Below are 57,671 nucleotides of genomic sequence, written 5' to 3' on the forward strand. Positions count from 1 at the left end.
GGCCTTGAATGGTGCCGAAGTTTTCCAGAGTGGTCGCCGCCAGCCCCGAGCCGCCGCTGCCATCGTCGACCAGAATGGCGCTGTCGGCGCCGCTGATCAAAGCGTTGCTGGCGTTGAGAATGTAACCGCCACCCAGCGCGATACCTTCGCTGCCATTGGCGAAACCGCCCTTGTCGACACCGCCGGCACCGACGCCTTGAATGGTCCCGTAGTTTTCGATGTGGGCGATCTTGTCGATGTCCACGCCGTCGCCGTCACCGTTCGCTTGCAAGCCTGAGTAAGCGCCAGTGATGGTGCCGTGGTTAATCACCGTGCCATCGCCGTCGGAACCGAAGCCGGAACCATTGCGGCCGGTGATCTGCCCGTAGTTGATCAGCGTCGCGCCAAGATCGGTGGTGATGCCATGGCGGCCACCGGAAATCACCCCGTAGTTGGTCACACTGACGCCGCTCGCGGAATCGATATCGATGCCGTCGAATTTCCCGTCGGCATTGTGCGAATCGCCGGACGAAATCTCGCCATAGTTGCTGATCGTCGCATTCGCGCCGGTCTTCATGCCGTCGCTGGCGTCGCCGCGAATCAGCCCGCCGACGCGGTTGATAATGGTGGTCTTCACGCCGTCACTGCGCAGCGCATCGAGATCCAGTCCCTGGCCGGTGGTGGAGCGAATCACGCCGCTGTTGTCGATCAACAGGCTGCCGCTGACAAAGTTGCTGTCGATACGCAACGCGTCGTTGGCACCGCGAATCTGCCCGCCGCTGCGGTTGTAAATCGTGTAGTTGCGCGCCTGGGTCAGGTCGCCACTGCTGTCGATGGCCCGGCCACCGCTGGAAACGATTTTGCCGGCGTTGTCGATCACCACACCGGCACCGCTGGTCTTGTCTTTCAGGCTCACAGCCTTGCCGCTGTTGGTGATGCTGCCCGGCGCGGAAATCGTCAACGTGTCGCTGCCACCCAGCGTTTGTGCTGCCGTGGTGGCGGTGTCGATCTGCACGGTTTTGCCGTGGGCTGCCGTGGCAGCGATCAACAGAGCAATGGCAAGGGACAGACGCTGGGGCGGGAACGGCATGGTCGGACGGCCTTTTTGTTATAAGCGGGCCGTCCTGTATAGCGAAGGGTTTTTACAGAATGATGTCGGTGGTTGATCTGCATTGTTTTGCATCTTCAGCGCTGAAATATATTAATTTCTGCATTTTGTTGCAGTTTTTTTGCCTGCTTCTCTCATTAGGTGCGGTAAGTTTTGATTCAAACGCCGAAGCACTCACATCAATCAATCCCCGCGCCATTAATGTTTATTGAGCCTTATGCGGCGCTCGAAGATTGGAGAGGAAAATGGTAATGACAGTTCTCGAACGCATGGCGCTCATCGAAAGCATTCAAGAGGCGCTGGCCGACGGGACATTGGAAATCAGCGAAGCCGTCCGCCGTTTACGAGTTGAGGTGACAGGGCTGCATCAAATCCAATTCGCTAAGATGTGCAAAATTTCGGTCCGCACGTTGATACACATAGAGCACGCTGAGGGTAATCAGACGTTGAGGTCGTTGGACTCAATATTCCGATTGTTTGGCCTGAAAATGGGCGTTGTGCGGGTACGCCGAGAGCCCCATTAAAACCCGACGCAACCCGCAAGGTGCCGATCCCCCTAGCTCCGTCGCACGTAAGCCTTGCCGTAATGCCGCTCCATTCGTGCCTGAATCAACTCCAGTCCAATGGACATCAGCCAGTAGATGATCGCCGCCGTCGTCAGCATTTCGATGTAGCGGTAGCTTGAGCGCCCGTATGACTGGGCGAGAAACATCACTTCCCAGACGCCCATCACCGAGATCAGTGACGAGTCCTTGAGCATCGAGATGAACTGGTTGGTGGTGGGCGGGATGATCGTGCGCATGGCTTGCGGCAGGGTGATGCGCCAGAAAATCACCGTCTCGCGCATACCCAGTGCCAGCGAAGCTTCGCGCTGGCCGTGGTCGACACCGAGGATGCCGGCGCGGAAGATCTCGCTGAGATAGGCGCCGTAGTTCAACGACAAGGCAATGATGCCCGCGACGATGGCGCCAGGCACGATGCCCAGTTGCGGCAAGCCGAGGTAGATCAGCAGGATCTGGATAAGCAGTGGCGTGCCGCGAAAGAACGAGGTGTAAAAACTGGCGATGCCGAACGCCACGGCACTTTTCGACAGGCGTGCCAATGCCGTGATGAAGCCCAGCAGGGACGAAGCGACAATCGAGCACACACAGAGGAAAAGCGTCAGCGCTGCACCCTGCAAGAAGCCGTTGGGCGCCAGGTGCAGGCCGACCAGATTGGGCAGTTTGTCGAGGATGATCGAGAACTTCAGGTCGAAGCTCAGGAAGAACCCGGCGAACAGGCAGAACAGCGCGGCCCAGGTCAGGTACAGCCGCGTACGAAACCCGAACATCCGTTGCAGGCGTGATTCAGCCACCGGTTGCGGTGGCTGTGGCGGTGTCGGGAAAGAAGTCATTGGCTGATATCAGCGCCGATCCATTTTTGCGACAGCTTGCTCAGGGTGCCGTCCTGTTTCAGTTGCGCGAACACCTCGCGCACTTTGGCATCCCATTGCGCGTCACCCTTCTCGATGGCCACCGAGTTCGGCTCCGAATACAGCGGCGCGCCGGCCAGTTTGAAGCGTTTGTCCTGGTTCAGGCGTGGCTGCGCGGTGACGAGGTTGGTGAGGATTGCATCCAGGCGCACGCCGGCGCCCAGGCCCAAGTCCTGGAAGGCGACGTTATCGGTATCGTACGGCGCGATCTGCACATCTTCGAACGGGTACTGCAGCTGCGTGTCTTCGGCGCCTTCGATGACCAGGTTCTTGTTCAGATAGCTTTCGTAACTGGACGCGCTGGTGAGGCCGACTTTTTTGCCACTCAGATCCTTGGCGTCGTGGATCCGCTCATCCTTGGCATTGACCACGATCACCGCCGGCGAAGCGTAGTACTCGACCGGGAAATCGAATACCTCGGCGCGGGCCTTGCTCGGCGTCATCGAGCAGATGCAGATATCGTAGCGCCCGCTCCAGCGGCCGGCGGCAATGACGTCCCACGACGGCGTTTCGAGTCGCAGCTTGACGCCTAACTTGTCCGCCACGGCTTTGGCGACATCAACGTCGAAGCCATCAAGCTGATTCTGGTCGTTGAGAAACGAGAACGGTGGATAGCTTTCCATCAGCACGCCGACCAGCTCTTTCTTTTGCTCGATACGGTCCAGCGTCGTGCCAGCAAAGGCTTGCGTGGAGGCGGCCAGAATGGTCAGGCCCAGGGCCAGTAGCGGATTAAATTTCACAGTCGATCCCTGGATAAAAAAGAGGTTGTTTTTAACGGAATGGTGCGTATTAAATAGTTATAAGAACGACTCTGATAGTGAGTTATTTTCATAAGCATATGAGTGAAAAGCATATGGGCGCAGGCAGCACGATTATTCTCGATGGCGGCATGGGCCGTGAGTTGCAGCGCGCCGGTGCGCCATTTCGCCAGCCGGAGTGGTCGGCGCTGGCGTTGAGCGAGGCGCCGCAAGCGGTTGAGGCGGTACATGCCGCTTATATCGCCAGTGGCGCCAATGTGATTACCACCAACAGTTATGCCGTGGTGCCGTTCCATATTGGTGAGGAACGCTTCGCCGCTGAAGGGCAGGCACTGGCGGCGTTGGCCGGTGAACTGGCGCGACGTGCGGTGCAAGCCTCGGGGAAATCCGTGCGGGTGGCCGGCTCATTGCCGCCGCTGTTCGGCTCCTATCGTCCGGATCTGTTCGAGGCCGCCCGAGTGACTGAGTTGCTGGCGCCCTTGGTCAACGGCCTGGCAGCGCATGTTGATGTGTGGCTGGCGGAAACCCAGAGTTCGATCATCGAGGCGCGAGCCATTCACGCCGGGTTGCCGAAGGATGGCAAACCGTTCTGGTTGTCGTTCACCTTGAAGGACGAAGACACTGATGAAGTGCCGCGCCTGCGCTCTGGTGAGCCAGTCGCCGAAGCGGCGGCGGTGGCGGCTGAATTGGGCGTCGAGACGTTGCTGTTCAATTGCAGTCAGCCGGAAGTGATCGGTGCCGCGATTGATGCAGCGCGTGAAACCTTCGAGCGCCTGGGGGTGAAGATAAACATTGGTGCTTACGCCAATGCGTTTCCGCCGCAGCCAAAAGAAGCTACGGCCAATGACGGACTTGATCCGCTGCGCGAGGATCTGGATCCGCCGGGGTACTTGCACTGGGCGATTGACTGGCAGCAGCGCGGTGCCAGCCATTTGGGCGGTTGCTGCGGGATCGGGCCAGAGCACATTGCGGTGCTGGCGCAGAAACTGGGCTGAAAATAGATCAAAAGATCGCAGCCTGCGGCATCTCCTACAGGGTGAACGTCAATCCCGTGTAGGAGCTGCCGCAGGCTGCGATTTTTTGCTTTTCAGGTAATCACGATCGGCATTCAACCAAGCCTTTCACCTGCCCGTCGGACGTCTGATTATCATCCGACAGCCACTGCTCGAACCCTGCCGCAATCGCCGGCCACTCGCCATCCAGAATCGAGTACCACGCGGTATCGCGGTTCTGCCCCTTGACCACCATGTGCTGGCGGAACACGCCTTCGAAGCTGAAACCCAAACGCTCGGCGGCGTATTTGGAGCGGGCGTTGCCGTTGTTGCATTTCCATTCGAGGCGGCGGTAGCCGAGGTCGAAGGAATATTTGGCCAGCAGGTATACCGCTTCGGTGCTTCTCGGCGAGCGCTGCATCGGCGCACCAAAGGTGACGTGACCGATTTCAATGCGACCCTGGGCCGGGACGATCGACATCAGGCTGAGGATGCCTTGCACTTGGCCGCTGGCGCGGTCGATGACGCTGAAGAAATACGGGTCGCTGGCGGCCGCGTGGTTGTTCAGCCAGGCGTCGAAAGTGCTGCGCTCCGGAAAAGGTCCATAAGGCAAGTAATCCCAGAGTTTCGGGTCGGCGCCGGGGCCCTCGAGGGCGGCGAACAGTTCGTCGCCATGGCGCGCCGGGTCGAGTCTTTCCAGACGAATGAAACGCCCTTCGAGCAGCGTGGCAGTGGGGGCGGGGGCGCCTTTCCAGTCAGCCAGTGAAGTGGTCATGCAGATGTCTCCTTAAATGGCCTTGCGAAACTGGATGAAGCCCGGGCGTTCAGCGATGCGCTCGTAGAGCTGGATCGCGGTGGCGTTGGTTTCGTGGGTCAACCAATGAACCTTGCAGCAGCCGTCAGCCTTGGCCGTGGCGTAGACGTATTCGATCAGCAGACGGCCGACGCCAGTGCCGCGAGTTTCTGGCGCAACCAGCAGATCCTGCAGGTAGCAGGAGTTTTCGATGCTCCAGTTCGAGCGATGGTAGATGTAATGCACCATGCCCACGGCTTTACCGTCGGCCCACGCCAATGCTGCGTGGGTTGGTTCACTCGGGTCGAGAAAACGCTGCCAGGTACTTTCCGTCACGGCTTGCGGCAGTTCGCTGTTGTAGAAACGCAGGTAGGCCTGCCACAGCGGCAGCCACGCGGCGCGGTCGGCGGCGCTGACCTGGCGAATGTCGATCTTCATGGTGATTTCCTTAGCGCATCAATCGGGCGAGGGTTTGATCATTGATTTCCGGGCTGGCCGCCAGGCCTTCGCGCACGCCGGCAATGTCTTCGGCGCTGCGGTTCTGGCTGAGCTTGCGTTTGCCTTCGAGGCGGTCGATGGGAATGGCGAAACCGACAATCGCTTTGAGCATGCCGTCGATGTAATCGGCAGGCGCATCGGCGACGGACCACGGTTGCGCGCGGCCGGCTTCATGACGGTCGGTGAGGGTGCTGACGATGTCGAGCAGGCGTCCGCCGTCGCTGAAAGTTTCGGCGTGGCCATAGGCATGCACGGCGATGTAGTTCCAGGTCGGCACGACTTTGCCGTGCTCGGCCTTGCTCGGATAAAAACCCGGGCTGACGTAGGCATCGGCGCCGGCGAAGATCAGCATGGCTTCGGCACCGTCGCGCAAGTCTTTCCACTGCGGGTTGGCGCGGGCCAGGTGCCCGTACAGCGTGCCGTACTCGCCTTGTTCGCAATGTAGCAGCACCGGCACATGGCTGGCCTGCAAGCCACTTTCGCCGTGGGTCACCAGAATGGCGAGGCGGGTGGCGAGGATCAGCTCGTGCAGTTGGGACAGGTCTTCGATGGCAAAGGCGCGCGGTGTGTACATGGACAAATTTTCCTTGGCGAATGCCTGCATCGTAGGCAGGCTATTGGTCTGTTGTAAGAGCCATTGATGACCAATTTCATAGGTCCATTGCCATGCCCGATTCGCCAACGTTGTCCATGCCCTTCAACCCTGCCGGTATCGAGCTTGATCGGCGCCAGGGCTTGAGTCGCCAGCTCTATCAGGCGTTGCGCCTGCGTGTGCTGGATGGACGGCTGGCGAGTGGTACACGGTTACCGGCCAGTCGCGATCTGGCGGCGGCGTTGGGGATCTCCCGCAACAGTGTGGTGCGCGCCTACGATCAACTGTATGCCGAAGGCTTTATTGAGGGGCGGGTAGGGGATGGCACCTACGTCGCCCAATTGATGCCCGTGACGACCCCAACGAAAAAACTATCCACAAAAGTATCCACAGGGTTTTCAACAGGCTTACCCACAGCCTTATCCACAAATTGGCTGGATTTACCTGTGATTCCATCCAGTAAAGTTATCCACAGTGATAATTTTTCGCGCATTGAAAAGAACCATTTGGCCCGACCCCCGAGTGGTCCGCCGCGAGCATTCAGGGTGGGTGTTCCGGCGTTTGATCTATTCCCCTTCGAGGTGTGGGCCAAGCTGAATGCGGCTTTCTGGCGTAAACCGGATCTGGAGCAACTGTGTTACGGCGATCCGTCCGGCGATGCGCGCCTGCGTGCAATGATCGCTGCCTATCTGCGCAGTTCGCGCGGCATGCAGTGTTCACCTGAGCAAATTGTGATCACCAGCGGCGCACAGCAAGGCATTAGCCTTTGTGCACAGTTGCTGGTGGCGCCGGGCGACGGTGTCGCGATCGAAAATCCTGGCTACCGCGCGGCCGGTCATGCGTTCGCTGTGGCGGGCGCTCGTTTGCACGGTATTGCCGTAGACGAAGAGGGCATGGATTGCTCGGCGCTGTCGGCCACCGGGGATTGTCGCGTGGCGTATGTCACGCCCTCTCATCAGTACCCGACCGGCGTGGTGATGAGCCTGGCGCGACGCCTCGAACTGCTCGCCTGGGCCGAGCGCTGCCAAGGCTGGATCGTCGAGGACGATTACGATGGCGAATACCGTTACACCGGCGCGCCGCTGGCACCGTTGGCGGCACTCGATCGACAGGGACGCGTGCTGTATGTCGGCACTTTCGGCAAGGTCGCATTTCCGGCGCTGCGCCTTGGGTATTTGGTTTTGCCGCCGGGGCTGGTGGATGCGTTCTCGCAACGCCGGGCGGTGGATGTCCGGCATTCCGAGGTGAGTACGCAGGCGGTGATGGCTGAGTTCATGGCGGCCGGGCATTTCCAGCGGCATATCCGGCGCATGCGCCGTGCCGCGCTGAGCCGGCGCAACACCTTGCTCGACGGTTGGCCAACCGCCATCGCCGGGGTGGGTAATTTGCCCGCCGTCTCTGCCGGGCTGCACCTGACTGTGGCCGTGGACAGCATCGAGCGCGAGCAGCAGTTGATTGCGCAAGCGGCTGGCGTCGACGTCGAGATCAACGGCTTGAGCAGTTACTGGCTGCCGGACTCGACGACGCCGCTGGACCAGCGTGCCGGGCTGGTCCTGGGCTTTGCCGCTGTCCCTGAACCGGCAATCAACGCAGCGTTGATCCGGTTACGGCAGGCGTGGAAGGCGTGAGAAACAGTGCCTTCGCCGATTTGTCGGAAATGCCGCTGCGATGGATGTCGATCAGCGCCTGATTGTTCAGAAAGCGCGGCTCATAGGCACCTCCCATACGCCGCTGCGCCACGGTTTTCATATGGCCGACGGGGAAGGGCCCGACGGGCGCCTCTGCACTGCTGTAATGGAAATGTGCGTAACACAACACCTTGTTGGTGTGGGCGTCGCGTACTTCGTACTCGTCGAGGAAATCCCTGGCCTGACCTTTGAGCCTGCGTCGCGTCACGGTTTGTGCAATCCGGACTTCGCCCTTGTCCTTGAGCCACTGCACTCCTGCGGCAGTCGGTAGCTGTTGCTTGACCATGCCGATACGGGTGCTGGTACCTTTTTCTTCAAGTTTATTGGCAGCGTCGTCAAGCTTGTGGCCGAGTTCTTCGGTCGGCTTCTTGAGGTCGGCTGTCAGGTTGCTCGCAGTCAATGCTTCATCGATTGCCGCGTTGGCTTCCCGCAGGACGGCCGCATGCGTGTGGTATTGCTCCTCGACCTCGACAGGGATCCGCCGTCCTCGTTTGAGCTGTGCTTCGATACGTCGGTGAAAGCGGGCCAAACCGTCGATCAGGGCCTGACCTTCACGAACACTGCTGCTCAGGGAGGGGCGGGCCTTGGGCGGCTGGGGTTTCGCTGTGCGCTGTTCGACCCAGACACCAGGCGATTCCTCCTTGAACGTGGCGATGACCCCTGTCAACGTGGTTCGGACTTCGACCAGGTCGGTATCCGGGCCTTCGAGGCTCTTTTTCCGTTCGCCGACCACCGTGCCCCTGGATTTGGTTTTGATGATCCGTCGCGTCGATGAAGAGGCAGATCTCGGTCTGGAAGGCCCCGGCCCCGGTTCCAGCAAGTGCTTGTAGCGCAGCAGTTCGACCAGTTTGCTTTCGGTGCGGGCCTGGAACGCGCTCACCCGGCTGCGTACATGCTCCAGGCGTGCGGTATTGATCTGCTCGGGGTAGTCGATCAGCAGATCGCCAAAGCGTTGATTGATGGCAGAAAATTGTTCGGCCACATTGTTCAGGGCATCCGTGCGTTCGCGCAGATTTTCGAGGCTTTCATCCGCGGTCAGATTCAACGTGCTCTGGATACTCAGCGCGGCGTCTTCGATAAGACTGCCCAGCGTTTTATAGGCATTGGCGGTGTCCGCCGTGGCAGCGGCCTTGATGCAGATTTCCTGGCCGAGACTGATCTGCAACAGTTTGAGGTCGTTCAGTTCATATTTCGGTAACGCCTCGCGATAGGTTTGCAGCACCTCGACAGCTTTTTTCCCCAACAACTTCAGTTCGTCAAAACGGCTCTGGGCCATCTCTATTTTTTCAATGATCGCCTGGGTCTGATCGGTCATCTTTTCGAAGGTCTGAACAAACGCCTGTACGGCGAAATCACCTTCATTGGCCAGCATTGTCTGCATTGTCTTGAGGTTGGCCTGGAACTCTGTGGAGTGCAGTTCGAGCCATTCCTGGCCGAGAAAAAGCTGCATCTCCAGGCGCTGGATCATGACGATGCGGTAGTTGGGAATGGGCTCCTTCAGATGCAACGCCTTGATTTGTTCAATGTTCGCGCCGTACGCCTTGTGCTGTGCGTCGAGTGTCGCCAGATACTGCTCGCGCGCCGGTGCCCGGGCTTCCCCGAGCGCATTGCTCAAGGCGTTATGGTCGGCGTCACGCTGAACCTGCTTGGTTTGCATCGTTGCATCGAATGCGCTGATTTCGGCGGTCAGTTGCCCGGCATCCATTTTGTTGACGTCTTGAACAGCCTCAAGGGCGCTGTCGAGTCCGCCGCCGCGCAGGCGCAATCGAAGGTCTACCACCCATTGACCGTTGGCGGTGCGAGTCAGCTGCGGCCCGTTACGCGGCGGTTGCTGACGTGAGTCGATGATCTGCACCTCGGCGTGCTCATTGAACATGACTTCGAACCAGCGCTTGCCGACGGGGGCGAACCATTGTTTCTGGCGGGGATAAAGGTGCCTGTGCGTACCCTCCCTGGCGGCGTCGCCGATGCCTCTGGGTTTGGCGATCTGTAAACTGTCGAGCAGCGCTGCCAGTGCGACCGGGGATCGTTTCAGAGCAGTGAAGGGGTTCACCACCATCTCATGCGCGATGGGCAGTGCAGTGCTGGAAACGTCCGGCAGCTGCAAAGGTTTGCTGAAGACGAGGTCGGTGGTGACGGTGGGGGTCGGTTCTTCCTGCGAGATCGACTCGCTGATTGGCTTGTCGCCCATTGCTGCGCGATGGGCGAGGACCATGCCCAAGGCCAGAAGAATGTCGGTGAGGGCCGTCCAGGCAATCTTGCCGGATTGCTCATTGGCCACATCGCTGATTTCTTGCAGGTCGTCCATGATCTGCCAGATCCACGCCGCCGTGCCGACGCTGCGCCCGAGGAACGGCAAGGCGGCGTTGAACAGCATCCAGCCGCCGTGTTTAAGCGTGACCCAGCGTGCTTCTGCGTCAGAGACCGATTGGCGGTCGGCCTGGGTGATGACTGCCTGCACGTTGCTGTTATGCAGGGTCGCGAGTACATCGTGGTTAATCGTTGTTGTCGCCAGTGCAACGGGGCCGGACATGTCGAGGGCGGTCAAAGGGTTCACCAGCAATTGCGGGATCGTCCAGACAGAAGGCAATCGGGCGGTGAAGACGAACTGGCTGTAGTCGAAGCGCACGTCGTCCGGCAACCAGGCCAGGACCGACTCGCGCAGATCCCGTGAATGCTGGATTTCGTACAGCAGGTTGGCGTGCGAGGGAAATTGCATCAGTGCCTTTTCGAACAGCGGTCGATAGAGCAGACACGGCCCCTTGTCCGTCTCGCGCGGGCCGATGACGAACATGTTATTGACGGTGTCCGCCTGTGAGCGGCTGCGATGGGCAACGAACCCCAGCGGGCGAATGACGATTTCATCGCGATCGACATAACGCTCATCGCTGGCGTTTGCCAGCGCGGCCACCACATAGCGATAACCCTGCTCAGTGATGCCGGCCTTGCGTTGTATTTTGTGCTGCAACGCTAGCAGCGGCAGTTCGATGGGCAACTGGCTGGTGTAGAGCGCTTGCAGTGCCGACGCCTGCTCTGTGTCGTCAATCAGCAGGTTTTGCAGGTACGCCGGGTAGGTCTGGCCGATATCGACGCTGCTGACCAGTTGTTCCAGGTAGCTTGCAGTCATCCACTCAGGCGCCGCGCCGCCATCCTTGTAACCAACGGTCTTATTGCCTGCTGGATGCCCTGCGAGGTTTTGCAGGGCCAGCTCGATGAGCGACAGCGTCTGGGTTTGCGTGTTACCCGGCAAGACGAATGTGCCCCAGACCACCAGGCTGGTGATGCTGATTTCGATGTCATCGATCCTCACCTCGCCGGCCTGCGGATGATCCTTGGCGATCTGTTGTTTCAAGGCATCACGGGTGAACGCTTGCAGGCTGATGACTTCGCTCTGAAATGATTTTCCCTTGTTCGTGTGCTGCACCATGGTCAGATCCAGCAGGTGCCGGCTGTAACGGGTTTGATCGGCGGGAGAGGCGTTGTCGAGCCAGGCTGGCAGCATCGGACGCAAGAGATCGATGTGAGGCTTGAGGCGCGGTGTCGGCTCGCGGGGATTGCCGACAGTCCCGGCGTGCGGATAAAGCTCGCTGGAACTCGAGCCCTGAAAATAATTGATCGCGCCCAGCGCTTCTGCTTCCAGGGCAACCAGTGTGCAGGCCTGATAGTCGAAGAAATCGCCCTGCGGTTCGACCAGTCGCCATTTCAACCCGGTCCCGGAGGCACCTTTCCAGTAACGACGCGGCAGGGCTTCTCCGAGCTTTGCCAACGATTCAAAACACTCGAATCCTTTAAGCACCGAGTGGGTCATGATCAACGTACGTTTGTCGTGGGTGCCGATCAGTACAGCCGTATCGAGCAGGCTCACGTGGTTCTGCTCGTCGCCCTCGCCGCGGTCAAGATCAATCAGGCAGGCGCGGGTCTTGTATCGGTCGGTGGGCAGTCGTTGGTGTTTATCCGGGAACGTGTAAAGCGCTTCGGCCATGGCGCGCTGGTCGGCGTCCCAGTCCGGGTTCGCGTCGATCTTCCACAAATTGCGCAAGGCTTGTGACAACTGCTGCCAGCGCGGCTGCCCCGGATAGGTGAAATCGTCCCAGTAATTGACCTGCTGTTCCTTGTAGGCGATGAACAGCAACGGTGCCAGTTCATTGAGCAGCTTGCCGATTGCGCTGATTTTTACCGGCAGCTGGATGGCGGACGGCAGGTCCGGTTGCAAGGTCAGATAATGCTCACCGTCGAGATACGCCACCGTGGTGCCGGAGAGGCCCAGACGTACCAGGGTGTCGGTCAGCGATTCGATCAGATGGCGACCGGGGACCACTTGATCATTCTCAATGACCCAGGTCGGTCTTACGACCATGGCCAGTTGCGGGTCGAGATCGAGGTCGGGATACAACGTCCTGAGCGCCGGGCGCAGCGTTTTCGACGCGACTTCTCGCAGCGAAGGGCCGGTCACCAGTTGGGTCACGACATCGACGGCGCTGGGCGAAGGGATTTCGGGCATGGGCAACTCCTGCTCTGATGGCCGCGCCGAAAGGGCGACGGTTCCGGGCAAGGTAGAGGCGGGCTGCGGCGCGCGTGCGGTACATACATATTGCGGGCGAAAAAAGACCCGCCTGGGCGGGTCTGGTTTTTACGGTTGCGACGGGACTGTGGTTATTGTTCGAAGCCTTCCAGCACGTTCACTGCGTTGATGCCGATTTCCTCTACAGCGTAACCGCCCTCCATGACGAACAATGTCGGTTTGCCGAGTGCAGCGATGCGTTTGCCCATTGCCAGATAATCCGGGCTGTCGAGTTTGAACTGCGAGATCGGGTCATCCTTGAAAGTGTCGACACCCAGCGACACGACAATCACGTCGGCGCCATACCGCTCGATCTCGTTGCAGGCCTGATCCAGCGCCGCACTCCATACCTCCCAGCCAGAGCCGGCGGGCAGCGGATAGTTGAAGTTGAAGCCTTCACCGGCGCCTTCGCCACGTTCATCGTCGTAGCCGAGGAAGAACGGGAATTCCGCCTCCGGATGGCCGTGGATCGAGGTGAACAGCACGTCGCTGCGCGTATAGAAAATCGACTGCGTACCGTTGCCGTGGTGATAGTCGACATCGAGGATCGCGACTTTTTTGTGGCCTTGATCGAGGAAAGCCTGCGCGGCGATGGCGGCATTGTTGAGGTAGCAATAACCGCCCATCAAATCGCTGGCGGCGTGGTGTCCCGGTGGGCGGCACAGGGCGAAGGCACTGCGCGCGCCACGCTGGATTTGCGCTTGTGCAGTCAGGGCAACCTGCGCCGCGCTGTAGGCCGCTTGCCATGTACCGGCGGTGATCGGTGCGCCGCCGTCGAAGCTGTAATAACCGAGCTGACCATGCAGGCTGGTCGGTTTGATTGCACGCAGGGTGCGCGCCGGCCAGGTGTAGGGCAGCAGATCACCGTCGGTGTTGAACTCAGTCCAGCGATCCCACGCGCCTTTGAAGAAGTCGAGGTAGTCGCGACTGTGGATACGGGCGAGGGGTTCCAGGCCGAAATCTTTCGGTGCCTCGACCGGGCCGAGATTCTGGTTTTTAACGCGCTGCAGCACATGGTCGGCGCGCGACGGCATCTCGAAGCACGGCTTGAGCTGGCCATCGATGAGCTCGCAGCGGCCATGGTGCAGGTGGTGATCGTCCGAGTAGATCGTCAGCATTTGTTGTTCTCCGCAGGGCTGATTCGGTTGCCACCAGTGTTGCGGCGTGAGGCGAATCGGAAAACGGCAGGAAAGGCCAAAAGGGGATGGATATGGCCAAAAACACTGACCGAAATTGCCCCTTTAGGATCAAAAGATCGCAGCCTTCGGCAGCTCCTACGCCGATCCCTTATAGGAGTTGCCGAAGGCTGCGATCTTTTGATCTTCAGGCCCGGAATTGGCTCGGCGCCACGCCGCTCCAGCGCACAAAGGCATGGCGGAAACTGGCGGTCTCGCTGAACCCGAGCGTTTCGGCAATGCGATAGATCGGCAACTGATCCTCACACAACATCTGCTTGGCCCGCTCGAAACGCAGCTCATCGAGCAGTTCCTGATAGCTGCTGCCCATATCTTTCAAATGCCGGCGCAAGGTGCGTGGCGAACACTTCATCTGCTGCGCCAGACCTTCCAGTCCCGGTGCTGCATTCAGTTGCGCGCTGAGTAACTGTCGAATCCGCCCCAGCCACGCCTGACGCCCGGTGAACTCAAGATTCTGCTTTCGGCAACGTTCGGCCATGGCTTGGTGGGTGATGGCATCCGCCAACGGCAGCGGCTGGTCGAGCCAGTGCTGATCGAAGGCAAAGGCGTTGTCCTTCGCCGCGAAGTGCAACGGTGAGTTGAAGTGTTCGGCATAGCTGTCGCGATAGTCCGGCGCGGCGTGTTCGAAGCGCGTGGCGAGCAAAGGCAGCGGATGCCCGAGCAGGTCATCGCAAATGACTTTCAGCGACACCAGGCAGAACTCGGCGTTGAACACCGCCATCGCCGGGCTCTCGCGATAATCGGCAGCGACGAACCAGACGCGCTCGCCGTCGTCTTCCAGACTCAGTTCGAAAAGTGTTCCCAGCAGCGCCGGATAACGGATCGCCAGGCGCAAAGCGTCACCGAAGGTGGCACAGGTCAGCAGCGCGTAACCGAGGATTCCATAGCAGGACACGTGCATGCGCCGGCCCAGTTCTAGGCCGATATCGCGCTTGAGCGCGACGGCGTTGGCGCAGACCTGCATCTCCTGATTGGTGGTGATGCGCGTGTCGGCACGGCTGAGATCCGCCGCACTGATGCCGCTGCCGGCCAGCAATGCCTCGCTCGACAGGCCTTCGGCCTTGAAGGTGTTGAGGATCAGCGACACGGCGTTGAGGGTGGTGAGGTGGGAGTGGAGCATAGGATCTTCCAGCCTTGAAATGGCTGGATCGCAGCAAGTTGCATGCCGCAGCAGCCCCTCACCCCAGCCCTCTCCCAAAGGTAGAGGGGGCCGATTGGGGGATATTGGCGAGATACGCCGACCTGAAAAAACGCTGCCGAATCCATAATCGACTGTTTTTTCAGGTCGGCGTATAGCGCAAGACACTAAGGTCAGTTCCCTCTCCCTCCGGGAGAGGGCTAGGGTGAGGGCCGATCCAGAGCCATGCTCAGAGTAGCTCACCACACAGATCCAGTTCGATCAGCCGACGCACTTCTTGAGTTTCAAGGCCTGCACCGAGTAACCCATGCAACTTGCCGAACGCCGCTTCACGGGTCATGCCACCACCGGACAATACGCCGACACCGCGCAAGCGACTGCCAGCCTCGTAAACATCCAGCTCGACGCCACCCTCATGGCACTGCGTCACTGCAACCACCACCACACCGTTATCCCGTGCGCGGCCAAGGCTTGCCAGAAACTCAGGGTTGTCGCTCGGCCCGGTACCGCTGCCGTAGCACTCCAGCACCAGACCTTGAATGCCGCTGTCGAGGAGGCCGTCGAGCACTTCGGCGCTGATGCCCGGGAATAGCGGCAGCACGGCGACTTTGGCCAGCTGTTTCGGCTGGTTGTAATTCAACGACGCTGGAATCGAAGAGGCTTTGACACCGCCGCCCTGACGCTCAAGTCGTTTGAACGGATGACGGCCGAAGCTGCGCACCTTCGCGCAACGGGTTGGCGCCAGCAGTTCACCGTGGAAGTACAGATGCACACCGGGCGCCAGGCCTTGGCCGAGGGCAACCAGTGCGCCACTGAGATTCTCCCAGGCATCGCTGTCAGTAACGCCAGCCGGCAACATTGAACCGGTGAAGCACACACGGGCATTCAGCCCCAGCAGCTGGAAGCTCATCGCTGCCGCGCTGTAGGCCAGCGTGTCGGTGCCGTGCAGGATCAGCACGCTGTCGCAGCCTTGCACGTCAACGGCATCGACCACCGCTTCACGCAGTTGCTGCCAGTAGGCCGGGGTCATGTTGGCGCTGTCGATCAGCGGCGACATCTCGCGAAAGCGCCACTGCGGTACGACGAGTTCAGGCTGGCTGTGCAGATAGTCGCGCATCCGCGCTTCGAAACCGGACGCCGGGGCCAGGCCATTGGCGCTGGCCTGCATGCCGATGGTGCCACCGGTGTAGAGCACCATGACGTTTTGGGCGGCGGGGTAGGTCGACGAATTCATGGGGATTCTCCGAAAGGATGAGGTCCTTGTGGGAGCGAGCCTGCTGGCGATGGCGGTTCATCATTCAGCATTGATGTTGGCTGAAAGACAGCTATCGCGAGCAGGCAAACTCCGACAAGTTATTGCACCACAATAACTGACGGGCGCAGGGGATGCGCCCGTCATTCACCTGTCAGCGTTGCGCTGCAGGCACGCCTTGCGGCTCGGCTTCAGTCTTGCCGACAGCGGCAGACGGATTGGTCGGCCAGGCTTTCAGGTCGAGGTCCAGATCAGCAAATTTGCTCGAGTCGAACACCGGCTGTTTGACGCCGGCGCGGCGTTGCGCATCGTAGTCGCGCATCACACGCATGCCGACCTTGAACAGCATGGCCAGGGCCACGAGGTTGACGAAGGCCAGGCAGGTCATGGTGATGTCGGCGAAGGCGAACACGGTCGACAGGTCCTGCATCGAACCCCATACCACCAGCGCCAGCACCAGGCCACGGAAAATCATCAGCGCGGCGCGGTTGCGGGTGAGGAACTGCAGACTGTTTTCGCCCAGGTAGTAGTTGTAGAGGATGCAAGTGAAGACGAACAGCGACAGCGCGACGCTGACGAACATGCGACCCCAGTCACCGACCACGGCGGCCAGCGAGTTCTGGGTCAGGACGATGCCGTCACCTTCGAAGCCCGGGGTGTAGAAGCCCGACAGCAGGATCAGCAGCGCAGTACAGGTGCAGATCACGAAAGTGTCGAGGAACACACTGAAGGCCTGAACCACGCCCTGCGCGCCCGGGTGTTTCACCGCAGCCACGGCAGCGACGTTCGGCGCACTGCCCAGGCCCGCTTCGTTGGCGAACACGCCACGCTTCACGCCCATGACGATGGCGCTGCCGAGCAGACCACCAAAGGCCGGATCGAGGCCGAAGGCGCTCTTGAAGATGGTTTCCAGCATGGCTGGTACGTGTTCGATCTGAGTACCGATCACGTACAGGGTCACGCCGATATAGGCGAGGGTCTTGATCGGTACCAGCAGGTCGGACACCGAAGCGATACGCTTGATGCCGCCGATGAAGGTAATGGCCAGCAGCACTGCCAGGACGATACCGGTGTGTTGTGGGTTGAATTCAAAGGCGTTCTGCAGCGAGTGGGTCACGGTGTAGGACTGCAGGCCAATGAAGGCGAAGCCGTAGGTGACCAGCAGCAGGACCGAGAACACTACCGCCATGCCTTTGAGCTTCAAGCCGTGCTGGATGTAGTAGGCCGGGCCACCACGGTACAGACCGTCGCCATCGGCGCGCTTGTAGACCTGGGCCAGGGTGCACTCGAAGAAGCTGCTGGACATGCCGACCAGTGCGGTCACCCACATCCAGAACACCGCACCTGGACCACCGAGTGTCACGGCGATGCCGACACCGGCGATGTTGCCCGCACCAACGCGGCCGGCAAGGCTGAGCATCAGGGCCTGGAACGAGCTGAGTTGCCCGGCGCTGCCCTTGAGGCTGTCGCGGAACACCGCGAACATGTGGAAGAAGTGACGCAATTGAACGAAACGCGAGCGAATCGTGAAGTAGCTACCGAGCCCGACAATGAGCACGATCAGTACTTTCCCTGAGAGGAAGTCGTTAATGACTTCGAGCATGGATTTTTCCTCGCTGTTTTTTGTGTGAGCAAATGCTGGAAGGTCGGAAACATCGCGTTACACCGGTTTGCGCGCGGCACAACAGGTGAGGCGAGGGTTTCGTCCCGGATCCATTTCGCGGGTTTGTTATTAGTTCGGGTTTCACATGGGTTATGGCCTCGTTACCGACGACCGCTCATGCGAAGAGGGGCGGCACTATACCGATCAGTGGCGCGCCCGTCTGCACAGTCGTGGTGCAAGCGACGAAACGAGGCTTTGAAACACCCGGCGTTACCGGCGCCGGGCTTGTGCAGGAACTGCTCTTCTGTCAGAGCGAGCAATCCCCAGACATACGGGTCTCAGGGTCAGAAAGTTAAAAAAAAGGGCTTGGGGACTAAATCCCCAAGCCCTCAAAAGGTGAGAGGTGTCTAGTCCCTCGACCTGGTGAGCGGTGCTACAAGTAACGTGTCGGCTCAGGCTTTCAGCGGAACCAGACGCGGAGCAATCATGTTTTCCGGGCGCAGGATGTCGGCGAGCATGGCTTCGTCGAGCAGGCCTTCTTCGCGCACCAGTTCCAGCACGCCGCGGCCGCTTTCAAGAGCAAGACCGGCGATACGGGTGGCGTTTTTGTAGCCGATGTACGGGTTCAGAGCGGTAACCAGACCGATCGAGTGCTCGACCAGTTCACGGCAGCGCGCTTCGTTGGCGGTGATGCCGACGATGCAGTGCTCGCGCAGCATGTCCATGGCGCGTTGCAGCAGGCGGATCGAGTCGAAGATCTTGAAAGCGATCAGCGGCTCCATCACGTTAAGTTGCAACTGGCCGCCTTCGGCTGCCATGGTCAGCGCCAGGTCGTTACCAATTACTTGGAACGCCACCTGGTTAACCGCTTCCGGAATAACCGGGTTGACCTTGCCAGGCATGATCGAGCTGCCTGGCTGACGCGCTGGCAGGTTGATTTCGTTGATGCCAGTGCGTGGGCCGCTGGACAGCAGGCGCAGGTCGTTGCAGATCTTCGACAGCTTGACCGCGGTGCGCTTGAGCATGCCGGAGAACAGCACGAAGGCGCCCATGTCGGAAGTCGCTTCGATCAGGTCGGCCGCCGGAACCAGCGGTTGACCGCTGATCAGGGCCAGACGCTGTACCGCCAGCGCTTGATAACGCGGGTCGGCGTTGATGCCGGTACCGATCGCGGTGCCGCCCAGGTTTACTTCAGTCAGCAGTTCCGGGGCCAGCGTCTTCAGACGGGCCAGGTCTTCGCCCATGGTGGTGGCGAAGGCACGGAATTCTTGACCCAAGGTCATCGGCACGGCGTCTTGCAGCTGGGTACGGCCCATTTTCAGGACGTGATCGAATTCCTTGCCCTTGGCCGCGAATGCCTGAATCAGGCTGTCGAGGCTGGCCAGCAAGGTGTCGTGACCGAGCAGCAAGCCCAGGCGGATCGCCGTCGGGTAAGCGTCGTTGGTCGACTGCGCCATGTTCACGTCGTCGTTCGGGTGCAGGTACTGGTACTCGCCTTTCTGGTGACCCATTGCTTCCAGCGCAATGTTGGCGATCACTTCGTTGGCGTTCATGTTGGTGGAGGTACCGGCGCCACCTTGAATCATGTCGACCACGAACTCTTCGTGGTAATCACCGCGGATCAATCGGGCACAGGCTTCGCTGATGGCAGCGTGCTTGGCTTCGCTCAGATGACCCAACTCGCGGTTGGCGTCAGCAGCGGCCTGTTTGACCATTGCCAGGCCGACAACCAGTTTCGGGTAATGCGAAATCGGAACGCCGGAGAGACGGAAGTTATTCACCGCTCGCAGGGTCTGGATGCCGTAATACGCTTGAGCCGGTACTTCGAGGGCGCCAAGCAGGTCGTTTTCTGTGCGGAAAGATGCAGCGGAGGACATGATAGAAATCATCTCGATATGGACCCGGTCTGTGCCGGAACGCTGCGAATGCTAGGCTTGTAGGAAATTTTGGGCCAATGCTGTTCAGCACTGCCCTATGCACATTCGGCATAATGCCCGTGTGACGCCGCGTGCGCGGCAGACGTGTGACCTGTTTTGGTGCGTGTCCGGGAGGACGTGATGAATCTGGAAAGCAAATGGCTCGAGGACTTCAGTGCTCTGGCCGCCACCCGTAGCTTTTCGCAGGCGGCCGAGCGACGCTTCGTGACCCAGCCGGCCTTCAGTCGGCGGATCCGCAGTCTGGAGGCTGCGCTGGGGCTGACCCTGGTCAATCGCTCGCGCACGCCGGTTGAACTGACGGCGGCGGGGCAGTTGTTTCTAGTGACCGCACGCACCGTGGTCGAACAGCTCGGTGAAGTGCTGCGTCATCTGCATCATCTGGAAGGCGGGCAGGGCGAAGTGATGCAGGTCGCGGCGGCGCACTCGCTGGCGCTGGGTTTCTTTCCGCGCTGGATCGCACAACTACGTAATGAAGGTTTGAACATCGCCACTCGCTTGGTCGCCACCAACGTCGGTGACGCGGTGCATGCGTTGCGTGAAGGTGGTTGCGATCTGATGCTGGCGTTCTACGACCCGGACGCGGCGATGCAGATGGACCCGGAGATCTTCCCTTCATTGCATTTGGGCCAGACGGAAATGCTCCCTGTGTGTGCGGCGGATGCCGAGGGCAAGCCCCTGTTCGATCTCGAAGGTGATGCGAGCGTGCCGTTGCTGGCTTACAGCGCCGGGGCGTTTCTCGGGCGATCGGTGAATGGCTTGCTGCGTCAGCGTCAACTGCGCTTCACCACTATTTACGAAACCGCGATGGCTGACAGTCTGAAGAGCATGGCGTTGGAAGGTCTCGGGATTGCCTGGGTTCCGCAACTGAGCGTGCGTGCTGAGCTGGCTCGCGGCGAACTGGTGGTCTGTGGCGGCCCGCAGTGGCACGTGCCGCTGGAGATTCGCCTGTATCGCTGCGCCTTGGTGCGCAAAGCCAACGTCCGTCTGCTGTGGCGCAAGCTCGAGGGTGGCGCTGCACAAGCTTCCTGAGCCTACGCGGACCCCTTGTAGGAGTGAGCCTGCTCGCGATAGCGTCTGCACATTCAACGATGATGTGACTGATACACCGCCATCGCGAGCAGGCTCACTCCTACAGGGGATTTGCGGTGTTCTGTCGCTGACCTTCAAGTCAATAAAACCGGGCATTTGCGGCAGATGACAGATGGTCGCGCAGGGGGCTGTTTATTGCTTTCTTTGCGGTATACTGCGCGGCCTTCGGCCGGCACGTCCGGCCATTTTTCGTACAATCAAGCCACGCAACCTGCGTGGCTTGTTGTTTTATGACGCGCCTGCGGGCGCTCCAGAGAGAAGAGGCGCGACGATGAGTGCACTGGTTGGCGTGATCATGGGCTCCAAGTCCGATTGGTCCACCCTTAGCCACACCGCCGATATGCTGGAAAAGCTCGGCATCCCGTACGAGGTCAAAGTGGTCTCTGCCCACCGCACCCCGGATCTGCTGTTCCAGTACGCCGAAGAGGCTGAAAGCCGCGGCATCGAGGTGATTATCGCCGGTGCCGGTGGCGCAGCCCACTTGCCAGGCATGTGTGCGGCCAAGACCCACCTGCCGGTGCTGGGGGTGCCAGTGCAGTCGGCCATGCTCTCGGGCGTCGACTCGCTGCTGTCGATCGTGCAGATGCCAGCGGGCATTCCGGTCGCCACCCTGGCTATCGGCAAGGCCGGCGCGATCAACGCAGCCCTGCTCTCGGCGAGCATCCTCGGCGCCAAGCATCCGCAGTTCCACGCGGTACTGAAAACCTTCCGTGCCGAGCAGACAGACAGCGTCCTGGACAATCCAGACCCACGTATTGCCTGAGGTTGTTGAGATGAAGATCGGTGTAATCGGTGGCGGCCAGTTGGGTCGCATGTTGGCCTTGGCGGGCACTCCGCTGGGCATGAACTTCGCTTTCCTCGACCCTGCGCCGGACGCTTGTGCGGCCGCTTTGGGCGAACACCTGCGGGCCGATTACGGCGATCAGGATCATCTGCGCCAACTGGCCGATGAAGTCGATCTGGTGACCTTCGAGTTCGAAAGTGTCCCGGCCGAAACCGTGGCATTCCTCTCGCAATTCGTCCCGGTCTACCCGAGCGCCGAAGCCCTGCGCATCGCTCGCGATCGCTGGTTCGAAAAGAGCATGTTCAAGGACCTGGGCATCCCGACTCCGGCCTTCGCTGACATTCAGTCGCAAGCCGATCTGGACGCTGCGGTGGCTTCGATCGGCCTGCCGGCCGTACTGAAAACCCGCACCCTGGGTTACGACGGCAAGGGCCAGAAAGTCCTGCGCAAACCGGAAGACGTGGTCGGCACCTTTGCCGAGCTGGGCAGCGTGTCCTGCCTGCTGGAAGGCTTCGTGCCGTTCACCGGTGAAGTCTCGCTGATCGCCGTACGTGCTCGCGATGGTGAAACCAAGTTCTATCCGCTGGTGCACAACACCCACGACAGCGGCATCCTCAAGTTGTCGGTTGCCAGTACCGATCACCCGTTACAGGCGCTGGCCGAAGACTACTCGAGCCGTGTGCTCAAGCAACTCGACTACGTCGGCGTCATGGCGTTCGAGTTCTTTGAAGTCGACGGTGGCCTGAAAGCCAACGAAATCGCCCCGCGCGTGCACAACTCCGGGCACTGGACCACCGAAGGCGCCGAGTGCAGCCAGTTCGAAAACCACCTGCGCGCCGTTGCCGGCCTGCCGCTGGGTTCGACCGCCAAAGTCGGCGAGAGCGCGATGCTCAACTTCATCGGTGTGGTTCCGCCGGTTGAGAAAGTCATCGCCATCGAAGACTGCCATCTGCATCACTACGGCAAGGCCTTCAAGGCCGGGCGCAAGGTCGGCCACGCCAACCTGCGCTGCGCCGACATGGCCACGCTACAGGCGCAGATCGTCAAGGTTGAAGCGCTGATCGCCGAGTAACGACAGTTTCATGTGGCAGCGGCGGAACCATTCAGGGGCCGCTGTTCTCTCATGGCAGGATGCCAAAGTCTGACTAGGCTTCGCATATCTATCTTTGAGAGGGAATTGCCATGGGAATTATCGGAACCATCTTTATCGGCTTGATCGTCGGCCTGCTGGCGCGGTTCCTGAAACCGGGCGATGACAGCATGGGCTGGATCATGACCATCTTGCTCGGTATCGGCGGTTCGCTGGCAGCCACTTACGGCGGCCAGGCACTGGGCATCTATCACGCGGGCGAGGGCGCAGGTTTCATTGGTGCACTGGTCGGCGCAATCGTGTTGCTGGTGATCTACGGCCTGATCAAAAAGAACTGATCCAAGGCGACAAAGCCCTCTCGGCCAAAGTGGCCGGGAGGGCTAGAATGCTCGGCGATTCACTGTTCCTTCCTTTCTATACCGAGCACTTTCATGCGCCGTCTTCTGTTGACTCTCCTCTTCCTGGGCAGCGGTTTGGCCCACGCCGGCGAACTGCCGGAAACCGACTGGCTCGAACTGATGCCCAAGTCGGACCAAAAGGCCCTCGAGGCCATGCCTGAAATCGACCACAACTCCCCGGAAGCCACCGGCACCTTCACCGAGAAGGGCGGGATGAAGCAGGCCAAAGGTCTGCCGGCGGTGATGTATTCGACCAAAACCGTGGCGTCGATGAACGACAAGCACATTCGCATCGGTGGTTATCCGGTGCCGCTGGAGTCCGACGCCAAGGGTCGCAGCACGCTGTTCTTCCTCGTGCCGTATCCGGGCGCTTGCATCCACGTGCCGCCACCGCCACCGAATCAACTGGTGCTGGTGCGTTATCCGAAAGGTTTGAAGCTGGACGATATCTACACGCCGTTGTGGGTGACCGGCACGCTGAAGGTTGAAAAGGTCAGCAATGACCTGGCTGACGCAGCGTATGCGTTGGAAGCGGACAAAGTGCGGGTGGTGCAGGAGTCTGATCTCTGAAGCAAAAGATCGCAGCCTGCGGCAGCTCCTCCAGGGATATGCATTCCAATGTAGGAGCTGCCGCAGGCTGCGATCTTTTGATCTTAAAGCGGTTTGCTGGCGACACTGACGCCCATGGTATGGCTCGCACCCGGTGCCAGATCCACAACGTCATCCATCACATTAGCCGTCTCGATGCACAGCATGCGCTGCCAGCCATCGTTATCCATGTCAGCAAGCGCCGCAGCGCGATCGATCCACGGGTTCCAGATCACTGCTGTGCGCGAGCCGGTGGCGGTCAGCACAATGCGCCGCTCCCAGGTCGGGTCGACGATGCTCAGCTGTGGCGGCGCATTGAGATAGATACGGTCGGTCTCACCGGCAAACTGCAGGTCACCTTGCTGGCTGTTGGTTTTCCAGTCATCCAGCGTCTCGATGTAATTCAAGCCATCGACACCGTCGACATGCACATTGCGCACGTCACTCACTGCGAAATACGTGTGCAGCGCCTGACTCAGGCTGACGGTGTCACTGCCACGGTTATGGCTGGTCAGGCTGAAGCTCAATTGGTCGGACAAATGCAGGGTCAGGCTCAGATCAACCTGATGCGGCCAGCCCGGCAGGCCACCTTCGGGGTAAGGCAGCTTGAATTCGACCTTGACGCCGTCAGCCTCTGATTCGATGCCGCCCAGCTCCCAATCCATCGCCCGCACCAGACCGTGCGCGGGTGCCGGTTGCTCACCGGTGTACATGGCCTGCACGCTCTGCGGGTTGCGTTCGAACTTGCCGAACCACGGCCAGCACACCGGCACGCCGGCGCGAATGCTTTTACCTGTCTTGAACTCGGCCTTGTCGTTGAGCCAGATGATCGGCGGCTGGCCATCGATCTGATAACTGAGGATGTGCGCGCCTTGCTGGGTCACCAGCACTTCGGCCTGACCGTGGCGGATGCGCCAGCAGTTCAGTTCATCCAGTTTCACCGCTTCAACGTTGGGCGTGTTCATGGGACAGCTCTCGATCAGACACTTGGGACGGTTATCGACCGCAAAACGGCCGCGAGGTTTAACGCGCGCGCGGTGGAACCGAGCGGGTGCGACCGCTGCCGTCGATAGCGACGAAGACGAATACGGCTTCGGTGACTTTACGCCACTCGCTGGACAGCGGGTCGTCGCTCCACACTTCGACCATCATCTGGATCGAGCTGCGGCCGATCTCCAGGGTCTGGGTATAAAAGGACAATTGCGCACCCACTGCCACTGGCACGAGAAACGCCATGCGATCAATGGCTACGGTCGCTACACGACCACCTGCCACGCGGCTGGCCATTGCGGTGCCGGCCAAATCCATCTGCGCTACCAGCCAACCGCCGAAAATATCGCCAAAGCCGTTGGTTTCGCGTGGAAGTGCGGTGATTTGCAGGGCCAGGTCGCCTTGCGGGATCGGATCTTCTTGTTCGAGCTCTATCATGCCGTGGGGCCTCTGACCCGTGACTCTTCGTGGGTATTGCTGGTGGTAGCCGTCTTCAAGAAAAACGATTCAACACCGAACACACTGCGTTCGTCACGTTTTCCATCAGGCGCCTAAAGGGAAACTCTGCGAAAAAGGCTAAATCCCGAGCAAAGGACGGGCCAACAACGTTTTCGCACAGTAACCTCTTACAAATCCTGCGCAGGTGGCGAGTATATCGGTCGGTAGACTCCGCGACGACCATCCGGTTCTGATTTTGACCGTCAATTACGCGCCTCTATGTGCTTTTTCGAACAATTTGCTATGGTGCCGAACCTGCCCGAGCCACTGCCAGCGTTGTTGTGGCGGCAGATCCGACTATAAGAGAAGCCCTTGCCATGACCACAGCGCCTTCGAGCCTCGCGCAGCCCGAGCAACCCGCACGACCATTGACCCGCAATGACTACAAGACTCTGTCGCTGTCCGCTCTCGGCGGCGCGCTGGAATTCTACGACTTCATCATCTTCGTCTTCTTCGCCACCGTGGTCGGCAAGCTGTTCTTCCCGGCCGATATGCCCGAGTGGCTGCGCCTGATGCAGACCTTCGGCATCTTCGCCGCCGGCTACCTCGCGCGGCCGCTGGGCGGCATCGTCATGGCGCACTTCGGCGACCTGCTGGGGCGCAAGAAGATGTTCACCCTGAGCATTTTCATGATGGCCGTGCCGACCTTGATCATGGGTCTACTGCCAACGTATGCGCAGATCGGCATGTGGGCGCCGATCCTGCTTCTATTGATGCGGGTGATTCAGGGCGCGGCGATTGGCGGTGAAGTGCCGGGCGCGTGGGTCTTCGTTTCCGAACACGTACCGCAAAAACACATGGGTTATGCCTGCGGCACGCTCACCAGCGGCCTGACCGCCGGCATTCTGCTCGGCTCGCTGGTCGCCACGGCGATCAACAGCATTTATACCCCTGCGGAAGTTTCCGATTACGCCTGGCGAATCCCCTTCCTGCTCGGCGGTGTGTTCGGCCTGTTCTCGGTCTACCTGCGCCGCTGGCTGCACGAGACCCCAGTGTTCGCCGAGCTGCAACTGCGCAAAGCCTTGGCTGAAGAAGTGCCGCTGCGCGCGGTGCTGCGTGACCATCGCGGCGCGATTGCAATCTCGATGCTGCTGACCTGGTTGCTCTCCGCTGGCATCGTCGTGGTCATTCTGATGACGCCGACCGTGCTGCAAACGGTCTATCACTTCACGCCGACGGAGTCGCTGCAGTCGAACAGTCTGGCGATCGTGTTCCTGAGCATCGGCTGCATCATTTCCGGCGCACTGGCGGATCGCTTTGGCGCAGGCCGGGTGTTCGTATTTGGTTGCCTGGGTCTGCTGATCAGCTCCTGGACCTTCTATCACAGGCTCGCCGATCACCCGAACTGGCTGTTCCCGCTGTACGCGTTGACCGGTTTTCTGGTCGGCACCATTGGTGCGGTGCCGTACGTGATGGTCAAAGCGTTCCCGCCGGTGGTGCGCTTCAGCGGGTTGTCGTTCTCGTATAACGTGGCTTACGCGATCTTTGGTGGCCTGACGCCGATGGTGGTCAGCCTGCTGCTGAAAGAAAGCGCGATGGGGCCTGCCTACTATGTGGCGGTGCTGTGTGCGATGGGGATTCTGGTCGGGGCGTGGCTGTGGAAGAAGGGGCGCTGATCCCAAGATTCTGCTTCTAGGGCTCTCGCCAGCGTGAGAGCCTTGATTCACATTCTCCTGTCGGGAGTCGAGCGCCATGCTCAAGCATGTGGGCCAAGGCGTTTGCGGCATCCGACTTTTCAATTACTTGATGCTCAACCATCAGATCAAGTAACCAAAGAGCGCCGTGCACCTCCAGTCCATCTCGTTGTGCCTGGCGCCTTAACTTGCCATCTCCGGTCAGCAACGGACGTCCTGTTTCCTGTGCGAGCAGGTAACAAGACACGTCTGCCAGTGAGCTGTTGTTGTGTTCGACTTTCAGCTCAAAGAGTCTGATCACGCCAGATTCATCGAACGATTCGACACTCAGCCCTCGATCAAGCAGTTCCTGGTGGGGAAAGTCTGCAAGTTCATGCATGACAAAGTCGGTGCAGCAAAGTGTGAATGGCAATCGAAACATCTGCTCCAGTAATCCGGCGTTTCTGAAATCAATCCAGATATTCGTATCACTGATGAAGATCAAACTCATGCATTCTCCAGTGAACCCAGGAAATTGGGGTCCAGTGCGCTAACTGGTTTGCGCAGGAGTTCGGCAGCCCGAGACTTGGTGATCAGCCCTTCTGCCAACGCCCAGAATGCTAGCGACTCAAATCTTTGCGGCGGTTTGCAAGGTAGCGGCTCAGGTTCTGATTTGCGCCAGCCGTTGGCGCTGAATTGGATAGTGAGGGATTTATAGCCACTTTCGCTAAGAAGCTTCAGATCTTTCAGGCGTCTCAACGCGGCATGCATTGAGATCCCGTATTGACGCTTTGCAATCAGCAATTCTCGTGGATGAACTCTGGAGCGAGGATGGCTGCCGAAGTCACCGGTGACACTTTTCGCCGGGTAGAGAAACGCGCCGGCGAATCGATGGCAGCAATTTTCCTTGTCCCTCTCCGGCATATCCTCGGGTAATGCCATGACCCAGTGGCCGAGTTCATGCGCGGCAGTGAACCTGATTCGTTCGCCTGGGCGATCGGCATTCAGTGCAATCAACACGTGTTCGCCGTTACCGGTGGCAGCGCAAGCGCCGTCGAAGTCGTCCGGGCCGTTTAGCATGGCGACTTTTATGCTGTGCTCCTCCAGCTGTTCAGTCAGATTGGCTATAGGGTCGCTACCAATTCCCCAGAACTGACGAAGTTGCTCTGCTGCGCGTTCGGCGTCCTCAAGGCAGGAAACGGGGATCATTTGTGCCGGAGTAGCTGGGGTATGTATGTCGGCAGGATCGAAACACTCCTCAAGCGCGATGTAACGCTCAAGGTGTTCCCGAATTTTCTCTTCCACCTGTGCCTGGCGATATTTCGGCATTCGGGCCAGTTTTCGAAACTCCAGAGGCGCCAGCGCAATTGCTTCCACGCGGAAGAAATACTCAGGGCTGACCTGAAGCGCTCTGGCCAGTTGCAGCAGACGAGTTGAGTTAGGGGTACTCAACCCTTTCTCATATTTGCTCAAGGCTTGCTTGGTTATGTCGCCAAGCTCCATCGCCAAAGCCTCAAGGCTGAGGCCTTTTTGCAGACGTGCGCGGCGAATTCGATCGTTTATCATGGGGCCCTCTCGTGGTTGACAAGACTATATTTAGAAGATGATTTGTCAACCTGCAAAGCGTTTCCTTTTTTAAAGGTGATGCCCATGCTGGCCTTTCATCCAATTGTCATATTTCAGCCATAGAGTGTTCACACGGCCTGCTGATACTTGGCCCCGACTTAACACACCCTATCTGCTAGGAGTAAGGCATGAAACTGAAGCGTTTGATGGCGGCAATGACTTTTGTCGCTGCTGGCGTTGCGACTGCCAACGCGGTTGCCGCTGTTGACCCTGCTATCCCGAGCTACACCAAGACCACTGGTGTGTCGGGCAACCTGTCCAGCGTCGGCTCCGATACCCTGGCCAACCTCATGACCCTGTGGGCTGAGAACTACAAAAAAGAATACCCGAACGTAAACATCCAGATTCAGGCCGCTGGCTCCGCCACTGCGCCACCTGCACTGACTGAAGGCACCTCCAACCTGGGCCCGATGAGCCGCAAGATGAAGGACACCGAACTGGCGGCCTTCGAGCAGAAGTACGGCTACAAGCCAACCGCTATCCCGGTGGCCGTTGATGCCCTGGCTGTCTTCGTACACAAAGACAACCCGATCCAGCACCTGACCATGGAGCAGGTTGATGCGATCTTCTCGTCGACCCGTCTGTGTGGCGCCAAAGCCGACGTGAAAACCTGGGGCGAACTGGGTGTGACCGGCGACCTGGCCAACAAACCAGTACAACTGTTCGGCCGTAACTCGGTATCCGGCACCTACGGCTACTTCAAAGAAGAAGCCCTGTGCAAAGGCGACTACAAACCGAACGTCAACGAACAACCAGGCTCGGCTTCGGTCGTGCAGTCGATCAGCTCCTCGCTGAACGGCATCGGTTACTCGGGTATCGGTTACAAGACCGCCAGCGTGAAAACCGTGCCATTGGCCAAAAAAGGCAGCACTGACTTCATCGAAGACACCGAAGAAAACGCCCTGAACGGCAAATACCCGCTGTCGCGTTTCCTCTACGTTTACGTCAACAAAGCCCCGAACAAGCCTCTGGCTCCGCTGGAAGCTGAGTTCGTGAAGCTGGTGCTGTCGAAACAGGGCCAGGAAGTTGTGGTGAAAGACGGGTACATCCCGCTGCCAGCCAAGGTTGCTGCAAAAGCACTGGCTGACCTGGGTCTGCAGGAAGGCGGCGCTGTCGCAAAGAAGTAACAAATTGAGTCCAGGGTGAACCCCACCGGACTCAGGTAAAAGGCCGGATCTGCGCGCAGGCCGGCCTTTTCCACACCTCAAATTTTTGATCCTCTGCCAGTCCCGCTGGCGGTGGATTTGCTGCGTCACTGCATTGTCATCTTTCTGTCATACAGGATCGCTAGGGTGAGCGCATGAATGATCTGGCCAATTCCCAAATGACTACTAATCCTCCCAAGCGCATTGATTTCAATACGCCTGAGCTGCAACGCAAGCGCCGCATTCGCGCGCTCAAGGATCGCTTCACCCGCTGGTACGTCCTCGTTGGCGGTCTCGCGGTGCTGGCAGCCATCACCCTGATCTTCTTCTTCCTCGCCTACGTGGTTGCGCCGCTGTTCCAGGGTGCCGACCTGACCGCGAAAGACTCGATCACCCCGGCCTGGATGCAGGACGCCGGCAAGCCGCTGATGATTTCGCTCGAAGAGCAGAATCAGGTGGCCATGCGCGTTTCCGATAAGGGTCAGGCATTGTTCTTTGATATCGACAGTGGCGCTGAACTGAAGCGCGTCGATCTGCCGGTTCCGGCCGGCGCCACCGTGACCTCGATTGGTGAAGATCAGCCGGGCCATCCGCTGGTAGCCGTCGGCCTGTCCAACGGTCAGGCGCTGGTGTTCCGTCACACCTATAAAGTCAGCTACCCCGATGGCAAGAAAACCATCACCCCGGCGATCGAATATCCGTACGGCGAGACGCCGATCGCGTTGAACGAAGCCGGCGGTGCGCTTGAACATGTCAGCCTGAACGCCACCGACACGACGCTGATGCTGGTCGGTTCGACCGGTTCGCAACTCAACGTGCTGTCGCTGACCAGCGAAGAAAACATGATGACCGGCGAAGTCACCAACGAGCAGAAGCGTATCGATCTGCCGCAGATGACTGAACCGGTGAAAAACATCTTCGTCGACCCGCGCCAGCAGTGGCTGTACGTGGTCAACGGTCGCGCTCAGGCCGATGTGTTCAGCCTGCGCGACAAGAGCCTCAACGGTCGCTACAAACTGCTGGAAAACGCTGACGCCGAAGTCACCGCGACCACGCAGTTGGTTGGTGGTATCTCGCTGATCATCGGTGACTCCAAGGGTGGTCTGGCCCAATGGTTCATGGCCCGCGACACCGATGGTGAGCTGCGCCTGAAGCAGATCCGCACCTTCCAGATGGGCACCACGCCGATCGTTGAAATCAGCGCTGAAGAACGTCGCAAAGGCTTCCTCGCACTGGATGCCAGCGGCAAGCTCGGCGTGTTCCACAGCACCGCGCACCGCACTTTGCTGGTCGATCAAGTGGTGGAAGGCCAAGGCCTGTTCGGTCTGTCGCCGCGTGCCAACCGTGTGATCGTCGAAGCCGGCGGCAAGCTGCAACCGCTGCTGCTCGATAACCCGCACCCGGAAGTCTCCTGGAGCGCGTTGTGGAGCAAGGTCTGGTACGAGAACTACGACGAGCCTAAATACGTCTGGCAATCGACCGCCGCCAACACCGATTTTGAACCGAAACTGAGCCTCTCACCGCTGACCTTCGGCACCCTGAAAGCTGCGTTCTACGCGATGCTGCTGGCCGCGCCGCTGGCTGTGGCTGCGGCGATCTACACCGCGTACTTCATGGCCCCGGGCATGCGCCGCAAGGTCAAACCGGTGATCGAGCTGATGGAAGCAATGCCGACGGTGATCCTCGGTTTCTTCGCCGGCCTGTTCCTCGCGCCGTATGTCGAAGGGCATCTGCCAGGCATCTTCAGCCTGTTGATGTTGCTGCCGATCGGCATTCTGGTCGCCGGTTTCACCTTCAGTCGTCTGCCTGAATCGATCCGCCTGAAAGTCCCGGATGGCTGGGAAAGCGCGCTGCTGATTCCAGTGATTCTGTTCGTGGGCTGGCTGTCGCTGTACATGAGCCCGTTCATGGAGAACTGGTTCTTCGGCGGCGACATGCGCATGTGGATCTCCCACGACCTCGGCATCACCTACGACCAGCGCAACGCTTTGGTGGTGGGTCTGGCCATGGGCTTTGCAGTGATCCCGAACATCTACTCGATCGCTGAAGACGCCGTGTTCAGCGTGCCGCGTGGCCTGACCCTCGGCTCGCTGGCTCTGGGTGCCACGCCTTGGCAGACCATGACTCGCGTGGTGATCCTGACTGCCAGTCCGGGGATTTTCTCGGCGCTGATGATCGGCATGGGCCGTGCGGTCGGTGAAACCATGATCGTGCTGATGGCCACCGGTAACACCCCGGTCATGGAAATGAACCTGTTCGAAGGCCTGCGCACCCTGGCCGCCAACGTCGCGGTGGAAATGCCCGAGTCGGAAGTCGGCGGCAGCCACTACCGCGTGCTGTTCCTCTCGGCGCTGGTGCTGCTGTTGTTCACCTTCGTCATGAACACCCTGGCAGAACTGATTCGTCAGCGTCTGCGCAAGAAATACTCGTCGCTTTAAGCAAAGGTAGAAGTCTGTGAAACAGAACTCCCTGAAAGGATGGTTCAAGAGCGGCGCCCCGGGCGTCTGGATCAGCGGTGGCGCGGTGTCCATCGCGGTCATCATGACCATTGGCCTGCTGGCGGTAATTGCCGTGCGTGGTCTGGGTCACTTCTGGCCGGCGGACCTGGTCCACGCCCATTACGACGTACCGGGCCAGGCCAATCACCTGGTCATCGGTGAAGTGGTACAGAAAGAAGAAGTGCCCCGTGCCCGTCTGAAGAGCGCCGGTTTGCCGGTGCCTGATGAGGGTCCGGAATTCATGACCCGCGAGCTGATCAAGGTCGGCAACCGTGACCTGAACGGCAACGACTTCACCTGGATCGTCGGCGAGTGGCTGACCAACCAGACTACGCCGCCAGAACTGATGGCGATCGAGCGTCGCGAGTGGGGCAACTTCTACGGCTACCTGGTCAACGTCAAACAGGATGGCAAGGTCATCGCTGAAGGCGAGGCCGCGTGGCCTGAGCTGCAGGCGCGGATCAACCGTGTGAATGGGCTGGCGGCACAACTGAAGTCGCTGGAAAAGACTGACATCGGTGCGATCAACGCAGGCCTTGAGCGAATCCGTCTGCACGGTCGCAAACTGGAACTGGAAGGCAAGCTCGACGCCACCGCACAAGCGGACATGGAATCCGAGCGCGCCGAACTGAATGCGCGTTATCAGGACATCGAAGCACGCCTGGCCGATCTGCATGCGCAGTTCAACCGCGATGCCCTGACCGCTCGCGATGCCAACGGCAAAGAGATCGAAATTGGTCTGGGCAAAGTGGTTCACGCCTACCAGCCGAACGCGATGAGCACCTTTACCAAGGTCGGTTTCTACTTCAGCAAGATCTGGGAATTCCTTTCGGATGACCCGCGTGAAGCCAACACCGAAGGCGGGATCTTCCCGGCGATCTTCGGCACCGTGATGATGACCCTGATCATGGCGATGATCGTTACCCCGTTCGGCGTACTGGCGGCGGTGTACCTGCGTGAATACGCCAAGCAGAACACTCTGACGCGGATTATCCGCATCGCGGTGAACAACCTCGCTGGCGTTCCGGCGATCGTTTATGGCGTGTTCGGTCTGGGCTTCTTCGTTTACGTACTCGGTGGTTCGGTTGACCGCTTGTTCTTCCCCGAAGCATTGCCGGCACCGACCTTTGGTACCCCGGGTCTGCTCTGGGCCTCGCTGACTTTGGCGCTGCTGGCGGTGCCGGTGGTGATCGTCGCGACCGAGGAAGGTCTGGCGCGTATCCCGCGTACTGTGCGTGAAGGCTCGTTGGCCCTCGGCGCGACCAAGGCTGAAACGTTGTGGAAGATTGTGATCCCGATGGCCAGCCCGGCGATGATGACCGGCATGATTCTCGCCGTGGCTCGCGCCGCCGGTGAAGTGGCGCCGCTGATGCTGGTGGGTGTGGTGAAACTGGCGCCGTCGCTGCCGGTGGACGGCAACTACCCGTACCTGCACCTGGATCAGAAGATCATGCACTTGGGCTTCCACATCTATGACGTCGGCTTCCAGAGCCCGAACGTCGAAGCGGCCCGCCCGCTGGTGTACGCCACGGCGCTGCTGCTGGTACTGGTGATCGCGACGTTGAACCTGTCGGCGGTGTATATCCGCAACCACCTGCGTGAAAAATACAAAGCTTTGGACAGTTAACACAAATCCTGTGGGAGCTGGCTTGCCAGCGATGCAGGCGACTCGGTCAGCCAGTAACACCGCGCTGATGCCATCGCTGGCAAGCCAGCTCCCACAAGGATCGGCGCAAGCCACAGATTTTCAGTAACCCATTGGCAAGGCCAGTGGTTCAACGAACCGAATTTGTTAGCACAGGGAGCCTCCCATGCAGCACGAAACACATAGCCACGGCATCAACATGTCTGCCCTGGGTCGCGACAAGCAAAGCCTGAATCTGGCGCAGGAAACCGTGGCCATCGAAGTGCCGGGCCTGAGCCTGTACTACGGCGAGAAGCAGGCATTGTTCGACGTCAGCATGAACATCCCGAAGCAGCGCGTGACCGCGTTCATCGGCCCGTCCGGCTGCGGTAAATCGACGTTGCTGCGCACCTTCAACCGCATGAACGATCTGGTTGACGGCTGCCGCGTCGAAGGCGCGATCAACCTCTACGGCAACAACATCTATCGCAAAGGCGAAGACGTCGCCGAGCTGCGTCGTCGCGTCGGCATGGTGTTCCAGAAGCCCAACCCGTTCCCGAAGACCATCTACGAAAACGTGGTCTACGGCTTGCGCATCCAGGGCATCAACAAGAAGCGCGTCCTCGACGAAGCGGTCGAATGGGCGTTGAAAGGCGCGGCACTGTGGGACGAAGTCAAAGACCGTCTGCACGAATCGGCACTCGGCCTGTCTGGCGGTCAGCAACAACGTCTGGTGATCGCCCGCACTATCGCGGTTGAGCCGGAAGTGCTGCTGCTCGACGAACCGTGCTCGGCCCTCGACCCGATCTCGACCCTGAAGGTTGAAGAGCTGATCTACGAGCTGAAATCCAAGTTCACCATCGTCATCGTGACCCACAACATGCAGCAGGCTGCGCGGGTTTCGGACTACACCGCGTTCATGTACATGGGCAAACTGGTCGAATTCGGCGACACCGACACCCTGTTCACCAATCCGGCGAAGAAGCAGACCGAAGACTACATCACCGGTCGTTATGGCTGACAGTTGCGGGTTATTCACAGAATTGACGCTGCGGCCCACCGCACCTTACCGGACGCTCCAAGGACGCCAACATGATTAGTAAAGAAGGCCTTACCCACCACATCTCCGCGCAGTTCAACGCTGAGCTTGAGGAAGTGCGCAGCCACCTCCTGGCCATGGGCGGGCTGGTCGAGAAGCAGGTCAACGACGCGGTGACCGCGCTGATCGAGGCCGACTCCGGCTTGGCTCAGCAGGTGCGCGAGATTGATGACCAGATCAACCAGATGGAACGCAACATCGACGAAGAATGCCTGCGCATTCTTGCCCGTCGTCAACCGGCGGCGTCCGACCTGCGTTTGATCATCAGTATTTCCAAGTCGGTGATCGACCTTGAGCGCATCGGTGACGAAGCGACCAAGATCGCCCGCCGCGCGATTCAGCTGTGCGAAGAAGGTGAAGCGCCGCGCGGTTACGTCGAGGTTCGCCATATCGGCGACCAGGTGCGCAACATGGTTCGCGATGCACTGGACGCGTTCGCCCGTTTCGACGCCGATCTGGCGTTGTCGGTGGCGCAGTACGACAAGATCATCGACCGCGAATACAAAACCGCCCTGCGTGAGTTGGCGACCTACATGATGGAAGACCCGCGCTCTATCTCGCGGGTCTTGAGCATCATCTGGGTGCTGCGTTCGCTGGAGCGCATCGGCGATCACGCACGTAACATCTCTGAATTGGTCATCTACCTGGTGCGCGGTACCGACGTACGCCACATGGGCCTCAAGCGCATGAAAGAAGAAGTTGAAGGCACAAGCGGCGAAACCGCTAATGTTCCGGGCGATGTTGACGATAAGTAAGATTGCCTGAGAAAAGCGCCCGGCCCTTTGGCCGGGCGTTTTTGTTTGTGCTTTTCACAAGGCAGATCGAATTAAAAAGCAGCACCCGCGAACGAAAAGTCCCGGCGTGACTGAAGAGTTTTGGCAATGTGCCATCAGCCAGCGTTATGCTTGCCGGGATTTTAATAGGGGTGTTGGATGAGCAAGATCAGTGTGTTGGTCGTGGACGATGCTTCGTTCATTCGTGACCTGGTGAAAAAGTGCCTGCGTAATTACTTCCCGGGGATCCGTACCGAGGACGCCGTCAACGGTAAGAAGGCTCAGGCCATGCTGGCCAAGGAAGCGTTCGACCTGGTGCTCTGCGACTGGGAAATGCCGGAAATGTCCGGTCTCGAACTGCTGACCTGGTGCCGCGAACAAGACAACCTCAAGACGATGCCGTTCGTCATGGTCACCAGCCGTGGCGACAAGGAAAACGTCGTGCAGGCGATTCAGGCCGGTGTTTCCGGTTACGTCAGCAAGCCGTTCACCAACGAGCAACTGCTGACCAAGGTCAAACAGGCGCTGAACAAGGTCGGCAAGCTCGATACCCTGATGAACAGCGCGCCGACCAAGATGAACTCGGCGTTCGGTAACGATTCTCTGAGCGCCTTGACCGGTGGCAAGCCTGCCGTGGTCGGCGGTGCCCCGGCAGCGGCTGCGGTCAACCCGTTCGCCAAACCGGCAGCTGCCGCGCCAGCGCCCGCCGCCGCGCCGTCCCGTGGTTTGCTCAACAGCCCACCGGTCAAGGCACCCGTCGCCGCGTCGGCGCCGGCCAGTGGCCGTGGTCAGGGCCAGTTGCGCCTGCCAAGCGGTACTCAGCAATGTGTGATCAAGGCTTTGAGCATCAAGGAAGCGTTGCTGGTGGTGAAACGCACCGACACCCTGCCGCAGATCCTCGACAGCGCCGTGCTCGATCTGGAGCAGGGCGACAACGCCGAAATCGCCCGCCTCAACGGCTACCTGCACGCCGTCGTTGCGTTTGAGCCGAAACCGGACAGCGACTGGCTGCAACTGACGTTCCGCTTTGTCGACCAGGATGCGCAGAAGCTCGACTACATCTCCCGCCTGATCGCCCGCGGCACGGCGCAGAAGCACTTCGTTCCGGGCGCGTAATCGGCGTCTGTGAAAAGATCGCTGCCTTCGGCAGCTCCTACATTGGAATGCATTTTCCCTGTAGGAGCTGCCGAAGGCTGCGATCTTTTGCTTTGTGCGCTGGGCAAATTGAAACATCTGTCGACTAGCCTGGTCTGCTTCACCTGCTAGGCTCTTTTCCAGGCCTACCTTTCGACAGACTTTTGCCCATGCGCGCGCGCCTGCTGTTTTTCTGTGGTCTCTTCATGGCCTCCACCTCGGCTGTGGCCATGACCATTTACAAATCCACCGATGCCAACGGCGTGGTCTCGTACAGCGACCGGCCGAGCAAAGGCTCGCAGGTGTTCGTCTTTCAGGACCGCATGGTTGAGCGCCTGGAGCGGCAGGTCTATCTCGATATCAAGAAGCAGAAGGGCGTTGACGTGGTGTTCGTACGCAACGATCTGTATGCACCGGTCGAGGTGGCACTGGCGTTTACCGGCATGAGCAATGTACGCGGCGCGCCAGCCAAAGCCATCCGCCGGGTGCTGCCGGCGCGCAGCAACACGCGTCTGGCGCTGCTGACGGCGATTACCAGCGGCAAGCCGCTGGTCTATTCGCCGCAGTTCCAATATTCACTGGGTGACCCTTCTGGTGCTGCGCAGAGCTATCGCTACCCGTTGCCGTGGCGCGGTGGGCCGTTTCGTCTGAGTCAGGGCGCCAACGGTCAGTACAGCCACTATGGGCCGAAGAATCGCTATGCGATGGACATCGCCATGCCGGTGGGTACGCCGATCATTGCCGCGCGGGCCGGGGTGGTGGTGAAGACTGAAAACTCGCAGAGTGGGCGCGGCAATGATGCGTCGGGCAATTTCGTGCGGGTGCTGCACGACGACGGCACCATGGGCGTGTACCTGCACCTCAAGCAAGGTTCGGTGAGCGTACGCGAAGGGCAGCGGGTGACGGTGGGCAGTCCGTTGGCGCTGTCAGGCAATACCGGCAACAGCAGCGGCCCGCATTTGCACTTTGTCGTACAGCGCAATACCGGCGAGGGGCTGGTGTCGATTCCGTATCAGTTCAACCAGCCGCTGGGGGCGTTGCCCAACTTTGCGTTGGGCAAGCAGTAAGCTTCTAAAAGCAAAAGATCGCAGCCTGCGGCAGCTCCTGCATGGGAATGCGATCCCTGTAGGAGCTGCCGCAGGCTGCGATCTTTTAGCAGGCAACGCGGTTTCCCGCATTGCACTCAATCCAGCATCAACACCTTGGCCAGCACAATCTTCGGCCCTTTCATCTTCTTGATGATGATCCGCAGGCCTTCGACCTCCAGCACTTCTTCCTCTTCAGGTACGCGCTTCAAAGTCTCGTAGACCAGCCCGGCAAGGGTTTCCGCTTCGATGTGATCAAGGTCGATGCCCAACAGGCGTTCCACTTTGAACAGCGGCGTGTCACCCCGCACCAAGAGTTTGCCCGGCTGATAGGCGAGGATCCCGCGCTCAGCCTTGCGATGTTCGTCCTGAATGTCGCCGACCAGCACTTCCAGCACGTCTTCCATGGTCAGGTAGCCGATGATGTTGCCGTCAGCCTCCTCGACCACGGCGAAGTGCGAGCCGCCCTTGCGGAACTGCTCCAGCAACTGCGACAGCGGCATGTGCCGTGACACGCGTTCCAGCGGGCGGGTCAGTTCGGCGAGGTTGAACGACTCGGGAATGTGATCCAGTGCTGCCAGTTCCAGCAGCAGATCCTTGATGTGCAGCAGGCCGACGAACTCCTGGCGCTCGCTGTCGTACACCGGATAACGGCTGAACTTGTGGCGACGGAACATCGCCAGGATTTCTTTCAGCGGCGCGTTGAATTCGAGGGTGATCAGGTCTTCGCGGGAGTTGGCCCAGTCGACCACTTCCAGTTCGCCCATTTCCACCGCAGACGCCAGAACACGCATGCCCTGATCGCTCGGATCCTGGCCACGGCTGGAGTGCAGGATCAGTTTCAATTCTTCACGGCTGTAATGGTGTTCGTGGTGCGGGCCGGGTTCGCCTTGGCCGGCGATACGCAGGATCGCGTTGGCGCTGGCGTTGAGCAGGTAGATCGCCGGGTACATCGCCCAGTAGAACAGGTACAGCGGCACGGCCGTCCACAGCGACAGCAGCTCGGGTTTGCGGATCGCCCAGGATTTCGGGGCCAGTTCACCGACGACGATGTGCAGGTACGAAATGATGAAGAACGCGGTGAAGAACGACACGCCTTTGACGATTTCCGGCGACTGCACGCCGACCGCGCTGAGCAGCGGTTCGAGAATGTGCGCAAAGGCCGGCTCACCGACCCAGCCGAGGCCGAGGGAGGCGAGGGTGATACCCAGCTGACACGCCGAGAGGTACGCATCGAGCTGACTGTGCACGGTGCGCAGGATGTGTCCGCGCCAGCCGTTCTGATCAGCGATGGCCTCGACCCGGGTCGAGCGCAGTTTGACCATGGCGAATTCCGCCGCAACGAAAAAGCCGTTGAGCAAAACCAGGATCAGAGCAAAAAGGATCATGCCGAAATCGGCGAATATTGTTGCGAGGGACAAGCCAGGGGAAGGGTCCATGATGGAGTTTTGCGGGTTCCGTGTGATTCAAGAGGGAGAAAAATCGCGCCTGAAAGGCAGGCACAAGTCAGCCAATGTAGCGGCTGACATGGCGATTGCCTAGTGGCGAGTGCCGGTCGGTCTTACTCGGCGGCGCTGATGGCCCGCACATGGGCCACCTGAGCCGGGGCAAAATGGCAGGTGAACGTGCTGCCGTGACCGGGCACGCTGCTGATCTCCATGCGCGCGCGGTGGCGCAGCAATACGTGCTTGACGATGGCCAGACCCAGCCCGGTGCCGCCGGTGTTGGAGTTGCGACTGGAATCGACGCGGTAGAAGCGTTCGGTCAGGCGCGGCAGGTGTTTGCTGTCGATACCGATCCCGGAATCCTGCACGCTCAGGTGCGCGCCCTGATCGTCACCCCACCAGCGAATGCGGATGTTGCCCTCGGCCGGGGTGTACTTCACCGCGTTGAACACCAGATTGGAGAACGCACTGCGTAACTCCGCCTCGCTGCCCTTGAGCAACAGGCCGGCGTTGGCTTCCAGCGTTATGCGCTGGTTTTTCGATCCGGACAATTGCTGCGCATCGCTCTTGATCGATTGCAGCAGGCTGTCGATCTGCACTGGCTGGTTGTCCGACGGGTAATCGGTGGCTTCGAGTTTCGCCAGCAGCAACAAATCGTTGAGCAGCGTCTGCATGCGTCCGCCCTGTTGCTGCATCTGCTGCAGGGCGCGGCTCCAGCGCGGATTCACTTCTTCGACGTTGTCGAGCAGGGTTTCCAGATAGCCGCAGATCACTGTCAGTGGTGTGCGCAACTCGTGAGAGACGTTGGCGATGAAGTCTTTGCGCATCTGTTCCAGCTGATGGATGCGCGTGACATCGCGCACCAGCATCAAGTGTTCGTTGTTGCCGTAGCGGGTCAGGTACAGCTGAATGCGCACGCGATCGTTGGTTGGCGAGGGGATTTCCAGCGGCTCGGCGTAGCTTTCCTGCTCGAAGTATTCCTTGAAGCGCGGATGGCGTACCAGGTTGGTCACCGGTTGGCCGCTGTCCTGCGGGGTCTTGAGGCCGAGCAAGGTTTCGGCAGCGCGGTTCCACCATTCCAGGTTGCCGTCGCTGTCGAGCATGATCACCGCGTCTTTCAGCGCGGCGGTGGATTCCTGCACCCGGTCAATCACCGCTTGCAGGCGCCCGCGCACACGTTGGTCGCGGCGTTGCAGGTGGTAGATGCTGTCGAACACTTCGCCCCACAGACCATAGCCATCGGGCGGTGCTTCGTCGGGTTGATGCTGGCGCAGCCATTCGTGCAGACGCAGCAATTGCTTCAGCGTCCAGGCCAGATAGATCCCCAGGCCCGCCGCGAGGCTCCAGCCGTAATAGCCGGTGATCAGGCCGATCACCAGGCAGACGGTGACCAGCAGCAGCATGTGGCGAATCAGGGTGCCATGCCAGTTTTGATTCACGGGAAATACGGTCCTTGTCTGCGAGTCTGGCGGTCGGCTCAGGCCTTGGTGGAAAACCGGTAGCCGGTGCCGCGCACGGTTTGTACCAGATTTTCGTAAGCGTCACCGAGGGCCTTGCGCAGGCGGCGGATGTGCACGTCGACGGTGCGCTCTTCAACATAGACGTTGCCGCCCCAGACCTGATCCAGCAATTGGCCACGGGTGTAGGCGCGTTCCTGGTGGGTCATGAAGAATTGCAGCAGACGGTATTCGGTCGGGCCCATCTCGGCCGGTTTGCCGTCGATGGTTACGCGGTGGCTGATCGGGTCGAGCAGCAGGCCACCGACTTCGATCGGCGCTTCGCCGTCGGTCGGACCGGCGCGGCGCAGCACGGCTTTGAGGCGTGCGACCAGTTCGCGCGGGGAAAACGGTTTGGTGATGTAGTCGTCCGCGCCGACTTCAAGACCCTGGATCTTGTTGTCCTCTTCACCCTTGGCGGTGAGCATGATGATCGGGATGTCCCCGGTCAGTTCATCACGTTTCAGACGACGGGCCAGCTCGATGCCGGAGGTGCCGGGCAGCATCCAGTCGAGCAGGATCAGGTCCGGCTTGCGGTCGACGATGATGGCGTGCGCCTGCTGCGAGTTCTCTGCCTCGAGGCAGTCATAGCCGGCCATTTCCAACGCAACGGCGATCATTTCGCGAATGGGCGCTTCGTCGTCGACGATCAGAATGCTCCTGCCAACCATGCCTTAATCCTCTTGTCATTTAACTGTCTTGCGCCGCATTAGATAACGGAATTATTGCAGTCGTGTGACAGTATTTTAGTCCGGCAGCGATTGTGCAAATCCTCAACTAAGCTCTAAGTCCGAATCCTGACAACCACAAAAGAAGGTTTCCATGACTCAAATGACTGTTTCTTTCAAAGCCCTGCTGATGGCTGCGGCCCTGACATTGCCTGGATTTGCACTGGCTGCGGATCCGGCGATGGAGAAGGACGGCATGTACACCGACCACAAGGGCATGACCCTGTATACCTTCGCCAAGGACTCGGGCGGCAAGTCGATGTGCAACGACAAATGCGCAACGAACTGGCCGCCGTTGATGGCGACCGCGGGTGACAAGTCGATGGGTGACTGGACTGTCATCAAACGCGACGACGGCACGATGCAATGGGCCTACCAAGGCATGCCGCTGTACACCTTCGTGATGGACAAGAAAGCCGGTGACATGACCGGTGACGGCAAAATGGACGGCGCGTGGAAAGTCGCCAAAGCCAAGTAAACGCGGTCCCTTGCAGGAGTGAGCCTGCTCGCGATAGCGGTGTATCAGTCGGCATTTTCGTTAACTGACACACCGCTTTCGCGAGCAGGCTCACTCCTACATTGATTTGCGTTTAGCGCAACGCGTAATCCAGCACAATCCCGACGAAAATCGCCAACCCGGCCCAATGATTGTGCAAAAACGCCTTGAAGCAGCGCATGCGGTCACGATCGCGGGTGTACCAGAATTCCCACGCATAACACCCGGCAGCCACCAGCAAGCCGAGATGGAACCAGATCCCCAACTCGAACTTCGACCCCGCCAGCAGCAGGCAGCCCAGCGACAACGCCTGCAGGCTCAGGATGATCACCCGGTCCGCCTCGCCAAACAGAATTGCCGTGGATTTCACGCCAATCTTCAAATCGTCATCGCGATCGGTCATCGCGTAATAGGTGTCGTAACCCACCGTCCACAGCAGATTGGCGATCCACAGCAGCCACGCTGCCGCCGGCAACTCACCGGTCTCGGCAGTAAACGCCATCGGCATCCCCCACGAAAACGCCGCGCCCAGTACCACTTGCGGGTAATAGGTGTAGCGCTTCATGAACGGATAAGTGAACGCCAGTGCCAGACCGCCCAGCGACAGCCAGATGGTCGGCGCATTGGTGCACAGCACCAGCAGGAAACTCACGCCCATCAGCAGCGCGAAGAACACCAGCGCCTCTTTCGAACTGATCTTGCCGCTGGCCAGCGGTCGTTGCGCGGTGCGTTTGACGTGGCCGTCGACCTTGCGATCGGCCCAGTCGTTGATCACGCAGCCGCCGGCGCGGGTCAGCACCACGCCGAGGACGAAAATCACGATATTGGCCAGCGACGGCGAGCCTTTACCGGCAATCCACAGCGCCCACAGGGTCGGCCACAGCAGCAGGTAAATGCCGATCGGCTTGTCCATCCGCGTCAACTGAATGAAATCCCAGGCGCGCGGGTTCAAGCGGTTCAGGGACTTGAGCAGGCTCTGATACATCAGCAGTTCTCCGGATGGGCGCGGGCGGCGCTCCACAGACTCGGCAGGAATATTTCCGCAACCAGTACGCTCAGCGCGCCACGGTCGAAGCGCGAACGCCGGCCCCACAATTCTGGCGCTTTGGCGGCTGGCGGCAGCCATTGTTCAGGGTAGTGGCAGACTTCGATGGCGCGGCGCTGGAAGGCCTGATCGCAAAACAGCAATTCGCCCAGCGAGCGGCTGCCCAGTTCGTCCATGTGCAAGCCGTCACCCTGTAAGGCGGCGCGCGAAGCGACGCTGCGGGCAAACACCCAGGCCTCGCCGTGACCGCGCAAATACACCTCGCGCACCCAGCCTTCGCTGCCCTCGGCCAGATCCAGTGCGGCGCATTCATCGGCACGCAAGGTGTCCCAGCCTTCAAACAGTGGCGTGACGCTGAAGCCGTCATTGGACAGCCGGGTCAGTCGGCGGGTGAGGGAGCCTTCGTCGAACAGCCAGTCAAGGGTCAACGAATCGGGGAGGGGCGTCAGTCGGCTTTGAGTCAGCCAGAGCGGGGCCGGGCAGGCATTTGAATGTTGCACAATGAGTCATTATTGGCCGCAAATGAGGCGGCGAGCTTAACATGGTGGCCGCCGATATTGATTGATCCGGGTCGCCGTTGCGCCGAACAGGCTTGCATCTGCCCGGCTCCATCAGTACAAAACGCCCTGAGCCGGATGGCAGCGCAACACCCATCGACCGTCCGCGCCGGCAATAAGCCTGAACCCTGAGGAAGTACTTGAATGAAAAAGTGGCAATGTGTGGTCTGCGGCCTGATCTACAACGAAGCCGAGGGTTGGCCGGATGACGGCATTGCGCCGGGCACTCTGTGGCAGGACGTGCCGGAAGACTGGCTGTGCCCCGACTGCGGCGTCGGCAAGCTGGACTTCGAAATGATCGAAATCAACTAAGCAAAACAAAGGAGTAAGGCATGAGCGCACCTGTCGTCATCGTTGGCACTGGGCTGGCGGGCTATAACCTGGCCCGCGAGTTTCGCAAGCTCGACAGCGAAACCCCGCTGCTGCTGATCACCGCCGATGACGGGCGCTCTTACTCCAAGCCGATGCTCTCCACCGGTTTCGGCAAGAACAAAGACGCCGATGGCCTGAGCATGGCTGAACCGGGTGCCATGGCTGAGCAGTTGAAAGCCGAAGTGCGCACTCATACGCGCATCAGCGGCATCGACGCCGGCCATAAACGCCTGTGGATCGGCGAAGAAGCGGTTTATTACCGTGACCTGATCCTCGCCTGGGGCGCAGAAACCGTGCGCGTACCGGTCGAGGGCGATGGCGCCGATCTGGTGTTCCCGATCAATGATCTCGAAGACTACGCGCGCTTTCGCGCAGCGGCGGCCGGCAAGCGCCGGGTGCTGTTGCTCGGCGCCGGCCTGATTGGCTGCGAATTCGCCAACGACCTGATTCTCGGTGGCTACGAAGTGCAACTGGTGGCGCCGTGCGAACAGGTCATGCCGATGTTGTTGCACCCGGCCGCAGCGGCAGCCGTGCAGGCCGGGCTGGAAAGCCTCGGTGCGAAATTTCATCTCGGCCCGGTACTGACCCGATTGCAGAAAGTCGCCGACGGCCTGGAAGCGCATCTGTCCGACGGCCAGGTCATTCCTTGCGACGTGGTGGTCTCGGCCATTGGCCTGCGTCCGCGCATCGATCTGGCGGCGGCCGCTGGCGTACAGGTCAATCGCGGTGTCGTAGTGGATCGCCATCTGAAAACCTCCCACGCCAATATTTACGCCTTGGGCGACTGCGCTGAGGTCGACGGGCTGAATCTGCTGTACGTGATGCCCCTGATGAGTTGTGCGCGAGCACTGGCACAAACCCTCGCCGGAAACCCGACCGCCGTGAGCTACGGCCCGATGCCGATCACCGTGAAAACCCCGGTGTGTCCGCTGGTCGTATCGCCGCCGCCACGGGGCAGCGAAGGCGTCTGGACTGTCGAAGGGCAGGGCGCCGACATCAAAGCCCTGTGCCACAGCGCCGACGGCCAATTGCTCGGCTACGCGCTAACCGGCGCCGCGGTGATGGAAAAACTTGCCCTGAACAAACAGCTTCCAGCCCTGCTGGCGTAAATACCGGTCGTTCTGTCGGAATCACCCCGCTTTTGCCCCTACAAAGGTCGCGGGGAGACTGGCGCCGCCGGTATCCGCGTGCCATTCTCACTCCCGTCTGCCGCAGAGTAGAGCCTGCGGCGCCTTGGGCGCTGTTCCAACGAGAACAGCACGGACATAACAACAAAAAACCGTCAAAGGGGCTTCACTAATGCGTAAACCAGAACTCGCCGCTGCAATCGCTGAAAAAGCAGATCTGACCAAAGAACAGGCCAACCGCGTACTCAACGCCGTTCTCGAAGAAATCACCGGCGCTCTGCACCGCAAGGACAGCGTCACGCTGGTAGGCTTCGGCACCTTCCTGCAACGCCACCGCGGCGCCCGTACCGGCAAAAACCCGCAGACCGGTGAGCCGGTGAAGATCAAGGCCAGCAACACCGTTGCGTTCAAGCCAGGTAAATCGTTGAAAGACAGCGTCAATCCTTAATTGCGGCGAGCTCCTCGAATAACGGGGAGAACCGTGTAGAAAAATGGGCACACCGATTGCGGTCGGGTGCCCATTTTTTATGCCTGCCGATTTATTCTGGCCTGCAGCCTTAATAAAGGCCGAGTAACTGATTGCATTTGTTGGCTATCGATCAGCCTCACAGTTAAATCAATACTCTATATATAAAAGCCATCATATTGATGGCACTTTCTGAGTTGTTGGTTGTCTCGCGGTGATTTGTTGAAACAACACCGAAGTCTTTCGGAATCATCCTACATCCGAATTTTTCAAAACCCGTCATGCTCCGCGCCACTCTCGCCAGCCCCGGCTTCCGGTGATCGACGGCAGTTGGAACGATCGCTCTAAATCAAGCTTTCCCGGTGTTTTGTAAGGGTATGCGAATATAAGCAGAGCATCGGGGATTCCCTGACTGAATATAGGGAAACCTCCTACAACAAACAAAGAACAGTTCGTCTTGTTGTTTAATCAGATGCTTGCTAGTGGCCATCATAGTGATTACGATGCGCCCACTTGAAAGAGCACATCTCAATTGGATGAGTCGCGTCACCGCTCTTCGATACTGTCCCGCGCCGCGGTAACTCCAATAGGCGCCTGACTGTAATCCTTAATAAAGGCCATGGATGTCCTACTCAAGCAAACTTTCCGCCCATTACCTCGAACTCGCAAAAGTCTCTGTTTCCAAAGAGAATTTCGCGGGCGAAGACGTTCGTTTTTCGAGCGAATTCGAGGCCCTGGAAAGTGAGCTGGCCAAAGCCTCGTCGATGCACGAAAGCGGGCAGATCGACTGGCTGAAAATTCGCGAAAACAGCGAAAATCTGCTGCGTACCCAATCCAAGGATTTGCGTGTCGGCGCCTGGCTGACCTGGTCGCTGTACCAGCGCGAATCCTTCCCCGGTCTGCTGGCCGGCCTCGGTCTGCTGCACCATCTGTCGGAAAACAACTGGGCCGACGTTCACCCGCTCAAACCCCGTACCCGTGCCGCCGCCATCGGCTGGCTGGTGCCGCGCCTCGAGCAGGTCATTACCGAAAACATTGCGATCAAAGAGCAGTTGCCGATGTTCCGGCAGCTCTCCGAGCACCTGTCCGGCCTTGAAGCGGCGTGTGCTGAGCATCTGGGCGATGACTCGCCGCTGTTGCTGCCGATCTCCCGTCGCCTGAAAACCATGATCCAGCGCGCGGCCGACAACCAACCGGCCCCCGGCGTTGTGGGCGCGGCGGTGGCGCAGGTCAAGCAGGCCGCGAGCCAGTTGCTTACTCCCGGCGCACCGATCGACAACGAACGAGATGCGCACAAAGCCCTGCGCGCGCAACAGGAAAGCGCCCGGCCATTGTGTGCCTGGTGGCTCAAGCAGAAAGCCACCGACCTGCGCGCCCTGCGCCTCAATCGCACACTGCTGTGGATGACCATCGACGCCGTGCCGGAGCGCAACGCCGAGCAGATCACCGTGTTGCGCGGTCTGCCGCTGGAAAAACTCAAGCTCTATCAGGACCGTTTCGATCAGGGCAAATACGCTGACCTGCTGGTGGAACTGGAGGCGAGCCTGGCGAAGGCGCCGTTCTGGTTCGATGGCCAGAGGATGGTCTGGGAATGTCTCCAGAACCTCAACGCCGAGTTGGCAATGCGCGAAGTGGAAATCCACTTCGCGCTTTTGGTTCAACGGCTGCCCGGGATTGTCGAGTTGCGTTTCCATGACGGTGCGCCGTTTGCCGATCCGTCCACCCGGGCGTGGATCGCCGCCAACGTCATGCCGCACCTGCAAAGCGCCAGTGCGCCGCGCAAGGTCGAAAGCGAAAACGTCGAAACCCAGCCAGCCTGGGAAAAAGCCCTCGAAGAAGTCCTGCCGCTGCTGCGCAAGGAAGGCCTGAAGCCTGCCGTGCAGACGCTCAAGCAGGGTTTGCAATCGGCCCACGGTGGCCGCGAGCGCTTCTTCTGGCAGTTCGCCCTCGCGCGCCTGTGCTTCATGGCCAAGAAATACGAACTGGCCAAGAACCAGCTGGAAACCCTCGATCAGACATTACAGGACTCAGGCCTGCACGCCTGGGAGCCCGATCTTGCATTGGAAGTGCTGCATCTACTGCATAGCTGCTGCGAGTTGTTGCCGCAGAACCATGCCGTACGTGAACGCAAGGAAGAGATTTATCGCAGGCTGTGCCACCTCGACCTCGAAGTGGTACTCGAATAGGCCCCAGGGCCACAACCGCAAGGAGAAAAGCCATGGCCAAAGAAGGCTCGGTAGCCCCCAAGGAACGCATCAACGTCACCTTCAAACCCGCCACCGGCGGTGCTCAGGAAGAGATTGAACTGCCGCTGAAGCTGCTGGCAATCGGTGACTACACCCACCGCAAGGACGATCGCAAAATCGAAGATCGCAAGCCGATCAGCATCGACAAGATGACCTTCGACGAAGTGTTGGCCAAGCAAGAACTGGGTCTGACGCTGAGCGTGCCGAACCGTCTGCAGGAAGATGGCGAGGCCGACGAGCTGGCTGTGCAACTGCGCGTCAATTCGATGAAGGACTTCAACCCGGCCAGCCTGGTCGAGCAAGTGCCTGAGCTGAAAAAACTGATGGAACTGCGCGATGCGCTGGTGGCCCTCAAAGGCCCGCTGGGTAACGCACCTGCGTTCCGTAAAGCGATCGAAGGCGTGCTCGCCGACGACGAATCCCGCGGTCGCGTACTCGGTGAGCTGGGCCTGAACGCCGCAGCCCCGGACGCCTGAGACTCCAGCCAAGGAAGCCAACACAATGAGCACTAGCGCAGCACAAGAGAAGAGCGCCGGCAACGGCGAGTACAGCATTCTCGACAGCATCATCGCCGAAACCCGTCTGACTCCGGACGACGAAGCCTACGACATCGCCAAGCGCGGTGTGTCGGCGTTCATCGAAGAACTGCTCAAGCCGCAGAACAACGGTGAGCCGGTCAAGAAGGCCATGGTTGACCGCATGATCGCCGAGATCGATGCCAAGCTCAGCCGTCAGATGGACGAAATCCTGCACCACCCGGACTTCCAGGCGCTGGAATCGTCGTGGCGTGGTCTGCAGTTGCTGGTCGATCGCACCAACTTCCGCGAAAACATCAAGATCGAAATCCTCAACGTCTCCAAAGAAGACCTGCTGGACGATTTCGAAGATTCGCCGGAAGTCATGCAGTCGGGCCTGTACAAGCACATCTACACCGCTGAATACGGCCAGTTCGGTGGTCAGCCTGTGGGCGCGATCATCGCCAACTACTACATGTCGCCAAGCTCGCCAGACGTCAAGCTGATGCAGTACGTGGCGAGCGTTTCGTGCATGTCGCACGCGCCGTTCATCGCTGCGGCCGGCCCGAAATTCTTCGGTCTGGAAAGCTTCACCGGCCTGCCGGATCTGAAAGATCTGAAAGACCACTTCGAAGGCCCGCAATTCGCCAAATGGCAGAGCTTCCGTACTTCGGAAGACTCCCGCTACGTTGGCCTGACCGTGCCGCGTTTCCTGCTGCGTAACCCGTACGATCCGGAAGAAAACCCGGTCAAATCGTTCGTGTACAAGGAAACCGTTGCCAACAGCCACGAGCACTACCTGTGGGGCAACACTGCTTACGCGTTCGGCACCAAGCTGACCGACAGCTTCGCCAAATTCCGCTGGTGCCCGAACATCATCGGCCCGCAGAGCGGTGGCGCAGTTGAAGACCTGCCGTTGCACCATTTCGAAAGCATGGGCGAAATCGAAACCAAGATCCCTACCGAGGTTCTGGTTTCCGACCGTCGTGAGTACGAACTGGCCGAGGAAGGCTTCATCTCCCTGACCATGCGTAAAGGCTCCGACAACGCGGCGTTCTTCTCCGCCAGTTCGGTGCAGAAGCCGAAGTTCTTCGGCATCAGCGCAGAAGGCAAGGCGGCAGAGCTGAACTACAAGCTCGGCACCCAACTGCCGTACATGATGATCGTCAACCGCCTGGCTCACTACTTGAAAGTGCTGCAGCGCGAGCAACTCGGTTCGTGGAAAGAACGTACCGACCTCGAGCTGGAACTGAACAAGTGGATCCGTCAGTACGTCGCCGACCAGGAAAACCCGAGCGCCGAAGTGCGTGGCCGTCGTCCGCTGCGCGCTGCGCAAGTGATCGTCAGCGACGTTGAAGGCGAGCCGGGCTGGTACCGCGTGAGCTTGAACGTGCGTCCGCACTTCAAGTACATGGGTGCCGATTTCACCCTGTCGCTGGTTGGCAAGCTGGACAAAGAGTAAGAGCGACTCATGGACGGATACGGCAGCCTGTTCGAACGCCTCAACGGCGACGCGCAACTACGCAAGGGCAACAGCCTTGAGGCTTGTGCCATGGCGTCAGTGGCTGCCCATCTGGCCAAAATGCTCAGCACCCGGGCCGGCAGCGTGCAAACGCTGGCCGACTACGGGTTGCCCGATCTCAATGACATGCGTCTGAGCCTGCACGACTCCCTGAGTCAGGCCCGTCTGGCCATCGAAAACTTCATCGAAGCCTACGAGCCGCGCCTGAGCAATGTGCGTGTCATTTCCCTGCCGCGTGACCACGATCAGCTTCGCCTCGCCTTCAGCATCGAAGGCCTGCTGGAAGTTGAAGGGTTCAAGCGTCAGGTCAGTTTTTCCGCGCGCCTGGATGGCAGCGGTCAAGTCAAGGTCACCTAAGGAGATCCCCGATGTCTGGCAAACCCGCAGCACGCGTATCTGACCCCACCGCTTGCCCGCTCCCCGGCCACGGCACCAACCCGATCGCCGCCGGTTCCGGTGACGTGTTCTTCGACGGCCTCGCGGCCGCCCGCCAAGGCGATGCCTCGGCGTGTGGTGGTGCGATGGTCGGCGATCTGGCGACCACGGTTTTGATCAATGGCAAACCGGCCGCCACGGTCGGCTCCGTTGGATCTCACGGCAACAAGGTTACGGCAGGTTCCGGGACGGTGATCATCGGGAATTCGCATTCGCCAGTGCCATTTTCGGGGCTTGCCGCCATAGCGGTTATCGCGGCGCTGGATTACCGACTGGGTTTAAAGTCCGGTGGCAACTCGGTACTGACGCCGCTGGAAATTCCAGACTTCGACGAGCTGAAATCAGGAACATCGAAAAACCGTGAGTTGGTCGATTTCGTCGTCGAGAACCGCATGGACGCTGCTGACAGTGTGAAGTTGGAGGTGCTGGACGGCGAGAAGCTGGTATACGCCGAAGCCAATACCGCGCCGTTCTTCCCGCCAGGCAAGCATCCATGGCAATGGGACGGCTACGACACAGCCGGCGTCCTCGATACCAAAGTCCTGAAAAGCCCGAACCTGAAAGTGCGCCTCACTGCGACCGGGGCGGGAAAACAGCAAGTGACTGAAGTGAAGCTTGATTGCTCGGCTAAAAAGGTGAAATGGGTCGATGTGCGTGTTGACCGCAACGCCAAGACCGTTGAAGTCACGTTACGCCCGAGCTTTTCGGATGGCGGCAGCAGTGGTTCCACACCCGGACTGATACCCACGCCTTTCAGCACGTTGCTTGGCTGGGCCAGGGAAGGTATCGAGTTGTACTGGTCGCGTAATGGCGCGCGCGGCGGCGGTATCGCCGAGGGCATCACGACCAGCAAAGGCCTTTACAAAGTCACGGTCAAAACCGAGATCAACGTCGAGCCCAAAGCCGGGAATTTCCCTCTGATTGATTCGCTGTCGGCGGACTTCGGTCGTTCCACCAGTCTTGCGATTGCAAGAAAGGTTTATCACAACGCCGGTTATGCCTATGAAAGCTACGTTGTTCAACGACGTCGAACTCCAGAGTTCGCTAGAGACATTGCCAGAGAAGAGTTCAAAGAAACGTCGGCTCATGAGTTTGGTCATTTGATTCTCAATGAGTACGGCGGGGGAATCATCCCCGGTTACTCCTGGACTCACAAAGAAACATCGACATTGATGCAAAACCCTAAGGACAACCACCCGACGCCGAACGCCGGCGAGGTGGATGTCATGCATTACTTCAGCAGTTACACGCAGTCCTCCGCTGATCTGCAAAAGAGAATGGCGGCGTCTGAACAGGACGTCAAAAGCCTGCTTTGGCTGGCAAGGGTCGAGTTCGATGACTAGGTTGACCGGTCTCATCTTGCCGTTCGTTTCCCTTTATGGCTGTGCTGCTCAGCAGGTGTACCAGCGCGAGTGGACAATCAGCGAGGCATCGGTTTGTCCATGAAACTGCCAAGAACGATTTTGATGATGAGATGGGTAAGCTTCTTCGCGTGCTTCGTTTCGCTGACCGCATGCGCTGCGCAGCAGGTCTATCGCAATGATGTTTACCTGCTGAACACTTGTGGAGTACCGCTGGAACTGACGCTGGCAAACGACTCCAACTATGACGATCAGCCACGCAGTTTCACGTTAAACCCGAACCAGCGCAGTTCCATCGGCAACTACCAGTCATTCGGTGAAGACGTATCGGGTCAGATCAGCGACCAGTACAGCCTGTCGATCAAAAGCCAGAACGCGACTAAGTCCATCGACGCGCAGACCTTGCGAAAGGCAGTAGCGAGCATCAAAAAAACTGAAGAAAAAGCTGTCCGTTCGTGGACGGTCGATACCGGGGCTTTCTGCCCATGAAGCACTGGTTCGGGTTGGCTCGATGAAACTCAGAGCCTGGCAATGTCTCATCGCTTTTCTCAGCTCGGTCGGTTTGCTGGCGATTCTGGTCGGCTTGACGCTGCTGGTGCGAATGGAAAGCTCGACCGAACCAAAGCTATTCGCGCATCCCAACGCGTTGTGGGTTGGCGCCGAGGATGGCGGGGTATTCGTCGAGATTACCAAGCACGAAGCGCCGGACTATTACGTGGAAATTCGTCACGAAAATGGTGGGATGTGGACTGAAGGCTGGGTTCGATATGGCACCAGGGACAGCCATCCACTCAGCGCTGCGGCAATTGGTGGCTACGGCGGTGAAGAGCTCTATGTCTATACGGGTGTCGCGATCACGCCGCAAAAACAGGGAGTTGCGCAGCGATGAATCAATACGTGCCAGCGACCCCGGGGCAGGAGACGGACGCATGACCGACTCAGGTCGCTTCGCAATGATTTGGCTGCAGCGCTTGCTACTCGTGGTGGGAGCGTTCGCTTGCATGCTCTATTTTGCTGCGCACGCGCTTTCCAACGCTTTTATGTTGCTGATGGACCGCGAAAATTTTATCCCTGCGCAGTCGTCCATCTGGACATTCGAACCTTACGAAATCAATCAAGGTTCTTCGTCTTACTGGCTCTACGGTGAGGACAGGGACAACTATTACTTTTTTGCGTACGTCCCTGAACATTCATATCGCGTGATCGCAAAAGACAATCGGTGCGAAGGCTTCGACAAGCGCGATGTCCGCACATGGTGCATGGATCACGCTGTGGAGGTTCGCCGATGACCGACTCATCAAGCGAGATGCTCATGCTCAGTCGCGCGCAACTCAGCTTCTTCATGGCTGCATTGTGGTGGCCATTGCTGGCGGTGTTGGCGATCAGTTCCTATGACCTGTGGAGTGGCGAGTATTCAACACCCGAGTCGTCCGGGATTTATTGGCAGTACCTGTTGTGGTGGGGAATTCCCGGGCTTCTGGGCTTTTCGCTGTGGATGTCCCGATCGGCGCAGAGCCGCAACGAGCAACAGGCACTGCGGATGGTTTGGTGGGCGCCGGTGAAGTTCATCCCGTTCTACGCCGTGCCATGGATGCTGTATGGCCTGCTCAGTCTGGTCGTCGGTCAGCTTAGTGATGCCTACATGGCGTACGGCTGGATCTCGATTGTGCCGTTCCTGCTGATTGGCGGTTATGTCTGTGCCGGCGTGACGGTCGCGCTCTACAGGATATTTTTTTGATGCGTTCCACTACCAGGCAGGTAACCCGTGTCCTTTAACCACTACTACCAAAGCGAACTCACCGCACTGCGCCAACTCGGTCGCCGTTTCGCCGAGCGTAGTCCGGCGTTGGCGCCGTATCTGGGCCAGGCCGGGCGGGATCCGGATGTGGAGCGGTTGCTCGAAGGCTTTGCGTTTCTGACCGGGCGGCTGCGCCAGAAGCTCGATGACGAGCTGCCGGAGCTCAGCCATTCGTTGATGCAATTGCTGTGGCCGAACTACATGCGTCCGCTGCCGGCGTTCAGCATTTTGCAGTTCGATCCGCTCAAGCGTTCCGGGCCGGCATTGCGCGTCGAGCGCGATACGCCGATCGAAAGCAAGCCGATCGAAGACGTGCGTTGCCGCTTCCGTACTTGCTACCCGACTGACGTGCTGCCGCTGGATCTGGCCGCGTTGAATTACTCGGTGAAGGGCGACGGCTCGCTGCTCAGCCTGCGTCTGGAAATGAGCGCCGACGGCCACCTTGGTGAGCTGGAACTGAGCAAACTGCGTCTGCACTTTGCCGGCGAGCGCTACATCAGCCAGATGCTCTACCTGAGCCTGCTGCGCAACCTTGAAGGTATCGAGCTGATCCCGCTCGACGGCGCTGGCAAGCCGATCGATGGCGTCAGCGGCAAGCCGATGGCGTTCAAGATTCCCGGTGATCGGGTCAAACCGGTGGGCTTTGCCGAAGAAGAAGCGTTGATTCCGTATCCGCTGAACACCTTCCGCGGCTATCGCTACCTGCAGGAATACTTCGCCTTCCAGGACAAATTCCTGTTCGTCGACGTCAACGGTCTGGACATCATCAACGCACTGCCGGAAGACACGCTCAAGCAGATGCGCGGGCTGGAATTGCGCTTCGATATCCGCAAGAGCGGCATCATGCGCATGCGTCCGACCCTGGATAACGTGAAGCTGTTCTGCACGCCGATTGCCAACCTGTTCGCCCACGACGCACTGCCGATCCGCCTCGACGGTAAGCAGGACGAGTACCTGTTGCTGCCAGCGGAATACGATCTGGAAAACTGCGGTGTGTTTTCGGTGGAAACCGTGACCGGCTGGAAGCCCGGCGGCCTTGGTTATCAGGAATATGTGCCGTTCGAATCCTTCGAGCACGACCCGAGTTTCGACGTGCCCAACAGCCGTCCGCACTACAGCATTCGCCAGCGTTCTTCGCTGTTGCACGATGGCCTCGACACCTACCTGAGCTTCGGTATTCGCCATACCGAAGCCCACGAAACCCTGTCGATCGAGCTGATCTGCACCAACCAGAACCTGCCGCGCAAGCTCAAGCTCGGCGATATTTGCATGGCCTGCGAAGAGACGCCGGAGTTCTTGAGTTTCCGCAACATTACCCCGGCCACGTCGAGCTTCGCGCCACCGCTGAACCGTGACTTCCTGTGGAAGCTGATCAGCAACATGTCGCTTAACTATCTGTCGCTGGCCGACGTCAATGCGTTGAAGGTGATTCTCGAAACCTACGACTTGCCGCGCTACTACGACCAGCACGCGGAGAAGGTCAGCAAACGTCTGCTCGGCGGCCTCAAGCACATCAAGCATCACCACGTCGACCGCTTGCACCGTGGGTTGCCGGTGCGCGGTCTGCGCACCGAACTGACCATCGACCCGGAAGGGTACATCGGCGAAGGCGACCTGTTCGTTTTCGCTTCGGTTCTTAACGAGTTTTTCGCGCTTTACGCCAGTCTCAATTCATTCCATGAGCTGCGCGTAAAAAGCACACAGGGAGAGGTGTACCAATGGACACCACGTATGGGCCTGCAGCCCCTGCTTTAAGCGGGCTGACCAAGGTAATACGCGAGTACTCGCTGTTTCAGGCCGTGCTGCTGGTGATCGACCGGCTGCGCGAGGCACACCCGCACCTGAGCGAAGACGATCTGTACGACCACGTCGAGTTCCAGGCCAACCCGAGCCTGGGTTTTCCGCGCAGCGACGTCGATCGCGTCGAGTTTTTCGAAGAACACGGGCAGATGCGCGCGCGCATGCGTTTCAACCTGATCGGCCTGGTCGGCTCGGGCTCGCCGCTGCCGGCGTTCTACGGCGAACAAGCCCTGGGTGACAGCGAAGACGGCAACCCGACACGCAATTTCCTCGACCTGTTCCACCATCGCCTGCAACGGCTGATGCTGCCGATCTGGCGCAAGTACCGCTATCGCGCGAGCTTCCAGAGCGGCGCGATCGACCCGTTCTCGTCGCAGTTGTTCGCCCTGATCGGTCTGGGCGGCGACGAGATCCGCAAGGCCAAGGAGCTCAACTGGAAACGCCTGCTGCCGTACCTCGGTCTGCTCAGCTTGCGGGCGCACTCGGCGGCGTTGATCGAAGCCGTGCTGCGTTACTACTTCAAGCACGAAGATCTGGTCATCGAGCAGTGCATCGAGCGCCGCGTGGAAATTCTCGAAGAGCAGCGCAATCGTTTGGGCCGCGCCAACAGCCTGCTCGGTGAAGACCTCGTGCTCGGCGAACACGTGCGCGACCGCAGCGGCAAATTCCGCATTCACATCACCGAACTCGACTGGCAGCGATTCCATGAATTCCTGCCGATCGGTTTCGGTTACCAGCCGCTCTGCGCGCTGGTGCGGTTCACTTTGCGTGACCCGCTCGATTACGACATCCGCCTGGTGTTGCGCCAGGAAGAAATCCGCGAACTGCGCATCGGTGAGCAGAACGCCTGTCGCCTCGGTTGGACCAGTTGGCTGGGCCGCGAAAAAGCGGACGGCGTGGTGACCCTGGGCAGCAAAATTCATTAAGGACGTGAGCCATGATCAACGTAGACCTGCAACAACTCATCCAGGCGCTGGACGCCGAAACCCGTCGTGATCTGGAACGTTCCGCCGAGCGTTGCGTGGCCCGTGGCGGTAGCAAGATCCTCGTCGAAGATTTGATGCTCGGCCTGCTCGAGCGTCCGAACGGCTTGCTGTCGCGCGCACTGCAGGATGCCGACGTCGACGCCGGTGAACTCAGCGCCGCGCTGCAATCGCGCGTCGAACACAGCGCTTCGCGCAATCCGGTGTTCGCCCCGGAACTGGTGCAGTGGCTGCAAGATGCGCTGCTGGTGGCCAACCTCGAACTGGGCCAGACCCAGGTCGAAGACGCGGCGCTGATCCTTGCGCTGCTGCGCAACCCGATGCGCTACGCCGGCAGCCGCTATCAGCCGCTGCTCGCCAAGCTGAACATCGATCGCCTGAAGGAATTTGCCCTGTCGCAACAGGAGCAACCGGCAGCCAATGGCAAACCGGCCGCGCAGGGAGAATCGCTGTTGCAGCGCTTCACCCACAACCTGACCCAACAGGCCCGCGACGGCAAACTCGACCCGGTGCTGTGTCGTGACGGCGCGATTCGGCAGATGGTCGACATCCTCGCCCGTCGCCGCAAAAACAACCCGATCGTCGTCGGTGAGGCCGGTGTCGGCAAGACCGCCATCGTCGAAGGCCTAGCGTCGCGCATCGCCGCCGGTGAAGTGCCGCAAGTGCTCAAAGGCGTTGAACTGCTGTCGCTGGATATGGGCCTGTTGCAGGCCGGCGCCAGCGTCAAAGGTGAATTCGAACGTCGCCTCAAAGGCGTGATCGACGAAGTCAAAGCTTCGCCGAAACCGATCATTCTGTTCATCGACGAAGCTCACACCCTGATCGGCGCCGGCGGCAATGCTGGCGGTTCCGACGCGGCCAACCTGCTGAAGCCGGCACTCGCCCGTGGCGAACTGCGCACCATCGCTGCGACCACCTGGGCCGAGTACAAGAAATACTTCGAGAAAGACCCGGCGCTGGCCCGTCGCTTCCAACCGGTGCAACTGCACGAACCGACCGTCAGTGAAGCGGTGACCATCCTTCGTGGTCTGGCCCAGGTTTACGAGAAGAGCCACGGCATTTACCTGCGCGATGACGCGGTGGTTTCGGCGGCTGAATTGTCCGCACGTTATCTGGCCGGTCGGCAGCTGCCGGACAAAGCTGTCGATGTGCTCGACACCGCTTGCGCCCGCGTACGCATCAGCCTCGCCGCTGCCCCGGAAAGCCTTGAGCGCCTGCGTGGCGAACTGGCTGAAGGTGGCCGTCAGCGTCAGGCCCTGCGCCGCGATGCCGAAGCCGGTCTGCTGATCGACCACGAAGCGCTGGATGCACTGGAAGCGCGTCTCGACGAAGCCGAAGACGAAATGGTCGCGCTGGAAACCCTGTGGACTGAACAAAAGCAACTGGCCGAGCGCCTGTTGGAATTGCGTCAGCAACTGGCCAAGGCTCGTGAAGCCGCCGCTGTCGAGCCGACCGTCACCGTTGAAGAAGACGCCGAAGGCACCGTGATCGAAACCGTCGCTGCCGAAGTCGAAGAAGGCCAAAGCGTCGAAACGCTGGAAGCCCAACTCAACGAAACCCACAGCGCCTTGACCGCCGCTCAAGTCAAAGAGCGTCTGGTCAGCTTCGAAGTGTGCCCGCGTCTGGTTGCCGAAGTGATCAGCGCCTGGACCGGCGTGCCATTGGCGCAACTGGCCCGC

The 57,671-nt window shown here is 59.6% G+C and carries 52 protein-coding genes and 1 pseudogene (2 of these 53 only partly in view); 32 read left to right on the top strand and 21 right to left on the bottom strand.

Features of this window, described 5'->3' with window-relative positions; genetic code table 11:
- Positions 1-1,069, bottom strand: partial view of an autotransporter domain-containing protein gene (locus CKW38_RS15375; RefSeq protein WP_095113178.1) — the beginning only. Its footprint begins 1,889 nt before the window's first position; the window shows 1,069 of its 2,958 coding nt (coding positions 1-1,069); it begins with the start codon at positions 1,067-1,069; the stop codon falls past the left edge of the window.
- Positions 1,070-1,332: 263 nt separating this feature from the next.
- On the opposite strand from CKW38_RS15375, the gene CKW38_RS15380 reads away from it, so the two are divergent.
- A complete protein-coding gene (locus CKW38_RS15380) occupies positions 1,333-1,611 on the top strand; it encodes a helix-turn-helix transcriptional regulator (RefSeq protein ID WP_007912084.1) in 279 nt (92 codons plus the stop codon).
- Between the two features lie 32 nt (positions 1,612-1,643).
- Here CKW38_RS15380 and CKW38_RS15385 read toward each other — a convergent pair whose 3' ends face one another.
- Both CKW38_RS15385 and CKW38_RS15390 read right to left on the bottom strand, forming a co-directional pair.
- Complete coding sequence (locus CKW38_RS15385; protein ID WP_095113179.1) at positions 1,644-2,480, bottom strand: amino acid ABC transporter permease; 837 nt, start codon at positions 2,478-2,480, stop codon at positions 1,644-1,646.
- Positions 2,477-3,298 carry an ABC transporter substrate-binding protein gene (locus CKW38_RS15390; protein WP_095113180.1) on the bottom strand — a complete coding sequence of 274 codons (822 nt, stop codon included), beginning with the start codon at positions 3,296-3,298 and terminating at the stop codon, positions 2,477-2,479. Before CKW38_RS15390 ends, CKW38_RS15385 begins: the two co-directional genes overlap by 4 nt.
- Positions 3,299-3,411: 113 nt before the next feature.
- Between CKW38_RS15390 and CKW38_RS15395 the strand changes: the two genes are divergently transcribed.
- Complete coding sequence (locus CKW38_RS15395) at positions 3,412-4,311, top strand: homocysteine S-methyltransferase family protein (RefSeq protein WP_095113181.1); 900 nt, start codon at positions 3,412-3,414, stop codon at positions 4,309-4,311.
- 100 nt (positions 4,312-4,411) lie between these two features.
- On the opposite strand, the gene CKW38_RS15400 is transcribed toward CKW38_RS15395, so the two are convergent.
- The 3 genes from CKW38_RS15400 to CKW38_RS15410 are packed head-to-tail and all read right to left on the bottom strand — an operon-like array spanning position 4,412 to position 6,173.
- Positions 4,412-5,083, bottom strand: coding sequence for a GNAT family N-acetyltransferase (locus CKW38_RS15400; RefSeq protein WP_095113182.1), 672 nt, complete (start codon positions 5,081-5,083; stop codon positions 4,412-4,414).
- Positions 5,084-5,095: 12 nt separating this feature from the next.
- Positions 5,096-5,539: a GNAT family N-acetyltransferase gene (locus tag CKW38_RS15405; RefSeq protein WP_095113183.1), complete on the bottom strand. Its 444-nt coding sequence runs from the start codon at positions 5,537-5,539 to the stop codon at positions 5,096-5,098.
- Between the two features lie 10 nt (positions 5,540-5,549).
- Positions 5,550-6,173 (bottom strand): FMN-binding negative transcriptional regulator, encoded by a 624-nt coding sequence (locus CKW38_RS15410; RefSeq protein WP_026000519.1) that lies wholly within the window; start codon positions 6,171-6,173, stop codon positions 5,550-5,552.
- A gap of 92 nt (positions 6,174-6,265) precedes the next feature.
- Between CKW38_RS15410 and CKW38_RS15415 the strand changes: the two genes are divergently transcribed.
- Positions 6,266-7,819 carry a PLP-dependent aminotransferase family protein gene (locus CKW38_RS15415; protein ID WP_095113184.1) on the top strand — a complete coding sequence of 518 codons (1,554 nt, stop codon included), beginning with the start codon at positions 6,266-6,268 and terminating at the stop codon, positions 7,817-7,819.
- Here CKW38_RS15415 and CKW38_RS15420 read toward each other — a convergent pair.
- The 6 genes from CKW38_RS15420 to aspA all read right to left on the bottom strand — a co-directional run bounded on the left by CKW38_RS15420 (position 7,776) and on the right by aspA (position 19,506).
- Complete coding sequence (locus CKW38_RS15420) at positions 7,776-12,380, bottom strand: dermonecrotic toxin domain-containing protein (protein WP_095113185.1); 4,605 nt, start codon at positions 12,378-12,380, stop codon at positions 7,776-7,778. The genes CKW38_RS15415 and CKW38_RS15420 overlap by 44 nt on opposite strands.
- A gap of 152 nt (positions 12,381-12,532) precedes the next feature.
- Complete coding sequence (locus CKW38_RS15425; RefSeq protein WP_095113186.1) at positions 12,533-13,558, bottom strand: histone deacetylase family protein; 1,026 nt, start codon at positions 13,556-13,558, stop codon at positions 12,533-12,535.
- 205 nt (positions 13,559-13,763) lie between these two features.
- A complete protein-coding gene (locus tag CKW38_RS15430) occupies positions 13,764-14,756 on the bottom strand; it encodes an AraC family transcriptional regulator (protein ID WP_095113187.1) in 993 nt (330 codons plus the stop codon).
- A gap of 247 nt (positions 14,757-15,003) precedes the next feature.
- Positions 15,004-16,008, bottom strand: coding sequence for an asparaginase (locus tag CKW38_RS15435; protein ID WP_095113188.1), 1,005 nt, complete (start codon positions 16,006-16,008; stop codon positions 15,004-15,006).
- A 172-nt stretch (positions 16,009-16,180) separates the two neighbouring features.
- On the bottom strand, positions 16,181-17,629 hold the full coding sequence (locus tag CKW38_RS15440) for a sodium:alanine symporter family protein (protein WP_007912101.1): 1,449 nt from the start codon (positions 17,627-17,629) through the stop codon (positions 16,181-16,183).
- 452 nt (positions 17,630-18,081) lie between these two features.
- Complete coding sequence (aspA, locus tag CKW38_RS15445) at positions 18,082-19,506, bottom strand: aspartate ammonia-lyase (RefSeq protein ID WP_007912102.1); 1,425 nt, start codon at positions 19,504-19,506, stop codon at positions 18,082-18,084.
- Between the two features lie 180 nt (positions 19,507-19,686).
- Here aspA and CKW38_RS15450 point away from each other — a divergent pair, with 180 nt between their 5' ends.
- The 5 genes from CKW38_RS15450 (at position 19,687) to CKW38_RS15470 (ending at position 23,497) form a co-directional block, all read left to right on the top strand.
- Positions 19,687-20,595, top strand: coding sequence for a LysR substrate-binding domain-containing protein (locus tag CKW38_RS15450; RefSeq protein ID WP_095113189.1), 909 nt, complete (start codon positions 19,687-19,689; stop codon positions 20,593-20,595).
- A gap of 331 nt (positions 20,596-20,926) precedes the next feature.
- Positions 20,927-21,418, top strand: a complete 492-nt coding sequence (gene purE / locus CKW38_RS15455; RefSeq protein ID WP_007920220.1) for a 5-(carboxyamino)imidazole ribonucleotide mutase — start codon at positions 20,927-20,929, stop codon at positions 21,416-21,418.
- 10 nt (positions 21,419-21,428) lie between these two features.
- A complete protein-coding gene (locus CKW38_RS15460) occupies positions 21,429-22,511 on the top strand; it encodes a 5-(carboxyamino)imidazole ribonucleotide synthase (RefSeq protein WP_007920221.1) in 1,083 nt (360 codons plus the stop codon).
- 110 nt (positions 22,512-22,621) lie between these two features.
- On the top strand, positions 22,622-22,867 hold the full coding sequence (locus tag CKW38_RS15465) for a GlsB/YeaQ/YmgE family stress response membrane protein (protein WP_007920223.1): 246 nt from the start codon (positions 22,622-22,624) through the stop codon (positions 22,865-22,867).
- A gap of 93 nt (positions 22,868-22,960) precedes the next feature.
- A complete protein-coding gene (locus tag CKW38_RS15470) occupies positions 22,961-23,497 on the top strand; it encodes a DUF3299 domain-containing protein (RefSeq protein WP_007920225.1) in 537 nt (178 codons plus the stop codon).
- Between the two features lie 83 nt (positions 23,498-23,580).
- On the opposite strand, the gene CKW38_RS15475 is transcribed toward CKW38_RS15470, so the two are convergent.
- Both CKW38_RS15475 and CKW38_RS15480 read right to left on the bottom strand, forming a co-directional pair.
- Positions 23,581-24,480: a D-hexose-6-phosphate mutarotase gene (locus CKW38_RS15475; protein WP_095113190.1), complete on the bottom strand. Its 900-nt coding sequence runs from the start codon at positions 24,478-24,480 to the stop codon at positions 23,581-23,583.
- 58 nt (positions 24,481-24,538) lie between these two features.
- Positions 24,539-24,943 (bottom strand): acyl-CoA thioesterase, encoded by a 405-nt coding sequence (locus tag CKW38_RS15480; protein ID WP_003229628.1) that lies wholly within the window; start codon positions 24,941-24,943, stop codon positions 24,539-24,541.
- Between the two features lie 377 nt (positions 24,944-25,320).
- Here CKW38_RS15480 and CKW38_RS15485 point away from each other — a divergent pair, with 377 nt between their 5' ends.
- Positions 25,321-26,619 carry an MFS transporter gene (locus tag CKW38_RS15485; protein ID WP_095113191.1) on the top strand — a complete coding sequence of 433 codons (1,299 nt, stop codon included), beginning with the start codon at positions 25,321-25,323 and terminating at the stop codon, positions 26,617-26,619.
- 16 nt (positions 26,620-26,635) lie between these two features.
- Here CKW38_RS15485 and CKW38_RS15490 read toward each other — a convergent pair whose 3' ends face one another.
- A complete protein-coding gene (locus CKW38_RS15490; protein WP_007920241.1) occupies positions 26,636-27,127 on the bottom strand; it encodes a type II toxin-antitoxin system VapC family toxin in 492 nt (163 codons plus the stop codon).
- Positions 27,124-28,182 carry a helix-turn-helix domain-containing protein gene (locus CKW38_RS15495; protein ID WP_007920245.1) on the bottom strand — a complete coding sequence of 353 codons (1,059 nt, stop codon included), beginning with the start codon at positions 28,180-28,182 and terminating at the stop codon, positions 27,124-27,126. Before CKW38_RS15495 ends, CKW38_RS15490 begins: the two co-directional genes overlap by 4 nt.
- A 188-nt stretch (positions 28,183-28,370) precedes the next feature.
- Here CKW38_RS15495 and CKW38_RS15500 point away from each other — a divergent pair, with 188 nt between their 5' ends.
- The 7 genes from CKW38_RS15500 (at position 28,371) to CKW38_RS15530 (ending at position 37,582) form a co-directional block, all read left to right on the top strand.
- On the top strand, positions 28,371-29,369 hold the full coding sequence (locus CKW38_RS15500; RefSeq protein ID WP_007920246.1) for a phosphate ABC transporter substrate-binding protein PstS: 999 nt from the start codon (positions 28,371-28,373) through the stop codon (positions 29,367-29,369).
- 422 nt (positions 29,370-29,791) lie between these two features.
- A complete protein-coding gene (locus tag CKW38_RS15505) occupies positions 29,792-31,825 on the top strand; it encodes an ABC transporter permease subunit (protein ID WP_176472336.1) in 2,034 nt (677 codons plus the stop codon).
- Positions 31,826-31,841: 16 nt separating this feature from the next.
- A complete protein-coding gene (gene pstA / locus CKW38_RS15510; protein ID WP_007920248.1) occupies positions 31,842-33,512 on the top strand; it encodes a phosphate ABC transporter permease PstA in 1,671 nt (556 codons plus the stop codon).
- A gap of 184 nt (positions 33,513-33,696) precedes the next feature.
- A complete protein-coding gene (pstB, locus tag CKW38_RS15515) occupies positions 33,697-34,530 on the top strand; it encodes a phosphate ABC transporter ATP-binding protein PstB (protein WP_007920249.1) in 834 nt (277 codons plus the stop codon).
- A gap of 71 nt (positions 34,531-34,601) precedes the next feature.
- Positions 34,602-35,363, top strand: coding sequence for a phosphate signaling complex protein PhoU (gene phoU / locus CKW38_RS15520; RefSeq protein WP_007920250.1), 762 nt, complete (start codon positions 34,602-34,604; stop codon positions 35,361-35,363).
- 177 nt (positions 35,364-35,540) lie between these two features.
- Positions 35,541-36,497 (top strand): response regulator, encoded by a 957-nt coding sequence (locus tag CKW38_RS15525; protein WP_007920252.1) that lies wholly within the window; start codon positions 35,541-35,543, stop codon positions 36,495-36,497.
- Between the two features lie 188 nt (positions 36,498-36,685).
- On the top strand, positions 36,686-37,582 hold the full coding sequence (locus CKW38_RS15530) for a M23 family metallopeptidase (protein WP_095113192.1): 897 nt from the start codon (positions 36,686-36,688) through the stop codon (positions 37,580-37,582).
- Between the two features lie 116 nt (positions 37,583-37,698).
- Here CKW38_RS15530 and CKW38_RS15535 read toward each other — a convergent pair whose 3' ends face one another.
- The 3 genes from CKW38_RS15535 to phoB form a co-directional block, all read right to left on the bottom strand.
- Entirely contained in the window at positions 37,699-39,039 is a 1,341-nt protein-coding gene (locus CKW38_RS15535) for a hemolysin family protein (protein ID WP_007920256.1), read from the bottom strand.
- A 122-nt stretch (positions 39,040-39,161) separates the two neighbouring features.
- Positions 39,162-40,448, bottom strand: coding sequence for a phosphate regulon sensor histidine kinase PhoR (gene phoR / locus CKW38_RS15540; RefSeq protein WP_256588390.1), 1,287 nt, complete (start codon positions 40,446-40,448; stop codon positions 39,162-39,164).
- 74 nt (positions 40,449-40,522) lie between these two features.
- Positions 40,523-41,212, bottom strand: a complete 690-nt coding sequence (gene phoB, locus CKW38_RS15545) for a phosphate regulon transcriptional regulator PhoB (RefSeq protein WP_007896474.1) — start codon at positions 41,210-41,212, stop codon at positions 40,523-40,525.
- A gap of 151 nt (positions 41,213-41,363) precedes the next feature.
- Between phoB and CKW38_RS15550 the strand changes: the two genes are divergently transcribed.
- Positions 41,364-41,747 carry a hypothetical protein gene (locus CKW38_RS15550; RefSeq protein WP_095113194.1) on the top strand — a complete coding sequence of 128 codons (384 nt, stop codon included), beginning with the start codon at positions 41,364-41,366 and terminating at the stop codon, positions 41,745-41,747.
- A gap of 112 nt (positions 41,748-41,859) precedes the next feature.
- Here the strand turns inward: CKW38_RS15550 and ubiA are convergent, their stop codons facing one another.
- Both ubiA and CKW38_RS15560 read right to left on the bottom strand, forming a co-directional pair.
- Positions 41,860-42,750 carry a 4-hydroxybenzoate octaprenyltransferase gene (ubiA, locus tag CKW38_RS15555; protein WP_007920263.1) on the bottom strand — a complete coding sequence of 297 codons (891 nt, stop codon included), beginning with the start codon at positions 42,748-42,750 and terminating at the stop codon, positions 41,860-41,862.
- Positions 42,750-43,310 (bottom strand): chorismate lyase, encoded by a 561-nt coding sequence (locus tag CKW38_RS15560; RefSeq protein WP_007920265.1) that lies wholly within the window; start codon positions 43,308-43,310, stop codon positions 42,750-42,752. Before CKW38_RS15560 ends, ubiA begins: the two co-directional genes overlap by 1 nt.
- Before the next feature lie 201 nt (positions 43,311-43,511).
- Between CKW38_RS15560 and CKW38_RS15565 the strand changes: the two genes are divergently transcribed.
- The 15 genes and pseudogenes from CKW38_RS15565 to tssH all read left to right on the top strand — a co-directional run.
- On the top strand, positions 43,512-43,679 hold the full coding sequence (locus CKW38_RS15565) for a rubredoxin (protein ID WP_007920267.1): 168 nt from the start codon (positions 43,512-43,514) through the stop codon (positions 43,677-43,679).
- A gap of 20 nt (positions 43,680-43,699) precedes the next feature.
- Positions 43,700-44,848, top strand: coding sequence for an NAD(P)/FAD-dependent oxidoreductase (locus tag CKW38_RS15570; protein WP_095113195.1), 1,149 nt, complete (start codon positions 43,700-43,702; stop codon positions 44,846-44,848).
- 190 nt (positions 44,849-45,038) lie between these two features.
- A complete protein-coding gene (locus CKW38_RS15575) occupies positions 45,039-45,314 on the top strand; it encodes an HU family DNA-binding protein (protein ID WP_003213368.1) in 276 nt (91 codons plus the stop codon).
- Positions 45,315-45,955: 641 nt separating this feature from the next.
- Positions 45,956-47,518, top strand: a complete 1,563-nt coding sequence (tssA, locus tag CKW38_RS15580) for a type VI secretion system protein TssA (RefSeq protein ID WP_007920270.1) — start codon at positions 45,956-45,958, stop codon at positions 47,516-47,518.
- A gap of 32 nt (positions 47,519-47,550) precedes the next feature.
- The gene (gene tssB, locus CKW38_RS15585) at positions 47,551-48,054 is read left to right on the top strand and encodes a type VI secretion system contractile sheath small subunit (protein ID WP_003229587.1); all 504 of its coding nucleotides are present in this window, start codon (positions 47,551-47,553) and stop codon (positions 48,052-48,054) included.
- Positions 48,055-48,079: 25 nt separating this feature from the next.
- Complete coding sequence (gene tssC, locus CKW38_RS15590; RefSeq protein WP_007920272.1) at positions 48,080-49,555, top strand: type VI secretion system contractile sheath large subunit; 1,476 nt, start codon at positions 48,080-48,082, stop codon at positions 49,553-49,555.
- 9 nt (positions 49,556-49,564) lie between these two features.
- Positions 49,565-49,972 carry a type VI secretion system baseplate subunit TssE gene (gene tssE, locus CKW38_RS15595; protein ID WP_007920274.1) on the top strand — a complete coding sequence of 136 codons (408 nt, stop codon included), beginning with the start codon at positions 49,565-49,567 and terminating at the stop codon, positions 49,970-49,972.
- Between the two features lie 11 nt (positions 49,973-49,983).
- A pseudogene (locus CKW38_RS30670) lies at positions 49,984-50,277 on the top strand (PAAR domain-containing protein); the annotation flags it as partial.
- Between the two features lie 1,215 nt (positions 50,278-51,492).
- Positions 51,493-51,900 (top strand): hypothetical protein, encoded by a 408-nt coding sequence (locus CKW38_RS15605; protein ID WP_176472337.1) that lies wholly within the window; start codon positions 51,493-51,495, stop codon positions 51,898-51,900.
- 22 nt (positions 51,901-51,922) lie between these two features.
- On the top strand, positions 51,923-52,300 hold the full coding sequence (locus tag CKW38_RS15610) for a hypothetical protein (protein WP_007920280.1): 378 nt from the start codon (positions 51,923-51,925) through the stop codon (positions 52,298-52,300).
- 40 nt (positions 52,301-52,340) lie between these two features.
- Entirely contained in the window at positions 52,341-52,700 is a 360-nt protein-coding gene (locus CKW38_RS15615; RefSeq protein WP_095113197.1) for a hypothetical protein, read from the top strand.
- The gene (locus CKW38_RS15620) at positions 52,697-53,149 is read left to right on the top strand and encodes a hypothetical protein (RefSeq protein ID WP_007920284.1); all 453 of its coding nucleotides are present in this window, start codon (positions 52,697-52,699) and stop codon (positions 53,147-53,149) included. Before CKW38_RS15615 ends, CKW38_RS15620 begins: the two co-directional genes overlap by 4 nt.
- Positions 53,150-53,176: 27 nt before the next feature.
- A complete protein-coding gene (tssF, locus tag CKW38_RS15625; RefSeq protein WP_007920286.1) occupies positions 53,177-54,964 on the top strand; it encodes a type VI secretion system baseplate subunit TssF in 1,788 nt (595 codons plus the stop codon).
- Entirely contained in the window at positions 54,928-55,935 is a 1,008-nt protein-coding gene (gene tssG, locus CKW38_RS15630) for a type VI secretion system baseplate subunit TssG (protein WP_007920288.1), read from the top strand. Before tssF ends, tssG begins: the two co-directional genes overlap by 37 nt.
- An 11-nt stretch (positions 55,936-55,946) precedes the next feature.
- Positions 55,947-57,671 carry the 5' portion of a type VI secretion system ATPase TssH gene (tssH, locus tag CKW38_RS15635; protein ID WP_095113198.1) on the top strand. The gene runs 933 nt beyond the window's last position, so only the first 1,725 of its 2,658 coding nucleotides appear in the window; the start codon lies at positions 55,947-55,949; its stop codon lies off the right edge, out of view.

This window comes from Pseudomonas sp. Irchel 3H7 (assembly GCF_900187605.1).
Classification (GTDB): domain Bacteria; phylum Pseudomonadota; class Gammaproteobacteria; order Pseudomonadales; family Pseudomonadaceae; genus Aquipseudomonas.

Coding starts and splice junctions, on each gene's coding strand:
- CKW38_RS15615 (WP_095113197.1), top strand. CDS start 52,341: ATGACCGACTCAGGTCGCTTCGCAATGATTTGGCTGCAGCGCTTGCTA.
- CKW38_RS15485 (WP_095113191.1), top strand. CDS start 25,321: ATGACCACAGCGCCTTCGAGCCTCGCGCAGCCCGAGCAACCCGCACGA.
- CKW38_RS15490 (WP_007920241.1), bottom strand. CDS start 27,127: ATGAGTTTGATCTTCATCAGTGATACGAATATCTGGATTGATTTCAGA.
- phoB (WP_007896474.1), bottom strand. CDS start 41,212: ATGGTTGGCAGGAGCATTCTGATCGTCGACGACGAAGCGCCCATTCGC.
- CKW38_RS15425 (WP_095113186.1), bottom strand. CDS start 13,558: ATGCTGACGATCTACTCGGACGATCACCACCTGCACCATGGCCGCTGC.
- CKW38_RS15460 (WP_007920221.1), top strand. CDS start 21,429: ATGAAGATCGGTGTAATCGGTGGCGGCCAGTTGGGTCGCATGTTGGCC.
- tssB (WP_003229587.1), top strand. CDS start 47,551: ATGGCCAAAGAAGGCTCGGTAGCCCCCAAGGAACGCATCAACGTCACC.
- ubiA (WP_007920263.1), bottom strand. CDS start 42,750: ATGTATCAGAGCCTGCTCAAGTCCCTGAACCGCTTGAACCCGCGCGCC.
- CKW38_RS15435 (WP_095113188.1), bottom strand. CDS start 16,008: ATGAATTCGTCGACCTACCCCGCCGCCCAAAACGTCATGGTGCTCTAC.
- pstB (WP_007920249.1), top strand. CDS start 33,697: ATGCAGCACGAAACACATAGCCACGGCATCAACATGTCTGCCCTGGGT.
- CKW38_RS15380 (WP_007912084.1), top strand. CDS start 1,333: ATGGTAATGACAGTTCTCGAACGCATGGCGCTCATCGAAAGCATTCAA.
- CKW38_RS15605 (WP_176472337.1), top strand. CDS start 51,493: ATGAAACTGCCAAGAACGATTTTGATGATGAGATGGGTAAGCTTCTTC.
- CKW38_RS15465 (WP_007920223.1), top strand. CDS start 22,622: ATGGGAATTATCGGAACCATCTTTATCGGCTTGATCGTCGGCCTGCTG.
- phoR (WP_256588390.1), bottom strand. CDS start 40,448: ATGCTGCTGCTGGTCACCGTCTGCCTGGTGATCGGCCTGATCACCGGC.
- CKW38_RS15470 (WP_007920225.1), top strand. CDS start 22,961: ATGCGCCGTCTTCTGTTGACTCTCCTCTTCCTGGGCAGCGGTTTGGCC.
- CKW38_RS15565 (WP_007920267.1), top strand. CDS start 43,512: ATGAAAAAGTGGCAATGTGTGGTCTGCGGCCTGATCTACAACGAAGCC.
- CKW38_RS15405 (WP_095113183.1), bottom strand. CDS start 5,539: ATGAAGATCGACATTCGCCAGGTCAGCGCCGCCGACCGCGCCGCGTGG.
- CKW38_RS15415 (WP_095113184.1), top strand. CDS start 6,266: ATGCCCGATTCGCCAACGTTGTCCATGCCCTTCAACCCTGCCGGTATC.
- CKW38_RS15525 (WP_007920252.1), top strand. CDS start 35,541: ATGAGCAAGATCAGTGTGTTGGTCGTGGACGATGCTTCGTTCATTCGT.
- CKW38_RS15530 (WP_095113192.1), top strand. CDS start 36,686: ATGCGCGCGCGCCTGCTGTTTTTCTGTGGTCTCTTCATGGCCTCCACC.
- CKW38_RS15475 (WP_095113190.1), bottom strand. CDS start 24,480: ATGAACACGCCCAACGTTGAAGCGGTGAAACTGGATGAACTGAACTGC.
- CKW38_RS15505 (WP_176472336.1), top strand. CDS start 29,792: ATGCAGGACGCCGGCAAGCCGCTGATGATTTCGCTCGAAGAGCAGAAT.
- CKW38_RS15620 (WP_007920284.1), top strand. CDS start 52,697: ATGACCGACTCATCAAGCGAGATGCTCATGCTCAGTCGCGCGCAACTC.
- CKW38_RS15610 (WP_007920280.1), top strand. CDS start 51,923: ATGAAACTCAGAGCCTGGCAATGTCTCATCGCTTTTCTCAGCTCGGTC.
- CKW38_RS15420 (WP_095113185.1), bottom strand. CDS start 12,380: ATGCCCGAAATCCCTTCGCCCAGCGCCGTCGATGTCGTGACCCAACTG.
- CKW38_RS15495 (WP_007920245.1), bottom strand. CDS start 28,182: ATGATAAACGATCGAATTCGCCGCGCACGTCTGCAAAAAGGCCTCAGC.
- tssE (WP_007920274.1), top strand. CDS start 49,565: ATGGACGGATACGGCAGCCTGTTCGAACGCCTCAACGGCGACGCGCAA.
- CKW38_RS15385 (WP_095113179.1), bottom strand. CDS start 2,480: ATGACTTCTTTCCCGACACCGCCACAGCCACCGCAACCGGTGGCTGAA.
- tssC (WP_007920272.1), top strand. CDS start 48,080: ATGAGCACTAGCGCAGCACAAGAGAAGAGCGCCGGCAACGGCGAGTAC.
- CKW38_RS15410 (WP_026000519.1), bottom strand. CDS start 6,173: ATGTACACACCGCGCGCCTTTGCCATCGAAGACCTGTCCCAACTGCAC.
- CKW38_RS15570 (WP_095113195.1), top strand. CDS start 43,700: ATGAGCGCACCTGTCGTCATCGTTGGCACTGGGCTGGCGGGCTATAAC.
- CKW38_RS15575 (WP_003213368.1), top strand. CDS start 45,039: ATGCGTAAACCAGAACTCGCCGCTGCAATCGCTGAAAAAGCAGATCTG.
- CKW38_RS15450 (WP_095113189.1), top strand. CDS start 19,687: ATGAATCTGGAAAGCAAATGGCTCGAGGACTTCAGTGCTCTGGCCGCC.
- purE (WP_007920220.1), top strand. CDS start 20,927: ATGAGTGCACTGGTTGGCGTGATCATGGGCTCCAAGTCCGATTGGTCC.
- phoU (WP_007920250.1), top strand. CDS start 34,602: ATGATTAGTAAAGAAGGCCTTACCCACCACATCTCCGCGCAGTTCAAC.
- tssA (WP_007920270.1), top strand. CDS start 45,956: ATGTCCTACTCAAGCAAACTTTCCGCCCATTACCTCGAACTCGCAAAA.
- CKW38_RS15430 (WP_095113187.1), bottom strand. CDS start 14,756: ATGCTCCACTCCCACCTCACCACCCTCAACGCCGTGTCGCTGATCCTC.
- CKW38_RS15500 (WP_007920246.1), top strand. CDS start 28,371: ATGAAACTGAAGCGTTTGATGGCGGCAATGACTTTTGTCGCTGCTGGC.
- aspA (WP_007912102.1), bottom strand. CDS start 19,506: ATGTCCTCCGCTGCATCTTTCCGCACAGAAAACGACCTGCTTGGCGCC.
- CKW38_RS15400 (WP_095113182.1), bottom strand. CDS start 5,083: ATGACCACTTCACTGGCTGACTGGAAAGGCGCCCCCGCCCCCACTGCC.
- CKW38_RS15480 (WP_003229628.1), bottom strand. CDS start 24,943: ATGATAGAGCTCGAACAAGAAGATCCGATCCCGCAAGGCGACCTGGCC.
- CKW38_RS15395 (WP_095113181.1), top strand. CDS start 3,412: ATGGGCGCAGGCAGCACGATTATTCTCGATGGCGGCATGGGCCGTGAG.
- CKW38_RS15535 (WP_007920256.1), bottom strand. CDS start 39,039: ATGGACCCTTCCCCTGGCTTGTCCCTCGCAACAATATTCGCCGATTTC.
- CKW38_RS15440 (WP_007912101.1), bottom strand. CDS start 17,629: ATGCTCGAAGTCATTAACGACTTCCTCTCAGGGAAAGTACTGATCGTG.
- tssG (WP_007920288.1), top strand. CDS start 54,928: ATGGACACCACGTATGGGCCTGCAGCCCCTGCTTTAAGCGGGCTGACC.
- CKW38_RS15550 (WP_095113194.1), top strand. CDS start 41,364: ATGACTCAAATGACTGTTTCTTTCAAAGCCCTGCTGATGGCTGCGGCC.